Origin of the sequence: Pedobacter sp. P26 (assembly GCF_050632135.1) — a bacterium.
Lineage (GTDB): Bacteria > Bacteroidota > Bacteroidia > Sphingobacteriales > Sphingobacteriaceae > Pedobacter.
This window is the reverse complement of the sequence record NZ_CP192574.1, coordinates 5305780-5363092: the sequence shown is the minus strand read 5'-3', so window position 1 is coordinate 5363092 and position 57313 is coordinate 5305780. Positions and strand designations below refer to the sequence as shown.

Here is a 57313-nt window from a genome sequence, read left to right as displayed (position 1 = left end):
AAGTAGGCTGTATAGATTTTAGTTAATCTTTGCGATACTTTGCGAAAACTTTGGTGTCCTTTGCGGTTAAATATTGAATTTTATGTTAAAAGGAATTCTCCTTGTTTTTTTGGTGCCTGTAGTTTTGGGATCCTGTCTACTTTTGTAAAACTCGCTTACCACGAAGGTTACACTTTGGGTGATGTTACCGGTGCTCAGGCTTTTTTGGGCGCGGTAATTTTATGGGTATTGTTTTTCTTCCAAAGTAGAACCGGAACTTTTAAGGCTAAAGTAGTTCCTGCTAAAACACCTTGGTGGCAAATGATAATAGCGGGCACATGCACAGGTTTGGTCAGTATTTTTTACTATCAATGTGTGAAGTTGGTGCCCAATTCGGTTGCCATTATTTTATTGATGCAGTTTATCTGGATGAGTATATTAATGGAATACCTCATTTTTAAAAAGAAACCTACCACCTTACAGTTAGTGGCTATTTTATTGGTTTTAGGAGGTACAGTTTTGGCCAGTGGAATGGTAGAAACCAGCATTGGAAGCATGGATTTAAAAGGGATTGGTTTTGGTTTGCTGGCTGCACTTTGTTATGCCGGCTTTTTGTTATTGAGCGGTAGAATCGGAAATGAATATGCACCCTTAAAAAGAGTGCCCTGATGATTACTGGTGCCTGTATATTGATCTTCATCATCTTCCCGCCAGCATTTTTGTTTAATGGTGCTTTGGGTGGAAGTTTATTGAAATGGGGATTGATTATCTCAGTTTTTGGTACGGTTATTCCCCCTTTATTTTACGCAGAAGGCGTGCCGAGAATTGGAACAGCCATAAGTTCGATATTAAGTGCTGCAGAGTTGCCGGTTGCGGTAATGATGGCTGGTTTCGTGCTGCAAGAGCAGGTATCGTTTTTAAGGTGGCTTGGTGTTGTGGTAATTTTATCAGCAATGGTTTTGCCGAATTTAAAATATCTAAAAAAGAAATAATGTGGTTTTTACCACAAAATACACTGAGTGAAGGCACAGAGGGCAGAAAGCAAGGCTTTTGGAATTTATTGTTGGCCTTGATGCAACTTAGCGTTCTTAGCGCCTTTGTAGTTTAAGCCTTAAAGATTAATAAACTTCGCGTTCTTTGCGGTTAAACTAAAATTAAATATCTTTAAAAAGCATAAAGCATATACACATGAAAAAACTTACAATCTATATTTTATCCTTCATCATCGTTGGATTAACCGCATGTAAAACCAAAACCACCATCAATCAGGATGAGGCAGCCAAAGTGATTACCAGTTATTTAAAGGCCAATCCGGAATATAAAACTACCAGATTTAGATTTGGAGAGATGAAATTTAACAGTACAAACGATATGTTCGAACTGGGGAAATATAAATCTTTAGCCAGCAAAGGCCTGGTTACCCTAAGCTTAAAAGAGGCTAATAAGAAATTTCTTTCGAAAGATAGCAGTTTTGTTTACCAGATTACCTTAACCGATAAAGCAAGTCCGTTAGTATTGAAACAGGATGGTGACAGGGCCACGGTAAAAGTGGTAGAATATGTTTTATCAGAAGATAAACCAGTCGATTTTGCTCAGGTCAACTCAAGCACAGCAAAGGTTACCGTATCACTTAAAATGACCACTACTGATTTCGAGCCTTTCGATAAGGACGCAAACAAAAACAGCAACTTCATTACCAAAACTTATAAATTAAAGTTGAGTAAAGATGAGGGCTGGAAAGTACAGAACTAAGCAGATTAGTCTGTATTAAACTAACCTGCTCCCCAATGTGCAATCAATTTATTCTTTTGTAAACTTAAATTCTTTGCCGCCCTGTTTCAGGCTCATTTGATTTTCTGTTGGGTTGAAAGATAGCACTATGCCCGCTTCTTCAAATTTAAATTCGTGATTACCTTTGGATGTTAATCTCGTAGCAGATTGACCTGTAGCCTGTGCTATTAAAGTTGTATTGTCTTTGGTAACCGTGATTTTTATCGGGATAGCTGCTGATACATAAGTGCCTAAGTATTTATTTAATTCTGCAGTACTTTGTTCAACCGTTTTAAAGTCTGGAATTTGATAATCCTTATTAAAAGCAGCGCTTAATACTGCCAATGAAATGGAATTATTGCTGAAATTTGCACCATTTCCAGTTAAAGCATAAGCTATATTTCCATCGCTAAAATTAGAAAATGTAGCACTGAAACCGTCTATACTGCCTGAATGTCCAAAACCCGCCTTGTCGTAAAATGGAATAGCCGAAATGCCCATGCCATATTTGCCATTAATGATTTTCATTTGCGCTAAACTCTTTTGAGAAATCAGTTTTCCTCCGAATAATGCTGTACTGAATTTCACCAGATCGATCGGGGTTGAAACAATTCCGCCAGAACCGAGTGGAATTGAGATGTCAGTTTCATCCTCTAATTTCCAATCCCCTTCAAAACGATAGGAGCTGGCTTCGTTATTTTTTGAATTTATCTTTTTCCCTAAAAAAGTGTTTTTTAAGGCAAGACGTTTAGCAATGTATTTGTCTAATATCTGGGAATAAGGCATTTTAAATATTTTTTCCAGAAGGTATGATAGCAGCAAATAGTTCGAATTGCTGTAATCAGATTCTGTGTCTGGCTCAAAGTCAATCCCGCCCTTACTGATCACAGCAAGCATTTCTTTTTCGGTTTTGGGTTGTGTATGCCATTTCAAGTATTCCTCTTTATCATCTGTAAAATCATGTATTCCGCTTCTGTGGTAAAGCAAATTAGAGATGGTGATCTTACCTGCATTTTTGATTTCCGGGAAAAATTTTTGAATAGTTTGATCGAGGCTAACTTTCTTTTCGTCAATGGCTTTAAAGATTAAAACAGCCGTAAAGGTTTTGGAAATAGATCCGATCCTGTATTTAGTGTTTTCGTTTGCTTTTTGTTTGTGTTCGATGTCGGCGAAGCCTAATGAACGGCTGTAAATCAGATTGCCGTTTTGAGCAATGGCTACACTTCCCATAAACTTATTGTATTTACCAAGGGTATCGAAATAGGCATCCAGCCTGGTTTTATCAAAAGATTGTGAAAAGCTGAAATGAGCCAGGGTTATCAGAAAGGTAAGGAGTGTTAATTTTTTGATCATGATGTTATTTGTTGATTGTTCTTTTTAATTTGAGGAGTAAGGTGATGATAAAGTAGAGTGCGATTGCAGAAACAACCATTGCGGGAATAAACCAGTTACCCAAAAGTTCATCTGATGGATGTACCAATCCTTTTGATAGACCAAGTACAAATACTTCACCTGGTTTATAAAAAAGCCTACCTCCGTTGGGTCCCAGATTTTTGCACCTATCAAAAAAACAAAACCAAACAAAAACAGGTACAGTATAAAAAATATAATGTACGATATGCCATTGGTTAAATTGAGCATTAAAGCCCTGAAAATATGTAATGGATTAAATGATTTAGTCGCTTCTTCTAGTTTTTTATCGGCCACCAATGGTTTGAGTATTTCTTCAGGCCTTCCTAATTTTTCTAGGATATTAAGTAGCTTTTCAACTTCATTTCCAGTTGGATGTTCCTGCAGGTTCTCATAAATGTGGCTATTTAGCTCCATTAATATTTCATCCTGATTTTGCTGATTGAGGCCTTTAACCTCTTTCCTTATTCTGTACAGATAATCTCTGTAAATCCGCTCAGCCGATTGATCGTTAAATTGTATTTCTTTTAATTTCATTTCGTAATTTTTAAAATAGAGTTGTTCAGGTTGTGCCAGTATTCTTCCATTTTGGTTACCGTATTTTTTCCTTCTGGCGTGATGCTGTAATATTTTCTGGGGATGCCCGATTCTTGTTCAACCCATTCTGATATAATCAGTTTTTCATCTTTGAGGCGGTTCATGAGCGGATACAGGGTTCCTTCGGCAATTTCGATTTCGGTAATCTTTTTAATTTCATTGATCAGATCGTAACCGTAATAGGCCTTTCCGCTTTTTAAAACATTGAGCACAATAAAGGATAGGGTTCCCTTTTTAACCTGCGATATCCATTTATTAATAAAATCTTCGTTCATAATGTAAATGTATAACAAAATACATAGTATAACAATGTATTTTTTCATGTGTTTAATTCTTGTTTGTATAAGTGATTGAAAATGAGTTATATGATTTTTATTTCTGAATGGATTTAACTTAAAATTCCAATCCCGCAACCCTTTTTTTATCGTAGTCCCTTCGTTTTTAAACGCGACAGAACTGAGGATCCTTTTGTTTCAGGCAACCTTTATGTGCTGACAAGAGCGTAGCAAAAATTGAAGCGAATGGCGGGAACAAACTTGAATTTCAGCATAGCTATTGCTTTTCAAAACATATGGTATGCGAAAATTAATTATGAATTCTTTTTCCACAGATAGGTTTTAAGCTTTTTAAACAAATCTTCTTTTTTAGGCCTTTCCTTGCCATTATGGGTTAAATCATTGTCATAATGTTTTTGCAGCTCTTCAGCATAGTCTTTTTGAGGTTGACTACCCGATTTTAATAGCTCGATAAACCGAACGGCATTGTGGTTTAGGGTGCTGTTAAATGAAACTGCATAGTACTCGCTTCGTTCGGACGGGTTATTATTTTTATTGTTTTCTTCCGCGCCGTTTTCTGCAAAATAATCAGCATGTAGAATAAGCGGATTTAATCTTTTCAATCTCTTAGTGCCTTTACGCTCATTCCTCCATGGATGTTCCTTTTTATAAAGCTGTGCAAGCAGAAAATCTTTTTCCCAAAGCGTAATCTGGTGCGACATTAAAAAAAGTGACGCCTCATTATCGATTTCCGCAATATTAAATCCTTCAATAAAATTAGTGGTTCCCTTAGTTTTGTAAACACTAGAACTATGAAGTTTAACCTGTTGCCAATCGTTTTCAACTGCCTGTTCGAACAATACTGTGAAGAACTTAGGATTTATGGGTTTGCTTAACCACATATCTTCCTGGAAGTAGAGTATATATTTTTCGTCTATATTACTTAACAGCGTTACCAGGCGATCTGCCCACTCGCCTGCGCCCGATTTGATGTTTATAAAACCGTTCACCTCTACTTCTTTTACTTCTGTAGCGAAATAATAGTTGCATGGTGTTTTAAAATCCCAGTTTTCTGAGAAAGTGTAATCAAAACCTTTATAAAGAAATTCATAACTATCGCAGGCATGAACTAAAAGTGCGACGTTATTTTTATGGGTTGACATAAAACAAGGGGATAAATGCTTTTCAAATTTATACAAATGCTTTTTTTCTTTCCTTAGGTAGCTTCTATTTTACATTGGAGATGTATCGGGCCTCAGTCTAACAGGTTACAAAAGATCGAAACTCGTCAGGCTAAACAGATTTAAATTCAGTATAACCACTGCTTTTCAAATAATCAAAATATCAGCTTAAAATTGAACAAACGTTTGTGCAGGTTTTTGCTTATAAAATCTATCTGTTTTGTAGCTTTTAGCATAAATAAGACGCCTTTTTTACACTGATTGATAGTGAAATACAGCTTCATTTTTGCTACCTTTGCACGCAAATTTATTATTCATACCGCATGAGCTTAAATATCCACTACAAGGAAGATTTTCAAAATCGTCATATTGCACCAAATGAGGCAGATAAAGCCGAAATGTTGCAAACTGTTGGCGTAAATTCTATTGATGAGCTGATAGAACAAACTGTTCCGGCGGCAATTAGGTTAAAACAGCCTTTAAATTTGCCTGCTGCGAAATCAGAAACTGAATATCTTGGTGCTTTAAAACAAACTTCATTATTGAATAAAGTTTTCAAAAGCTTTATCGGTCAGGGTTATTACGATACCATTACACCGGGAGTAATTTTACGTAATGTATTCGAAAATCCAGGATGGTATACACAATATACGCCATACCAGGCAGAAATTGCACAGGGCCGTTTACAGGCTTTATTAAATTTTCAAACCATGGTTATCGATTTAACCGGGATGGAAATTGCCAATGCTTCTTTATTGGATGAAGGTACCGCTGCTGCTGAAGCAATGTTTATGCAATATAGCTTGCGTAAAAACCAGTCAGCTAAAAAATTCTTCGTTTCGGAACTTGTTTTTCCTCAAACGATCGATATTTTAAAAACACGTGCTAACCCTTACGGTATAGAACTGGTTATCGGAAGTCATTCAGATTTCACTGCTACCGAAGAATTTTTCGGAGCAATTGTTCAATATCCGGCAGGAAATGGTGAAGTTTTCGATTATGCAGCTTTTGCATCTGCATTACACAGTCAAAATATTAAATTAACCGTAGTTGCTGATATTTTAAGCTTAACCTTATTAACGCCTCCGGGCGAGTGGGGAGCTGATGTAGTTGTAGGTACTACTCAGCGTTTGGGCATTCCAATGGGCTTCGGCGGACCACACGCTGCATTTTTTGCAACTAAAGAAGAATATAAGCGTAACATCCCTGGCCGTATTATCGGTGTAACCATCGATAGTCATGGCGATTATGCTTTACGCATGGCCTTGCAAACCCGTGAACAGCACATTCGTAGAGATAAAGCCACTTCAAACATTTGTACTGCACAGGCACTGTTAGCTATTATGGCTGGTTTCTACGCTGCTTACCACGGTCCGAAAGGACTAAAAGCCATTGCAGAACGTACACATGGTTTGGCCATCAGTTTAGCCTCTACTTTAAAAGGTTTAGGTTTTGAGCAGTTAAATTCAGCTTATTTCGACACCATCCGTTTCGATTTAGGCGATTTAAAAGGTGGTATCCATTCAGGATGTATTGATAACGAAATTAACTTGAACTATGTTGGTAACGTAGCAACCATTTCGTTCGACGAAACCAGCACTTTCGAAGATGTGGCTTTAATTGCTAAAATCTTTGCAAAAGTTAAAGCTATTGCAGCTGATCAGGTTGAGGTGGTAGAAAATGTAGAAACCGTTATCCCAGTTGCTTTACAACGTACTTCGGATTATTTAACACACCCAATTTTTAACTCGCACCACTCGGAACACGAAATGTTGCGTTATATCAAATCATTAGAAGCAAAAGATTTATCGCTTTGCCACTCGATGATTGCTTTGGGTAGCTGTACCATGAAATTAAACGCTACTGCAGAAATGATCCCGGTTACCTGGTCTCATTTCGGTCGCATCCACCCGTTTGCCCCTGCCGATCAGGTCTTGGGTTATTATTCGGTTTTCAATGAGCTTGATAAATGGTTAAGCGAAATTACCGGTTTTGCGGCTATGAGTTTACAGCCAAATGCTGGTGCTCAGGGTGAATATGCTGGTTTAATGGTTATCCGTGCTTATCACCACGATAGGGGCGATTTCCACCGTAACGTAGCCTTGATTCCTGCTTCGGCGCACGGAACCAACCCTGCTTCTGCGGCAATGGCCGACATGAAAATTGTGGTGGTTAAATCTTTAGAAAACGGTAATATCGATGTTGAAGATTTAAAAGCGAAAGCAGAATTACACAAAGACAACTTATCGTGTTTGATGGTAACTTATCCATCTACTCACGGTGTGTTCGAAGAAAGCATTATCGAAATCTGCGAAACCATCCACGCTAACGGCGGACAGGTTTATATGGATGGTGCAAATATGAATGCACAGGTTGGTTTAACAAGTCCGGCTAATATCGGTGCCGATGTTTGTCACTTAAATTTACACAAAACGTTCTGCATCCCTCACGGTGGTGGCGGTCCAGGTATGGGTCCAATTGGTGTGGCAAAACACCTGGTTCCTTATCTTCCAGGTCATGCTGTGGTTGATATCGACAAAGGAAAATCTATTTCTGCAGTTTCATCTGCACCTTGGGGTTCGGCTTCTATCCTGATCATTTCTCACGCTTATATTGCGATGATGGGTGCTGAAGGGTTAACTAACGCTACCAAATATGCCATTTTAAACGCAAACTACATGAAAGCGCGTTTAGAGCAACACTATCCGGTACTTTATTCAGGTGCTCAGGGACGTTGTGCACACGAGATGATCCTGGATTGCCGTTCTTTCAAAGCTTTCGGAATCGAAGTGACCGATATTGCAAAACGTTTAATGGATTATGGTTTCCATGCACCAACGGTTTCGTTCCCGGTTGCGGGTACTTTGATGGTTGAGCCAACAGAATCCGAGCCTAAACATGAGTTAGACCGTTTCTGTGATGCTTTAATTGCAATTAAAAACGAAATTACCGCTGTAGAAAACGGAACTTTCGATAAAACGGATAATCCTTTAAAAAATGCACCACATACCGTATCGGTAATTACCGCTAACGAATGGGATCATACTTATAGCCGTCAAACAGCTGCTTTCCCACTTCCTTATGTGTTAGAGCGCAAGTTCTGGCCATCGGTTGGTCGTGTTAACGATAGTCATGGCGATAGATCATTAATCTGTGCTTGTCCGCCGGTGGAGAGTTATTTAGAAGAAATAGTTCCTTAGTAAGGTAGAAGGCGGGAAGGTAGAAGGTTTAGGATTTTCTTTTCCATCGCCTTAATTACTACTCCAGATCGTCATTGCGAGGAGGAACGACGTGGCAATCTATTTAGATAAATTATAAATGCCTAGGTTCGTGTCCTCACGAATATATTAATCTGCAAGTTTTATGGATTCATTCATAAAGCTTGTAGATTTTTTTAGAAATGAATGTCACTTTTTCATCGGAAGCTGCAGCCCTGCTATTCCTGCCCGTACTGCAGGCGGGCGCTTCAATCTTTTTGTGGTACTGTCATGCTGAGGCACGAAGCATCTGTTTCATAGGTTGCAGATGCTTCGTGCCTCAGCATGACAGCATATTCGAGGTTGCTGCAAAACAAAAAGGATTCCGCTGCTCTCAGGTTTAGGAATGAAAGGTTGTAAGTAAAACCAATATTGCAATTGTTAACTCTTTTGCACCTGTAGATAACTGGCATAAATATTATATTTGGGTGATCTATCAGTTATGACTAAAATCAACTATAATAGAATAAAGGCCGCTCTGGCTAAAAAGGGATTACCAATAAAGAATTGGCTGATGCATTAAAAATTGCACCGGAGACCGTATCAAGCTGGTGTACCAATACGGCTCAGCCTTCAATTAAAAGACTGTTTGATGTAGCAACATTTTGGATGTTGAAGCAGGCGAGCTATTGGTTAGCTGGAGAAAAAGATAATATTTAGGGTTTGGAACAACTTTCCATCTATGCCTTTTTAGGTTTAGCACAAAACCCCTCTACCTTAAACCTTCCGCCTTCTACCTTTCTATTCACATAAAAAAGTAAACAGATTAAACCTTCACTACAATCCTGCAGTCAATAGAATGATTTTAAGATATCTGATTATTTTTGAAAAAACTTAACATAGGTCAACAACCAGATATTGGTAGTTCATCTATATTTGTATCAAATTTTAAAAACCAGAAAATGAAATTAAAAATTAGCTCAATTTTTTTATTAGTGGCAGTAGTAGCATTGTCGGCCTTTAAAAACCCAACTAAACCAGTAACTTATACTGTAGACGCAGCAAAATCGACCATTACCTGGATTGGTAAAAAAGTAACAGGTTCTCACAACGGAACAGTAGCTTTACAATCAGGTACATTAGCTGTTAATGGTAAAAGCGTAACAGGTGGTACTTTTTGTTATCGATATGACTTCAATTAAAGATGCTGATGGCAGCGCAAAATTAGAAGGACACTTAAAAGCAGACGATTTCTTCGGTACAGCTAAATTCCCAACTTCAACTTTCGTAATTACTAAAGTTGCTGGTTCAGGTGCTAACGTAACGGTATCAGGTAATTTAACCATCAAAGGTATCACTAAACCATTAAGCTTCCCTGCAACTGTAACGGTAAATGCAGATGGAACAGCTTCAGCTTTAGCTGGTAAAATCGTTGTAGACAGAACTAAATATGACATCAAATACGGTTCAAAATCATTCTTCGATAGCATTGGCGACAAAGCAATTGATGATAACTTCGAATTGACTGTTAAATTGGTAGCTAAAAAATAATTATTTCCGTCTCGGAAAAGGAAAGCCTCGACATTTGTCAGGGCTTTTTTTGTTTAACCGCAAAGAGCGCTAAGCTTGACGCGAAGGGGCGCTAAGTTTTTACGCACTGGGTGCATTGAGTTTTTACACAGAGGAACACAGAGAGTCTATAGCCCTGAGCGCCCAGCTCTGTGTACTTTGTGCATTTTCTCTGTGACCTTTGTGGTAAAAAAGGTGCTATTTTTTGTTTAACCGCAAAGAGTGCTAAGTTTTTACCACAGAGTGCATGAGTTTTACACAGAGGAACACAGAGATTCTATAGCTATAAGCACTCAGCTCTGTGTACTTTGTGCATTTTCTTTGTGACCTTTGTGGTAAAAAAGCAACTCTGCGCGCTTTGCGGTAAAAAGAGTGGACTTATCTTATCTTAAATCCGCCTTCGACAGCATCCACAAAGCCAGTTGCAGCGCTTTTGCCATGGTAGAATAAACATTCCCAGTTTTCTTCAGCTGCTCTTTTTCCAAACTCCTTTCTTAATTCCATTGCCTTACGGCCATCGAAATCGTATTTGGCAATAAAATTTTTAACCAGTTCTTCAGGTTCTGGTAAAACATCACCTCCAAAAAATACTTTTTGATTGCCTTCTGTTAAAAGGAAAACCTGGTGGTTTGGGCAGTGGGCACCGGTAAATTCGTAAGCAATGGTTTCATCCAGAGCGCCATCACCCTCTACAAATTTTAATTGCGCGTTACGTTGTACAAAATCGAAAATATCGGTACGGTAAGACGAAGACGTGCTGCTGAAAGCGGTTTCCCATTCTCCCCGGTTAATGACATATTCTGCATCAGGGAAACTTAGGTCTACTTTATCGTTATTCTGTTTGTGAATCATGCCGCCTGAGTGGTCGTAATGTAAGTGCGACATTAAAACTTTGGTAACATCAGTTGGATCGAAACCTGCATTGCGGATATTTTTATGTAAAATCAGTTCGCCATGGTCGTCACTAAAACCTAAACCCGTATCAAAAAGTACGAGGTCGTTTTTCAGCTCCACCAAAAAAGGCTGAACATTGATGAATAATGAAGCAGGTCTGTCTTTATAATTGTGCATAGCGGGGTCGAAAGGTACAAATTTCTTTGACGCATCAACCGAATAGGTTCCTTCGAATAGGGTGTGAACTTGCAAAATGTTATTTTTTAATGTTTATACAAAGGTAACAATCTAAACTCGTGTATTTGTTTTGGTAAAAGCTTGTATACTTCCTTTTTTTGTAAAATAGCATACTTAAATTTCTGCCATGAACCTCCGAATAAAAATTTTTAATTCTCTTTTGCAGAAAGGTATTGCAGCAGGATGGATTTGCTTTTATTGATTGGTCTCAAGCATAAATGCGAAATAAACGATTTAGGAATTTCGAAGTAAAACCTAACTTTTTGTATTTAAATGTTTTGTAAGGTAGTGCATCAAAGTTTACCACCAGCATATCCAATTAAAATGTATATTTACTGTTCGGAGACAGTATAAAATGGAAAAAAGATGGGTGCTTACATCAGATTGTAATGATGATACAGTAGCAAAAGTAGCAGAACAACTAAACATAGACCGCTCATTGGCACAGATTCTAGTGCAGCGGAATATCTGTGATTTTGATCAGGCGAAAGATTTCTTCAGACCAGACCTTGATCATCTTCACGATCCTTTTTTAATGAAGGATATGGATGTTGCTATTGCCCGTATTGAAACAGCATTAACCAATCATGAAAAAATATTGATCTATGGCGATTATGATGTTGATGGGACCACTTCAGTTGCACTGGCTTTCAGTTTCTTTTCACAGCTCACTAAAAATATAGAATATTATATTCCAGACCGCTATCTGGAAGGTTATGGCATTTCTACAGCTGGAATTGACTATGCTAGCGAAAATGGATTCTCGTTAATTATAGCGTTAGATTGTGGTATAAAATCGACCGATAAAATTGATTATGCAAATAATCTAGGCGTTGATTTCATTATCTGCGATCACCATTTACCTGGAGATGAACTGCCTCAGGCCATTGCCGTTTTAGATCCTAAACGTTCAGATTGTGTATATCCTTTTAAAGAACTGGCCGGCTGCGGAATCGGTTTTAAACTGGCGCAGGCCTATGCACAAAAACACCAGCTTCCGAAAGAAAGCTATCTGCAATATTTAGATCTGGTGATGGTGAGCATCGCGGCCGATATTGTTCCTGTAGTAGGGGAGAACAGAATTTTAGCTTATTACGGGCTGAAAAAATTAAATAGTAATCCCTGCGAAGGCTTAAGGGCTTTGATGGAAGTTTCGGGCAAAACCGAAAATTATAGCATTACGGATGTGGTTTTCACATTAGGTCCACGGATTAATGCCGCTGGCAGGATAGACCACGCCAAACATGCTGTTGCCATGTTGCTCTGCCAGGTGGATAGTAACTCATTGGAGCAAAGCGAAATCATTAACCTTAAAAATACCGAACGTAAAACTTACGATCAGGACATTACCCGCGAAGCTTTGGCATTAATCGGCGAAAGTGAGATCCTCATCAACAGAAAAACGACCGTAGTATTTAACGAAAGTTGGCACAAAGGGGTAATCGGGATAGTGGCTTCGCGTTTAACGGAAAAATATTACCGTCCGACTATTGTACTTACAAAATCTAACGGTCAAGTGGCCGGTTCCTGCCGATCGGTGGTGGGCTTCGATTTATATGAGGCTTTAAGTGGATGTGCTCACTTACTGGATCAGTACGGTGGACATAAATTTGCTGCTGGTTTAACCATGCAGGAACATAATATTGATGCCTTTGCCGATAAATTTGAAGAAATTGTTTCTGCGAGCATTACAGAAGAACTGCTGACCCCAATGATCAGGATTGATGCCGAAATTGAACTGGCACAGATAGATGGCAAGTTTTACAGGGTTTTATCGCAGATGGGACCATTCGGGCCAGAAAATATGGCACCTATTTTTGTTACACATAACGTATACCTGGCACAACAGGCCATGGCAGTTGGCCAAAATCATTTAAAAATTAATATAAAACAACAAAATTCGCCTATTTTTGAGGGCATTGCATTCGGGTTGGCGGAATTTCAAAATCTTTTGCAACCAAAGGTGCCGTTTTCCGTTTGTTATACGTTAGAAGAAAACGTGTGGCGGGATAAGAAACGTTTGCAGTTAAATATTAAAGGAATAAAAGTTAATTAAATATTTCTAAGGTGTCATCCTGAGCCTGTCGAAGGACATTTAGACAAGGTCAACGTGACAGCCGAAGAATATCAATAGATATATGATCTTAAAAGCCGAAAATCTGGTTAAAAAATATAAGCAACGTACCGTTGTAAACAACGTTTCCTTTAACGTAAGTCAAGGGGAAATTGTTGGGCTTTTAGGCCCGAACGGTGCGGGAAAAACAACTTCCTTTTACATGATCGTAGGTTTGATCAAACCAAATGAAGGCCGCATTTTCCTGGAAGAGGAAGATATTACCGAAGATCCGATGTACCGCAGGGCACAAAAAGGAATCGGTTATTTAGCCCAGGAGGCATCTGTTTTTAGAAAACTTACCGTAGAAGATAATATCCTGGCCATTTTGGAAATGAGCAAATTGACTAAGGAAGAACAGCGCGATAAACTTGAAGAACTGATCAACGAGTTTAGTTTACATAAAGTGCGTAAAAACCGTGGCGATCTATTGTCAGGAGGTGAGCGCCGCCGTACCGAAATTGCCCGTGCTTTAGCCGCTAACCCTAATTTTATTTTACTAGATGAGCCTTTTGCAGGGGTAGATCCCATTGCGGTAGAGGAAATCCAAAGTATTGTGGCTAAACTGAAACATAAAAACATAGGCATCTTAATTACCGACCACAATGTACAGGAAACGCTGTCGATTACCGATAGGGCTTACCTGCTTTTTGAAGGTAAAATTTTAGAGCAGGGTGTCCCTGAAGTTTTGGCTGAAAACGAAATGGTGAGAAAGGTATATTTAGGCTCGAACTTCGTATTAAAACGGAAAAAATTTGATGTTTAAGCGTTCTATCGCCGATAAAAGTATTTGATTAACAAACAAATTTTCATTTTGGGTGTTGCCTAATCGCAATGTTAGAACTAAAGTTATAAAATTATTTACTGTGTATATAAATCTGTGCGTATCCCTGCGTGATCAATGGGCAAGTATGAAAATCTTTGGCAAAATGAGGCTCATTCACTTTAACATTTAAAGATGGCATTTGTAAATTCAATTTTTACCTGGTTAATGAAAAAGCGGATCCATCAGATCGAGCTTTTTATGAAATATCCCTATGACGTTCAGGAAGAATGGTTTCACACCTTGATCGATAGTGCCGAAAATACTGAATGGGGCAAGCAATACGATTACAAATCAATTTTAACCCCACAACAATATCAGGAACGCGTTCCCATTCAAAATTACGATACCTTAAAGCCTTATATCGAGCGCATGCTCAATGGCGAACAGAATATTCTTTGGCCATCTGATATCAAATGGTTTGCAAAATCATCGGGTACCACCAGCGACAGAAGCAAATTTATCCCGGTTTCTCAGGAATCTTTGGAAGAATGCCATTTTAAAGGTGGAAAAGATATGCTTTCCATCTATTGCAATAACCGTCCCGACAACCAGATGTTTACCGGAAAAGGTTTGGTTTTAGGTGGCAGCCATCAGGTTAACCAGTTAAACGAAGATTGTTTTTATGGTGATTTATCGGCTGTGCTGATTAAAAATCTTCCTATATGGGCAGAATATTACCGCACGCCCGATATGTCTATCGCTTTGATGGACAATTATGAAATCAAGATGGATAGAATGGCCGAAGCCACCATCAATGAAAACGTAACCAGCATTTCTGGCGTTCCAACCTGGACCATCGTACTGGCTAAAAAAGTGCTCGAACTTACCGGAAAGCAGAATTTACTGGAGGTTTGGCCGAATTTAGAATTATATATCCACGGTGCGGTAAACTTTGCACCCTACCGCGAACAGTTTAAACAGCTGATTCCTTCGGCCGACATGTATTATCTCGAAACCTATAATGCATCAGAAGGATTTTTCGGTATTCAGGATCAGGATAATTCGGAAGAAATGTTGCTGATGCTCGATTATGGTATTTTCTACGAATTTGTTCCAATGGAAAATATAGGAGATGAAAATCCTAAAGCATTAATGCTTGGCGAAGTAGAACTGCATAAAAACTACGCCATTGTGATTTCAACTAACGGTGGTTTATGGCGCTATATGATTGGAGATACCATTCAGTTTACTTCACTTTCTCCTTACCGCATTAAAATTACCGGACGGACCAAACATTTCATCAATGCTTTTGGTGAAGAGGTAATTATCGACAATGCAGAACAGGCCTTAACCAAAGCTTGCCAGGAAACCGGTGCCGAAATAAAAGATTATACCGCCGGACCTATCTATTTTAAAGGAGAAAAAGCAGGGGGGCACGAGTGGATCATCGAATTTGATAAACAGCCAAATGATTTTGAAAAGTTCATTGATATTATGGACAATACACTGCGTGAAGTGAACTCTGATTACGATGCCAAGCGCTTTAAGGATATGGCACTAGCCCGGCCTAAAGTACACAACGCTCCTGCAAATACTTTCTATAACTGGCTAAAAGCGAAGGATAAATTGGGTGGGCAACATAAGGTACCCCGTTTAGCCAATGAGCGAAAATATGTAGATGATATTTTGGAAATGATGAAATCATCTTAAATTAATATTGATTATATTTGTTTAGTTCACAACGAAAAGTATGGAAGCTACAGGTAAATTAACCAATGTTCAGCTAGAGCTATTAAAATTATTTCAATATAATTTATCCGATAATCAATTGAATGATATTAAAGAAATGTTGACCAAATATTTCGCAAAATCGGCATCGGATGAAATGGATAAACTCTGGGATGAGAAAAATTGGGACGAAAATACAATTGAATCTTGGAAGAATGAACATCTAAGAAAAAAATAACATTAATGAAAGTTGTACTAGATATTAATGTACTTCTTATCTCAATTCCTAAAAAATCAAAATATAGGCCGATTTTTGATGCTTTAATTAGTGGATATTTTCACTCCGTAATTAGTAACGACATTCTTTCAGAATACGTCGAAATTTTAGAACAAAAAACAAATTTTCTCGTAGCAAGTAACGCTGCAGAATTGTTGCTAAATCTTAAGAATGTAGAAAAAGTTGACATATATTTTGAATGGAAACTAATTTTATCCGATTTAGATGATAATAAGTATGTTGATGCTTATGTGTGTAGCAATGCTGATTATATTATAACAAATGACCATCACTTTAAAATCTTGAAGCAAATAGAATTTCCTAAAGTTAATGTGCTAACAATTGATGAATTTTTATCAGTAATTGAAGAATAACGCTACTCAATCATGAAAAACAATCTATTTCTTTTTTTATTTTAGGATCATCAATATACCAATCGAAAGCACAGGTAAAGGAAAGCTACAAAGCACAGGTTGCGTATAAAATCGTAGAAACTTCTCCACGTTGCAAACAGCTTACCAAAGGCCTATATGAAAGGATTGTAAAAAACGGAGGCACATCTTATGGTATTATGCTCGAGAGTAGCCCTAACCCTAGAACCGATCCATCACAGGAATATTCAAAAAACTATAATTTTAACCTTCACGAAAGTTACTCGGATAGGATGCCTGTTATCGCCAGGTTTGTATTCGATCCCCAAAAACAGCAGCTTTACGAAGATGACGTGGTGAACGCACAATTGGTTGCCATTCCATTCAATAAAAAATTACTTCTGCTTTTTAATAAAAACAGATGAAAAGCATCAGCTATAAACAGATGGCTTGGCTATTGTTTTTTGCCTACTTTTTTATGCTCATGGTGCAGATTACTTTGCGTTACATTCCGCTGAGAAGTGAAGTATCCTTTTTGCAGATCAAGCAGACCGAAGTATCCGGAATAAAAGCCTACCTGCCCATATTTTATGTGCACGTGTACAGTGCCATTTTTGCATTACTGGCTGGTTTTACACAATTTAATGCCAGAATTTTAGCTAAATATACTAAAATACACAAATGGTTGGGCTATTTGTATGTTAGCTTTGTGTTATTGTTAGCCTCGTCATCTGGTATTTTTATCGGTTGGTTTGCAAACGGTGGCTTAGTAGCAAAAACCTCATTTATAATTTTGGGTATTTTATGGTTCTGGTTTACCCTAAAAGCAACCTTATTGATCCTGAAAAGAAAAATAACTGCCCATAAAAAGTTCATGTACCGCAGTTTTGCTTTGGCAGCTTCGGCCATTACGTTAAGGCTGTGGAAAGTTATTTTAGTATATTTATTCCAACCGGCGCCGATGGATGTGTACCAGATTATTGCCTGGCTGGGCTGGATACCCAATTTGTTGCTTGCCGAATGGCTGATTAAAGAGAAAATCGTTTGACCTATAAAACAGAGATAATCCTATGAAAAAAATCTTATTACTCGCTCTGATCCCACTCTTAATGCTATCATGCAGAGACACGAAAAAGAAAGATACCGTAAAATCTACAGCAGTTGCTCAGCCAGAAATCCACAAAGAACTATACGGTTTTTGGGTTGGTGATTTTTACACAACCGATGAATCAGAGTACGAAGGAGATATGTCGGATGCCATTAAAAAACTGAATATCAACATTAAAAAAATTACGAAGGATACCGTAATTGCGCAGAGCGTAGTTTCTGGCAACAGCCGGCCACTACTGGGCAAGCTATCAGATGATGGAAGTAAAATCACTTTTATTTTAAATGAGCCCGGCACCGAAAAATACGACGGAAAATTTGAAATCACCCTGGTTGGCGATACCTTAATAGGAAAGTGGAACGCGTATAAAAAAGAACTTAAATGGCCCGAAAAAGAATTCAAATTGCTTAAAAAGAACTTCGAATATAATGCAGACCCGATGCTGCCGTCAGAATCGAGTTATGTAGACTGGAGTGACCACAAGATGGTAAAAAGAGTGGATACTTTAGAGGATGGCACAGTTGATTCCCTTGAGGCCAATCCTTTTTATAGAAGTGCATCCGATCAAATTTTTAAATTAAACGCCTCAACCACAGTACTAAAAGAAGAGGATGTAAAGAATTTGCGAAAACTCGATCTGCAGATTATCAAGAATACTATTTTTGCCAGACATGGTTACGCTTTTAAAAAGCAAACATTTAGAAATTTTTTCGATCCGGTAGAATGGTATGTTCCTGTAAAAAACAACGTTGATAATGATTTAACGGCTGTTGAAAATAAAAATATTAAGTTGTTAGACCGCTTTACCAAATATGCGGAAGACAATTACGATGCTTTTGGCCGTTAATTTGTAACGTATTAATTATGAAACTGAACAGGGATAAAATACTCGGATTTTTTAAGAAATCGCAAAGCAAAGCCTCGGTAATCTTAAGTGATAAGAACAAAGCCAGCAATACCATTAAAGATGCACTTGGCAAGGCAGTAACCAATAAAGGTGATTTAGAAGGGGTTTGGGCCAAACTGGTATTATTGTTTGCAGTATCTAAAGATTACGTGAACGGCGATTATACCGAAATCCCTAAAAGATCAATTATTGCCATTTTAGGAGGACTGATTTATTTCTTATCTCCTATTGACGTAATTCCTGATTTTGTACCTGTTTTAGGTTTCATTGATGATATCTATATCTTGAATCTGGTGTACAGGCAGGTACTTAAAGACCTGGAAAAATATAAGGACTGGAAAGATGCCCGGGGAAAAGTAATAGATATAAATGGCTCACCCGCATAAAAGTTTTTTAGAATGGTTAGGCGAGCATCTTTTCAGTTGTCCGTTTAAAACCCAGTTCGGGATCGATTGTCCGGGTTGTGGCTTACAGCGTTCGGTTTTAGCTCTTTTTAAAGGGGATCTGATCGCTTCTTTTAAATTTTATCCCGCAACAATTCCACTCCTTTTTGTGGTCTTGTTTACCATTGTTCACTTAAAAGTAGATTTTAAATTTGGGTCACAGCTCATTAAAATCGTTTTTGCAGGTGTTGCACTAATTATTTTAATCAATTACATTTACAAAATATATACTCACCAATTGATCTAAATATACCTATGTCAGAAGAACAGGAAAATCCTCAAGAAAATAAACCTATTGATCTTTCAAAGAATCAAAATTCCGAACCAGCCCCTTTCCAGCCACTTGATCAGGGACCTGCAACGCCACCACCTTTCCAACAACCGCCGCCATTTCAGCAGCCACCACCGTTTGGCCAGTTTGGAGGAGGAGGTTTTGGTCAGCAGAACTTACCAAATGCTACAGCTTCTCTTGTGCTGGGTATCTTAGCGATTCCAGCTTGTTGCTTCTATGGTATATTTGGTTTGATATTCGGCGTAATTGCCTGGATACTTGGTGCTGGTGATATGAAAAAATATCAGCTTAATCCAGGTTTATATACCGAATCATCATATAAAAATGCAAAAGCAGGCAAGATCTGCGGAATGATTGCAACCATTTTAAGTGTTTTATTTATCGTAATCGTTATATTAGTTATAGTTGGAGCCATTGCTAATCCTCAAATGTTTGACAACTTTATAAAAGGTGTGAAGTAGTGAATTAATTTTACCTTAAAAATATAAATCGAATGGTGCATGCCATTCGATTTTCTTATTTTTGTACTATTGATATTGTAAATAAAAACTAAGATAATGTATCCAGAATATTTAGTAGAACCAATGCGTAAGGAATTAACCAACGTTGGTTTTCAAGAATTAAAAAACGCAGCAGATGTAGATCAAGCTATTAAAGGCGAAGGTACGGTGTTGGTTGTGGTGAACTCAGTTTGCGGTTGTGCAGCAGCAAATGCACGTCCGGCAGCTCGTGCAGCAGCAGCACACGAAAAACACCCTGATAAACTGGTTACCGTTTTTGCAGGTATGGAAAAAGAAGCAGTAGATCAGGCTAGAAATTATATGATGCCTTTTCCTCCATCATCTCCGGCAATGGCTTTGTTTAAAGATGGTAAATTGGTACACATGATCGAACGTCATCAGATTGAAGGCAGACCAGCACAAATGATTGCTGATAACCTGATCGGTGCTTTTGAACAATACTGCTAGTTGATTGCACAGATTGTTGGATTACACCGATAGGTGATTCTTAAAATTATATTGAAAAGGTGAATGGAAACATTCGCCTTTTTGCGTTTATTGTAATTTTTTGCCACGGAAACACAGAAACCATAGAATATTCTCCTTCGGTTCGTCTCCTGAGGGTTAATTAAATTGTTTAAAATCAATATGAGTGACGTACAATTGTCTTCTCTTATCCTACGCGCGGTCTTGCCTCGGCTCGCCGCCGCCGAAGGGCTCTTTCTTTTTGATGTCAAAAAGAAACAAAAAACACCGGCTGAAAATTTATTCATTTGTTGTTTATAACTTTCAGCTGCATTCATGAGGGCTTCGCAGTTTTCTTTAGAAGCCAGTGCGATGGCTTTGTCAGTGGAGACCGAAAAATTTGTTAGGCCGGATTTAAATGAAACGGGGATACGGTGCTGTGGCATAGCTGGATGGAAATGCGAAAGCAGTTAAAATACTGATTAGTAATTGTTTGTAAAATAACGTCAATGGTAGCATAGTCGAAGGATTGTTTTCATAGGTGAGGGATTCTTTATTGCGTTCAGAATGATAGAGAAGTCCGAATCTGTGTAATCACCTAAAATTTCCTTAATCTATGCTTTTAAAAATCCTTATTTAGCAATTTCTCCAGTTCTCCGAAAGAAACATTCATTCTTACCCTTCCTTGCTTAGCATAAGATATTTCTCCGGTTTCTTCTGATATAATTACCGCAACGGCATCAGTCGTTTCCGAAACACCGATACCTGCACGGTGCCTTAATCCAAATTGCGAGGGTAACTGATCGTTATCTGTTAAAGGCAAAATACAGCTGGCACTTTTGATTCTGTTTTCAGAGATCACCACGGCGCCATCATGCAGTGGACTATTTTTCTGAAAGATACTTTCTAGCAAACGTTTCGATATTTTGGAATCAACAAGTTCGCAGCTATTGGCAAAAAACTGTTCGTCATAGAATTTAACGAATACGATTAACGCTCCTGTACGCGTTTTCTTCATGCTTTTACAGGCGTCGATAATTGGTTTTATCCGGGATAAATTATTCCTTTCAATTTCTTTACGACCAAACAAGTAACCCCACCAGGCTTTATTCTTTTGTAGAAAAGCATTTTTCCCAATCAGTAAAAGGAAGCGCCTGATCTCCGGGTGAAAAATTACGATCAATGCAATAATCCCCACACTCATAAACTTGTCTATAATTGCAGTCAATAATTCCATGTGTAAGGCTTTTACTATCCAGTAAAAAACTGTAATGATAAACATCCCAACAAGCAGGTTAACGGCTAGTGTATTGCGGATTAGGGTATAAACGTAATAAATTAATAAGGCCACCAGAATGATATCAACGATATCAGTTGGCGATACTTTAAGGAAGTCAAAATCAAAACCTTTCATTAGTGGCAAGATAGCAAAACGGATTTCAGTTTACAAGTAAGATAGGTTAACTGTTGAACTGGTTAATCGGTTAATTGTAAATAGAATATTATAGATGTATAAAAGACGCTAACCGCTATGCGCAAACCGCTTAACCCAACCTCTCTACCAACCGCACACACTCTACCGCTTCCTTCACATCATGTACCCTTAAAATACCTGCGCCTTTTTGCAATGCAATAGTATTGAGTATGGAAGTGCCGTTCAGGGCCTCTGCTGCCGAAGTACCAAGCGCTTTATAAATCATTCCCTTACGTGAAAAACCCACTAAAATAGGCAGCTTAAATATTTTAAAGGCCTCCATCTGGTTAAGCAGTTCGTAATTATGTTCAATCGTTTTTCCAAAACCAAAACCTGGGTCAATAACAATATCGTGAACATGAAGGGCCTTTAGCGTGGCAATTTTTTTGCCAGGTAATCAATAACCTCTAAAAGCACATTATTGTAAACCGGATTTTGTTGCATATTTTGTGGGGTACCCTGCATGTGCATCATCATGTAGGGTACCTGCAGCTTAGCTATTGTATCGAACATCTGCTCGTCCATATCGCCAGCTGCAATGTCGTTAATAATGTGCGCACCGGCCGAAATGGTTTCCTGAGCAACTTTTGCCCTGAAGGTATCGATAGAAATAACCGCTTCAGGAAATGCTTTTACCAAACTTTCTACCACAGGCACCAAACGATCAATCTCTTCATTGGTAGTGATATCCTTTGCGCCTGGTCTGGATGAGTATCCCCCAATATCAATAAATGTAGCACCTTCATTAAGAAACCGGGCTGCTTTGATTAAAGCTTCGTCTATTGATTTTGTGCGGCTATTGTCGTAAAAAGAATCGGGAGTTATATTTAAAATGCCCATTACTTTTGGACTGGTTAAATCGATAAGTTTACCCTTAATATTTAAGCTTTGTTTGGGCTCAAAAAAGTTTTTTTCTGCCATAATAAACCCTTTCGGGGATTTGGGTTTCGCTTTAAAAATGTATCTTTAGCTTTTGTTTTTTCAGCACAAAAATACACTAAAAACTAAATAATTATTGACTTTGGCACAAACAAATACCTCTACCGAGTTCGATGAAGTGATTGCAGTTTGCAGATCATTATTTTTAAAAAGACTAAAGATTACGGCACTGCATGGCGGATTTTAAGGCCGAGTTCGATAACCGATCAGATTTTTATTAAAGCACAACGCATCCGCACTCTGGAAGAAAAAAAGTAAGTAAGGTAGGAGAGGGTGTGATATCTGAATATATTGGGATTGTAAATTATTGTGTTATTGCGATGATGCAGCTAGAATTAACCGAAAGCGACCCGAATGAAATGCCTTATGATGAAGTTGAAAAAAGGTTTGTAGAAAAGATAACGGAAACCAAGGATTTAATGTTTGCTAAAAACCACGACTATGGTGAGGCCTGGCGCGATATGCGTATTAGCTCGTTAACCGACCTGATTTTGATGAAAATATTTAGGGTTAAACAGATAGAAGATAACGAAGGGCAAACGCTGGCTTCAGAGGGTGTTAATGCGAATTATCAGGATATGTTGAACTACTCGGTTTTCGCGCTGATTAAACTCGGCGTTAAATAGGTAGCGTAATAGCCTTTAAAAATAAATATATAGATGCGAAATATACTTTTAGGATTCTCCAGAATTTTTGTCGGTGCTTTATTCATATTCTCAGGATTAATCAAAGCAAATGATCCGCTTGGCTTTGGCTATAAACTACAGGAATATTTTGAAGTTTTTAACCTGAATTTCCTGAGTGGGATGGCCACTGGAATTGCCATTTTACTTTGCACTTTAGAAATTGTTCTCGGTGCCTTGTTGCTATTGGGCTTCTGGAGTAAAAAGGTAGCCTGGGGTTTATTGCTTCTCATTATCTTTTTTACCCTGCTAACCTTTATATCTGCAGCGTTCAAAGTAGTAACCAGTTGTGGCTGTTTTGGCGATGCCATTCCGCTTACTCCGTGGCAGTCTTTTACAAAAGATCTGATACTTTTAGCGCTGATTATTGTAATTTTCTTAAACAAAAACCTTATCCATCCATTATTTAAAAAAGAAGCTACACAAAGAAATATTGCCCTTTTGGTAACCGTAATATCTTTAGGTTTTGGGTTGTATACTTACAATGTTTTGCCAATTATTGACTTTCTGCCCTATAAAGTTGGCGCGCATATTCCGTCATTAATGGTAATTCCTCCGGGAGAAAAGCCTGATGAATTTGAGATCATGTATCACCTCAAAAACAAGAAAACGAAAGAGGAAAAAGACATGAGCGATAAAGCCTATCTTAAAACAGAGATCTGGAAAGATAACAATTGGGAAATTATCGGTGAACCGGCAAAAAGACTGGTTAAAAAAGGATTTGAGCCTAAAATCAAAGATTTGAATATTACAGATGCTTCCGGAACCGATTATACAAAGGAACTGATCGAAAACCCATACTACAATTTAATTTTTGTGGCTTACGATCTTCATAATACAAATGATGCAGCTATTGGTAAATTAAATGCACTTGCTATCAATGCTACACAGCAGTTTAATATCCGTACGGTTTTGCTTACTTCCAATTCGGCACAGGATGCTCAGGCTTTTATCAAAAAGAACAACTTGTTTTCTGAAGTATTTTATGCTGATGCAGTGCCTTTAAAAAGTATGGTAAGGGCAAATCCTGGTATTTTGCTAATGAAAAATGGTGTGGTGATTAATAAATGGCATTTTCATAATGTGCCAACTTTTGACCAGTTAAGCAGAAAATATTTCGATAAATAAACATGATTGGATACGCACTGAAAAAACTGATGTATGGACTGCTGGTAATGGGTGGCGTAATATTGGTTGTTTTTGTGCTGTTTAATATTTTACCTGGCGATCCTGCAAGGATGACAATGGGGCAGCGGGCTGATGTGCAGTCACTTGAAGCAGTTCGCAAAGAATTTGGTTTAGACCGATCAAAGCCCGTACAGTTTATTTTATATATTAACGATTTATCGCCGATCAGTATTCTGGATAACGATAGTAACAGTCAGCAGAAATACCATTACGCAAAACTGATTGCGTTTGATCAAAAAGTATTGGCGCTAAAATGGCCATATCTGCGGAGCTCGTACCAAACCAAACGTGATGTAACTGCAATCCTTTCTGAAACCGTACCAAATACCTTCATCCTTGCTTTAACCGCAATGATTTTTGCTACTGTCATCGGTGTGTTTTTAGGTGTGTTATCAGCGGTTTATAAAGATTCGTGGATAGATAAATCGGCCAATGCATTTGCTATTCTGGGTATATCAGCGCCTTCTTTTTTTGCAGGAATTATTATTGCCTGGCTTTTCGGATTTGTGCTGAGCAATTATACAGGTCTAAAAATGAGCGGCAGTCTATATTCTTACGATCCTTTTAATGGAGAGGTATTAACTTTAAGGAATTTATGGTTGCCAATGATTACGCTGGGTTTAAGGCCATTGGCCATTATTGTACAGTTAACCCGTAGCGCCATGCTGGATGTTTTGGCGCAGGATTATATTAGAACGGCAAAGGCGAAAGGTTTGAGCAGGAATACAATAATTTATAAACATGCCTTAAAAAACGCCATGAATCCCGTAATTACAGCTATTTCTGGATGGTTTGCTTCTTTATTGGCCGGATCTTTTTTTGTAGAATATATTTTCGGCTATAACGGCTTAGGAAGAACAACGGTGACTGCTTTAGAAATGTCCGATTTTCCGGTTGTAATGGGGTCAATTCTTTTTATCGCTTTCGTATTTGTAATCATTAATATCCTGGTAGATATCTTATATGCTTATGTTGATCCGAGGGTTAAATTAAGTTAAAGTAATGCGAGAAGAAGAAATTATTAATTATACCGAGCTTGCTGATGCCCGCATCATCGAAATATTTAAACTGGCAATCATTGAATTGCCTGATGCAGTACGTTTGTTCAGTCACATACTTAATGCACAGCATATTTGGGCACAAAGAATTTCGAGCAAAAAACCGCTTTATGGCGTTTGGGATATCCACCCAAAAGAAAATTTTGAAAGCCTCTCTTTAGAAAATTTTAAACTGATCAGAGAAGCATTGAATAATCATCCTTTAGATAAATGTATTTTATATAGTAATTCGAGAGGTGATCAATATGAAAACCGGATAGATGAGATTTTATTTCATTTATTTAATCATTCTACTTATCATCGCGGACAGGTTGTAGCTTTATTAAAAAAGGCAGGTTTTACGCCACCTGTAACGGATTATATAATGTTAAAACGCGACCATTTATTATAGGTCGGCTATTAAGAACTTCAGATGAAAATTTTCCTTATCGGATATATGGGCTGCGGCAAGAGCACCAAAGCAAAACAATTGGCACACCGCTTAGATTGCCCGGTGATAGATCTTGATGCCGAAATTGTTTCTAAAACCGGTAAAACCATTGCCGAATATTTTGCAGACTTTGGAGAAAGCGGTTTTAGGGATTATGAAAGCGAAATGCTTAAAACATTCGATTATCCCGAAACCTGTGTGGTGGCTACCGGAGGTGGATTGCCTTGTTTCTTTGATAATATGGAATGGATGAATGCGCATGGAGAAACGGTTTACCTGCAAATGGAACCAGCTGCTTTAGTTTCGCGTTTACATAACCGCCAAAAGCGCCCTTTGATTAAAGATTTGAATGATGAACAGCTCTTGGTATTCATTAAAGAAAAACTTCAGGAACGTGATCCTTTTTATACAAAAGCGAAAATAATTGTAGATGCGTTTGATCTTGATGGAGAGAAGTTGGAAGAAGCAATTAAGAGAAATAGTTAATCTAACAGTTCTTAGTCCTGAGTCTTCAGTTTGCAGTCAATTCACAAATTAAGCAATTCACGATCAAATAGTAAGAAGTCTGAAGTTTGCACTCCGGGGTCCGAAGCCAATAAATGGTTTGCTTTATAGTTTGACCATTAAAAAGTTAAGAAAATTAAGGTTTAGCGATCGTTTTAAGCAATACTGCTATAGGCCATAAGCTAACAACCATAGACCAATTGGCTATTTGCTTTACCAATGACCATTTAACTAATAAGCTATGAACCATTAAACTATTTACCGATGAACCAATGCCTAATGAACAACTGAACTAATATCATCATCAATTATTTTTGCTGACAATAAGGCCAAAGGAATTCCCCACCCGGATGTACGCTTCCGCCGCAGAAGTATAGATTTTTAACTTTTGAGCTGAAATTAGAGTGTCGTAAAAAGGCTGAAAACTGATTGTTGGAACTATTGCCATACAAAGAACCCTGATATGATCCTGTTTTGCTTTCTATGGTTCTTGGATCAAGGATCTGTTCACAAATGATATCCTTTTCGATATTCCTGTTCAGAATCCGGCTGATTTTTTTGATAATATTTGTCCTTGCCTCCATAATCAACTGATCCCAATTTTGTCCTTTATTGGCGGGTACATTGATCATCACAAACCAGTTTTCACTATCCAGGGGCGCATCATTTCTTATATGTTTAGCACTGATGTTGACGTAAACAGTAGGATCATCACAAATGGCTTTATCTTTCCAGATGGCATTAAATTCACTTTGGTAGTCTTTGGTGAAAAAGATGTTATGTAAGCCCAGATCACTGTAATTGCTATCCATACCCCAGTAAAAAATCAATGCTGAACTGCTGCGTTCCTGGGTTAATAATTTTTTAGGTTCAGCTATGTCTTTGAGTAAATTTTTGTAAGTAAACCAGATATCAAGATTAGAGATCACCATATCTGCTTTGTAGGTTTTATCGTTAACTTTTACCCCGTTTATTTTAGGTTTGTTTTCATTGGTGTATAAAATTTCCTCAACTTTTTGGTCGTAATGAAACCTGATGTCCAGTTCTTCAGCCAATTTAACCAAAGCCTTGATAATACCGTACATTCCATCTTTTGGAGTAAAAGCGCCAAAATGATATTCAAAATGTGGAATTACATTCAATGTAGCCGGTGCCTGATAGGGGTTTGAGCCATTATAGGTGGCATAACGGTTAAAAAGCTGTGTGATCCGCTCATCTTTAAAAAATGATTTGTTTGCCCTGGCCTGTGTTCTAAAAGCGTCGATCTGGCCAAAACGGAATATTGATTTTAAGGTATCCCAATGCAGGTAACTTTTAAGTTTGTGTAAACTCCTTTCTAAAAAAACGCGATGTGTAACCTCATAAATTGTCTTGCTTTTTTTAAAAACCGCTGGACTTCTGCTGCTGTTGAATTAGTTTTTTCTTCTATATCCCGGGCAAATTTGTTAAGATCGGAGGTGGCATTTAACCTTAAGCCATCTTCGTAAAAGTAACGGCAAACTTCTTTTAGTTTAATGTATTTAAAATAATCCTCAGGGTTTTTACCAGCCAGTTTAAAAAGTTCATCCACATATTGCGGCATGGTAAAAAGGCTTGGACCGGCATCGAACCTGAAACCATTCATTTTTATTTCTCCGAGCTTACCTCCGGGTTTCGAATTGGTTTCAAAAACATCAACATCGTAACCCTTTATAGAGAGGCGAATAGCAGATGCAATTCCCGCAATTCCGGCTCCGATAATTATGGCTTTTGGTTTAGGCATAATGCGAAAATAGAATAAATATTTTACTAACTTAAGGCAATGACTAAGGATGAAATTATAATTTATAAAAATGAAGAGGGACTGCCTGTTATAGAGGTGGCAATTATGAATGAAACTCTTTGGTTAACCCAGAAACAGATTGCTGATATTTTTGGTACTCAGGTTCCTGCGATTAATAAACACATCAAGAATATATATCAAGATAAAGAGTTGGATAAAACAACTATTTCCAAAATGGAAATAGTTCGCGTTGAAGGCGCAAGACAGGTGAAAAGAACAGTTGATATTTATAGTCTTGATATGGTATTATCGATAGGTTATAGGGTAAATTCAATTAAAGCAACGCAATTCAGGATATGGGCCAACCAGATTTTAAAAGATTATCTGATAAATGGGTATGCCTTAAATCATAAAAAATTACAAGAGCAAAGCCAGCAACTTATAGAATTAAAACAGGCGATTAAGTTGGTTGGTGCTGTTCAAAATAACCACTTGCTTAATAATGATGAGCTAAAAGATACTTTTAAAATTCTTACAGATTATGTTTATGCTTTAGATGTTCTTGATCGTTACGACCATCAGCAGCTGGAAAATGAAGTTTCTGGGCATAGAGGTAATTTTAAAATAGATTACGATTCTGCACTTGAAGCAATAGATGATTTGAGAGTGAAATTTGGTGGAAGCAAACTTTTTGGAAATGAAAAAGACCAATCATTTAAAAGTTCATTGTATACCATTTACCAAACATTTGATGGAGAAGAGCTTTATCCGAGTATGGAAGAAAAGGCGGCTAATCTATTATATTTCGTTGTAAAAAACCATTCATTTTCGGATGGAAATAAACGGATCGCTGCCTTTTTATTTATTTGGTTTCTGGATAAAAATAAAATGCTCTATCGTGAAGATGGTACAAAAAGAATTGCCGATAATGCGCTGGTTGCGCTTACCTTACTCATCGCAGAAAGTGATCCTAAAGAAAAAGAGATGATGGTTAAAGTAGTTATTAATCTGATCAACTATAAAAATTAGCCTACTTCAATTCGGCTAAATACACTTTTGTTTGTTTTTCGATCTCGTTGGTCGCAAATTTAATGGCCGAACCTACTTTTGTGGTTTCTGCTTTTACCGGCATTTTATTAATGGTTGCCAGTGCATCAACATACCATTTGCACCAAACCTCGATAATATGCTTCTCGTCACTTGCTGCTTTTCCATCAGCAATTGCCTTTTTGCTGAGCTCAAATTCGGTTTTTAAACGCACCAAAGCATCCGCTTTAACTTGCGAAACAGTAGCTATAGCCGTGTTTTCATCGGCAGAAATTAAAGTATAAGCTGCAGTTAAACCACTTATCCCAACGTTTTTCATTTCAGTTGGCGAAACTTTGTCGATCCGGTCGTTATCCGTATGGTAAAATACATCGGTAAAGTGCCACATCAATAATCCCGGGATCTTGTTTTGTAAAAATGGGGTATGATCGCTGCCGCCTTCAAAAGGATTATAGTTAACTGTCCAATTGGCAAATTTTCCCTGTGCTTTACAGATATCGAAAATAAAATCGTTAAAATAATTCGGGAAAAGATCTTTCTCACCAACATCGCCGGCGCCCCATTCGGTGTGTTTATCTGTCCCTCTTGTCCAGATGGCGGATGGATCAGGCATCTTTTCAATCAGAAAAGAACCTCCGGTTTTTTTGGTGTCTTCGCCAACCATATCCAAACTCATTCCCCATAAAATGCCTTTGGTACGCGTAGTATCTTCTGTAATATACCTTCTGGTCGATACAATTTCATCACCCCATAAAAAAGTCAGGCTGCGCTTCGGATTGATCTTTTTTCCTGGTATAGTTCAGCGGTTAGTCTCGCCATTTCTGCCAGCGTTCCTACACCACTCGCATTATCATTTGCCCCGGGTTCCTGTACGTGTGCGCTAAACACAAAACGTTCAGTAGGATTTACACTACCTCTAACATTTGCTACAATGGTTAATTCTTCTGAAGGATATATTTTGGTCTGGATATTTACTTTCAATTTCGTTTCACCTATTAAACAGGTTGCCTTTAGTTTTTCTTTAGCTGCATAAGATAGGAGCAGCGTCCACACTTCGCTATTGGCTTTCATGCTGCCGAACTGGATAGAAGTTTGATGAGTTTCTGGCTGGGTGTACTTCGGCATCGAATAACCTAAAACACCAATGGCGCCGGCTTTCGTTGCGATTTGAAGTAAACGTGATGGATTATTTTCTGAAAACAGGATTTTTCCTTTTAAATCCATTTTTTCTACTTCCGATGGAGCTATTTTTTCGATGTAAACCACATTTGCCGTAACGCCGCCAACAGGGGTTGAGCCGCAGTTAATGGGAATCATGTTGCGGTTGGTTTTGTATGAAATGAGCGGTTGTGTCTCACCTACAATATCAATATTGGCATCAACAGGTTCCCAGGTGTTATTTTTTATCGCTCTTTTTTCGATGCGATAAGTTAATGGGGCTTCGAATTCATTTTGCTTCTGTTCTACAAAACCAGCTTTTTTAAGGATGTTTTCTACATAATGGATACTTGCATTAAAACCCGTATTGCCAGGTACACGGAAATATTTTTCCACAAAAGCAGTGGTTTCGTACGCATTTTTTTCCTGGAAGCCAGGTCTGATTAGTTTAAAATATCCATCCGTCGGATTTTGTGCGTAACATGCCAGTCCCGCTATAAGCAGTAGAAAAAGTATCTTCATTTTCATGATTATCTATAAAAACGAAAGATACTAAGAATATTTAATGTTGGTTAAGCGTAACGTTTGCCCGTTTTACGTTTTAGTCCTTCATCAACCGACAACGGACCAGAGCCAACCACCCAAAACATAATGAGCAGGAACAATACCAGCGCCGAAAACCAAAGTTCCGAATTTGGTGTAGAGAAACCCGGGGTAAGGTTAATGAAAAACACGGCAAACAGTAAGATCGGGATCTGGATGACCACGGCAAAGCGGGTAACCAGGCCCAGCGTGATCAAAATACCGCCAACCAAATGTGCAAAGGCAACAACGTGAATGGCTACACTGATTAGTACGCCTGAAAAACCAAATACGTTGTTTTGTGTAATCATATTCTGGAGTACGGATGTGTCACTAACAAAAGAAACACCTTTTCCAAAAATGATCAGGCCGAGTGTAATCCGTAGATAATCCAGCCATTTTGAGTGATGAACATCTCCCCAATGTTCAATTTTACGGATAACGTTCATAATGAACCTCCATTTTTATGTGAATGATATATTAAGTTACGGATTTATATCATAATATCAAATAACATATTGAAAATCAAACTGTATCATCGGATTTTGTGAGCTGTATCTGGAATTTACTTTTCAACGTAATTCTTCGCCTCATTAATCCAGTCCTGTTCGGGTTTTAAAATTTTATCAGGTTTAATACCAACGTTATCTATGGCTATCCCTTCATCAATTCTTCTGCTTCTGGAAGTAGCCCAATAAAGCATGTAAGGCATACAGCTAAAATCTGCCCCTCTCATATTAGAATAATCTAAAACACCTGCGGTATGCTCGCCCATTAAGGTTACTTTATTACTTTGTTTAGCCAATAAGAGAAATTCTTCAGTAGTGCTTCCACAGTTTTTATTAATCAAAATGATTACTTTTTGAGGGTAGGGCGCAATACTGTCTAAACTGATATTGCTATCATTGGAGAAAGAGACCAGTTTACCTTTACCTTTTTTCATCTTTTCAATGACACCACTAATAAACACCTTTTGATCAGGTGGAAGGCCATTAGTTGTAGCTATTGCAGCCCAACCTGCTATGTTGTCATCTGTAGAGAGTACATCTGCACCGATTTCTCTGAATGTGTTTGTGTAAAGATAGGGCGTTATCGGCCTGTAAGCAAAATCGGCGCCACCACCATTATTCCTTAAGTCAAGAATCAAGTTGGGCATTTTACTTAAGTTAGATCGATTTGCTTTAAACAAGGAATCTATGTTCTTTGCATTCAACTGGTTAAACGTGCTAATCTTTATATATAGTGTTTTTGTGGAAAGTGATTTACTCGCTACAGTTGCTTCACCAACTGGTTCTGCTGACGATTGCCTGCTTCCTTCTCTTTTAAAAGTGCCTAAAGCATTTCTCTTAATTTGTAATGACACATTTGTAGGAATATAATATCGATCATACATGATGCCTTTAAGCATATCCTTGCTGCTTTTAAGCGATAAGACTACCTGTCCAGGCAACCATTTGCCAGGTTTTGAAGAAATCACAACTCCGGCATAATCCCGAAAACTTGTTTTGTTTCTGACCACTGCTATTCGGGACGTGGAATCCTCAGTCCAATAAATGCCCATGATCCCTTTTGCGTTTTTAAGTCTTGCCAGTTCCTGGCTTGACAGGCTTAAGCGTTCCATTGCTTGAATACGTTCTTGTAATTTAGCTTCTTCTCTTTCTTTCGAGATCCTGTTTCTGCCTATTTGAATATGCCCATCTTTGAAAAAGGTTAACCACTCATTAATTAAATAAATACAGTGAGCAGATGTTGTTATTGATTGCGATTGCTCAAGCGCAGCCTGTGTGCGTTTATGATAGATAGCTTCTGTTTTAGCATTCACCTTATCTTCAAAACCGGCGTAATTTTTTTCAATTTTATCTTTAACATAGTTAAATTCCAGACTGCAATTACAATGCTGTGCAAAAGAGTTAAAAGAAAATAGGAATAAAAGTAATACACTGGTTAAGACGAATTTCATAGGAGGATAGCATCATTAAGCTTAAAAGACTACAAGTATAAAAAATAAATCTAATCCTCCGTTACCTATTGTCGCACATGGCAGCTAAGTTTAATGAAAAAGGGGCTTGTTTAATAATGCATGAGAGCTTGTTTTACCCGGCGATCTATTTGATGGTCACTTTGTAGTAAAATGGTGAAGGTACAGTTAGTGAAATATAAAAACTGATGATGCCAACACAGATCGAAACTGAATTTTCGGATGGAGACAGCTTTAATCTTTTGATGTAAAATTAACACAAATTTAATTTGTACCACTTCGGTTTTCGGTATAAAATTTGTATTATTGCTAAAATAGATAGGTTTTTTATCATGAGCAAAGAAATATTAGAGTTTTCTGTACAGGTGGATGAAAAATTTGACCTAAAATTTAACTGGTTAGATGGCTTTTGGGGCGCTGCTTTTAAATTTTTTGGAAAATAATTTTTAAAATCAAAATTATATTAAATCAGTTGCCCTAAACTGAGTGTAAAGGTATTGCCTGATCTTTCTGATAGACCATTCATCTTTATCCTCAATTTTGCATTAGTCTTTAAGTTATTTATATTCATTCCAACTTTAGCGTTCAGTTTTAGTCTTTACCCTTTGGTCTTTCCTCTTTCAGCTTTTAGCCTTATCTTTGCAAAATAATGAGTAGAAGAAAGCCCGGTACGGTAACTATTGTTCCAAACGTACATATAATCGATATTGCTGAAGAGGGAAAAGGTGTTGGCAAGGCCGACGAGTTGGTCATTTTTGTTGACAAAGCCGTTCCTGGCGATGTGGTCGATGTACGCTTAACCAAAAAGAAAAAGAATTTTGCAGAAGCAATCATCGAGCAGCTGCATACCAAAGTCGGAACTCCGTACAGATCCTTTTTGTCCTCATTTCGGAACCTGTGGCGGTTGCAAATGGCAGCACATGGGGTATGATGCGCAGTTAAAGTTTAAGCAGAAAAATGTTGAGGCCGCTTTACAGCGTTTAGGTAAAATAGATACTTCGGACACTGAACCAATTCTTGGTTCGGAAAAAAACAGGTATTACCGTAATAAACTCGAGTTTACTTTTTCGAATAAACGTTGGTTAGAAAAAACCGATATGGAACGCGAAGAGGATTTTGATATGAATGCGTTGGGTTTTCACGTACCCTTGCGTTTTGATAAAATTTTAGACATTGAGCACTGTTACTTACAGGATGAGCCTTCTAACTCGATCAGGAATTCGGTGCGTAAATATGCTTCTGATCATGGTTTGTCTTTTTACGATCTACGTAACCACGAAGGCGCTTTACGTAACCTGATTATCCGCACTTCTACTACTGGAGAGGTAATGGTAGCGGTAGTTTTCGCTTATCCGGAGCAAGAGCAGATTGATGGTTTGATGGGTTTTCTTCAAAATGAATTTCCACAGATAACTTCATTGTTGTATATCGTTAACCAAAAGAAAAACGATACCATTTTTGATCAGGATGTGGCGGTTTTCTCTGGTCGTGATCATATTTTCGAAGAAATGGACGGTATACGCTTCAAAATTGGCGTAAAATCTTTTTACCAGACCAATTCTGAGCAAGCTTTTGAATTATATAAAATCACCAGGGATTTCGCCGGTTTTAAAGGTGATGAACTGGTTTATGATTTATATACCGGTGCAGGTACTATCGCGAATTTTATTGCAAAAAACGTGAAGCAGGTAGTAGGTGTCGAATATGTGCCAACCGCAATTGAAGATGCGAAGTTTAACTCCGAATTAAACGGGATTGATAATACCATCTTTTATGCTGGCGATATGAAAGATATCCTTACTTCAGAATTTATATTGGCGCATGGTAAACCAGATGTGGTTATTACCGATCCGCCACGCGCTGGAATGCATGCAGATGTAGTACAAAGGTTACTGGAAATGGAATCTGAAAAAATTGTTTACGTAAGCTGTAATGCGGCCACGCAAGCAAGAGATTTGGAGTTACTAAAAGAAAAATACGATGTGGTGCGCATTAAACCTGTAGATATGTTTCCGCATACACAGCATGTAGAAAATGTAGTATTGTTAAGGTTAAAGTAATAGAATTGATTGAAAGAGTGAAGGATTGAATGAGGCAATTAGGCTTTAACATTCAACAATTCACTCAATCAAAATTCAATTAGTAGTTAGGTATGGATAGAGAAGAATTATTAGGCGCAACGCCCGAGGAGAACGGAGCACCACAAAAGAAGCAGGAAAGTCCGCTGGTAAGCTTAGAAAAAGACCTGGAGTTTTATGCTGATGCGATTAAAGAAGTAGCAATAGAAATTATGGTTGAAGGGATTTCGGCCCACCCTATTTTTATTGCGCACCAACACGAGGTTAACATTGGCGAACTTATCTTAAACAAAGAAGAACTTAATACTGATTGGACCATACAAGCTTCTACCCTGGAAGAATTTGTTGAAAAAGGAATTATTAGTAAAGAGAAAAAAGAGCCGTTTTTAAAAGTGTATAAAAAACCAGAGGATTTTATGTGCGTATTCGTAATTGTTCCCGAAGGTGCTAATTTTATTTATTATCCGTATAAGAAAGGTAGAGGATAAGGAAGACTAATGTTTTAATTGCTCACTTTGTTGAATAGTAAATTTTTTACCCTGACATGATTTAGTGTAAAACCTGTAATTTTATCTTTTGCGTATTTAAATGTAATGTCAGTCGTTCCTGCTTCCCAGATTCTAAACTTGTTTTTTTGGAGCAATACCAGGTTTAATCTGCCATTTGGCATAACCAATTGAAAATCGTCATCCTTTTGAAGGATTTTGTAATATGAGTTAATTTCATTGTTATAGAAACTCATTTCACTGTCCTTAAATGGGCTTGTTTCGGTAATTTTTATTCTTATTGCTACAGTCGTTTTTCCGTCCTGTATAATCTCTAATTTATTCATCTTTCCACCTACAGCTACCTTAAATTGAAATGTAATATTAATAGTATTATCAATATAATATAGCGAATCATTTAAGGGGATGATTGGATAATTAATTTCATTCCACCCTTGTAAAATCGTCAATTTACTGCTGTTGCCAGATACATAGAAAATCATATTGCTGTCATTTTCAAGTTTATAATAGCCTGTATAGGTTAATGCATCTGGGTTTATTTTCTTTGAATATGGTGTTTCAGTATTATTTTTATCTATATCTTCCAACTGATCATTTCCCGGATAGATTTCCTCAAAAATTTTATCTGAAATATCATCGGGGCCGAAATTGTTTTCAGGACTAATAGTATCATTGTTAGTGAAAACAACAATGCCTAAATCTTCATTTGGAAAGTAACGCATAGAAGAGTGATATCCGGATAAATCTCCGCCATGAGATATTAATTTTTTATTTTTATTTGTTGTTACAAACAATCCGCCAGCGTAAACAGTAGATTTACCATCATTGGTTTTACCGATCTTAAGCATGTTTTTCCAAACGCTATCTCCAAGAATGGTGTGCCTTTTCATTTCTGTAAACCACTTATCCCAGTCGCTAATTTTACTATAAACATTTCCCTGGCCAAGGGTTTTTGTATGAAGTATATTTTCGGCAAATTTTTTATTCTCTAATACATAGCCATTCGCTTTATCAAGAACTTGATGCGTTCTCGAAAAAGTAGTGTTATTCATCTTTAATGGCTTGAAAATGTACTTGTCGGCATATTTAACTAAATCCATGCCTGATACTTTTTTAATAATTAAAGAAAGTAAAAAATAACCCGAATTACTGTAGCTAAACTGATCGCCTGGAGTAAAGTTTAATGAATGCTGACTGGCTATTATTTGATAAGCATTCTCGTCATCAATTAAAGTGTTTTCATCAAAATTTACCAACCAGATTAATGTATCGTAATCTCTTAAGCCACTTTGATGATGTATTAAGTGGTCTATTGAAATGCTATCAGCATATTTTGGCAAATCTTTAAAATATTTTGAAATTTTGTCGCTGGTTTTTAGTTTGCCTTGAGCCTGAAGAAGATAAATGCAGGCCGCAGTAAATTTTTTACCATCAGAAGCAATATTAAAAGATGTTTCAACTGTGTTATTTCTATTGATTTTTAAATCTGCCAAGCCAAAACCTTTCTTGTAGATAAACTGACCATTTTTTACAACCCCGACTGCAAAACCAGGTTCGTTGGGTTTTACGATACCAGACAATACACGGTCAATTCTTTTTGATAATGGGGTTTGCCCATAACCCAGGGTGCTTAATAAGAGAGTGATAAAGAGAATAATTGAGATTTTGCTTTTCATACGGTAAATGTATGATTATTGACGATGAGGAATATGAAAGGTTGCATGCATAATAAAAAAACGCCACTTTGCATCCACAAAGCAGCGCATTATTATTAACTAAACTAAACTTTTAATTTACGTGGTGCACATCTCCACTTTTTGAGCTTGATGTTTTCTTGAGTGAAGCATTTCCTTTATAACTTATATCACCACCACCACTGGCACTGGCCTCTAAGCCTTTATTTACATAAAGATTTACGTCAGAACCACCAGAAGCCTGAACTTTTGCATAATCTGTAATTAATTCATAAGCGTCGATATCACTGCCACCACTAGATTGAATGGTCATATTTTCTGCTTTACCTTTTAAATCGATATCACTACCACCACTTGATTGAACAGATAGATCGCTGCATACAACCGTTAATTTTAAGTCTGACCCACCAGATGAGCGAATAGCAAGTTTATCGGTTTTGATCTGATTTTGTGTAAAAACATCCGACCCTCCAGATGCTGCAATTGCATTTAGGCTTTTGAAACTTACATAAGCTTTAATGGTACGGTTTTTAAACATACCGCTCCATTGGATGCCGTCTTTAAATTTTATGGTAACATTACTGCCACTTTGCTCAACAATAATATCTTTTAATGTTTCCGAATCTGATTTTATGCTCACACTTTCACTGCCACCTTGGGTTAGGTATAAGTCAATTCCACTGCTCACGCCGATACTATTGAAATTTTTAACCGTGAAGCTTTTAGTTTCCTGTGCCTTAGCTATATAGCTGGTTATGGTGATCAAGAAAATGGCAGATGATTTGATAATGATTTTCATAGTCGTTTTTTGTTAAATGATTCTGAAGCTATCATTACGCGATATTGTGCAACAAGAGCTTCGATGTTGTGTTTTGGTTATAAGTATTAGACGCATCTCTGATGAAAACGTTGCAAACAATCGAAATTATTTTTCAAATAGTTTGAATTTCATCCTTAAAATCGTTCTTTTTGTATTCAATCCTTTTATACAATGGCATCGCAATTACTTATTCTTAACAAGAAACAGATTCAGCAGAAAATAGACCGTATCGCTTATCAGATTTTGGAAGATAACCTGAATGAGAAAGAAATTGTATTGGCGGGTATCTGGGACCGCGGCTACAAATTGGCATTAAGATTAGAAAAGGTATTAAAGAAAATTTCTGGCTTTAAATTAACCTTGCTGCGCATTGATCTGCAAAAGGAGAGTAGCAAATTGGTTGCTTCAACCGATCTCGATGAAAGCCATTGGAAAAATAAAGTGATCATTATCGTTGATGATGTACTGAACAGTGGTAAAACTTTGGCCTATGGGCTAGGTGTCTTCCTAAATACCCCACATAAAAAATCCGCACTGTGGTACTGGTAGACCGTAGCCACAAAATTTTTCCCATCGCAACCGATTTTGTTGGTCTTGAGCTGGCAACTATCTTAAAAGAACATGTAGATGTGGTGATGGATGTGGAAGGCGAAGAAGATCGGGTTTATTTGAGCTAGGAAGGTGTAAGATGGAAGAGGTAGGATGGGTGTGGGACGTAATAGCTATCGTCTTCGTCTGTAATGAGGATGCAAGAGAACAGCGATTTCATCGCTGATTAAAAGTTGTTTTAGAATTTATTGCACCACATTACAAATGTGAATCTCGCCGATCCTCGTTTTTAATGATTACTATAGCTACGAAAATTTGCAATTCAGCTCAATTTTTTGCAATTTCCCGACATGTATCAGCCCAGAAAAAATAATTTGATTTTCAGCTTTTTTTCCTGGTACATCCAATTTATCATCAAAAAAGATTTTGCATCATTTCAGTATGATCAAATGGAGGTTAAACCAGAAGCTTCTATATTGGTTTTGGCCAATCATTTCAGCTGGTGGGATGGCTTTTTCCTTTTTATATCAACAAAAAAGTATTTAAAAAGCAATTTCATGTTTTAGTAAATGCCGAAAATTATAATAAAGTGGGTTTTCTAAGGTATCTTGGTGCTTTTGCTGCCGAAAATAAAGGTAAAGATGTTTTAGAAACGCTTAATTATGCAGGCAAACTGTTAGACAATCCTCAAAATCTGGTACTTGTATTTCCGCAGGGCAAATTGTATTCAAACCATTTAAAGGGCATCAGTTTTGAAAAAGGGGTGATGCAGATGATCAATGCCAGTCAGAAAAAGATCAGTATTTTTTTTGCAGCTACCTTTATTGATTATTTTTCAAAAGAAAGCCCTCCGCCTATACCTATCTGCAGCATTGGGAAAATGAGGAGTACGTGAGTTTACAATTACTAAAAAGCGCCTACAATAAACATTACGATCAATCGGTTGTTAAACAAACTCAGCTAATTGAATGACAATTTTTATTTACGCCGTTTTAATTTTTCTGGTGATCCGGTTTTCGGTTACTATTTTCAATTTCCTCTCTAACCCGAAATTGCCGAGAGTGGTTAAACACCATCATGATAAGGTTTCGATCTTAATACCTGCGAGAAATGAAGCAGGTAATATATTAGAATTACTTGTTTCAATAAAAAATCAGGATTATATCAATTATGAGGTTATTGTTTTAGATGATAACAGCAGTGATAATACTTTCGGTATAGTGGAGAAATTTTGCCTTTCAAATCCACAATTCAAAGTGTTAAGCGGTAAAGCGCTACCTCAAAACTGGCTTGGGAAAAACTATGCCTGTCATCAGCTAAGCGAATTGGCTACCGGGAAATATCTTTTGTTTATTGATGCAGATGAATCCATAAAAAGAGGATTGATCAACAGTTTAATTGCCCGAATGGAAATTGGAAACCTGGCCTTACTGAGCGTTTTTACGAACCAAACTATAAAATCGATAGGTGAGTGGTTAACGGTGCCCTTAATGCATTTTATCTTGTTAAATTTATTGCCTTTGCGTTTGGTTAAGCTCTCTAAAAATCCGGCATTTGCAGCAGCAAGCGGGCAGTGTATGTTTTTTAATGCCAATAATTACAAAGAAAACCATTGGCATGAGCGGGTTAAACACCAGGTTGTAGAAGATGTAGAGATTATGAAGTTGGTGAAACAAGAAAAATTTAATGCTGAAGCGCTTTTAGCCAACGGACTGATTTATTGCAGGATGTATAAGAATTTAGGCGAAAGTTTAAATGGTTTCAGTAAAAATTTACTGGCAGGTTTTGGGAATAACATGATAATATTATTACTTTACCAGCTTTTGGTAACTATAGGGCCGGTAATTTTAATCTTAAACTTTAATGTTGCTTTACTTGTATTACCATTAACCTTAATAGTGTTAAGTAGAATAATGATCTCTTATTTATCGGGCCAGCATGTTTTGATAAATCTGATTTTACATCCCTTACAGATGTTGTTCTTCTTCATTATATCATTCATTTCTATAAAGAAACATATTTTTAAAACGAGTACATGGAAGGGCAGAACGATCAAAACGATTTAAAAATTAAAAGGATTGCAGTTGCAATAATTGTCGTTTTTCATTTGGTGGGCTTGTTTGGCTTCTTAATTCCAGCTGCCCAGCCTTATTTTATCAAACTGGTTCCCTTTCATTTATTGCTGATGTTTGCCGTAATTGTTTTTTCGTACAATGCGGATATGAAACGATTATTGTTGCTGATTTCGGGTGTGTTTCTCTGTGGCTTTTTAGTCGAGGTATTGGGTGTACACACCGGAAAGATATTTGGCAGCTATTATTACGGTGATACATTGGGATACAAAGTTGCTGCGGTTCCATTATTAATGGGTATAAATTGGGTAATCCTTATTTTCAGCATTGGACAAATGATGAAAAGTATGAAAATCAGGCATAGTATTTTGGCTTCGGTGTTTGGTGCGCTTATATTGGTTGGTTTTGATTTCTTTCTTGAACCTGTAGCCATGAAATTTAACTACTGGCAATGGGACTGGCATGAAATTCCGGTTCAAAATTACGTGGCCTGGTTTATCGTTTCGGTAATCTTATTGAAGTTTTATTATGCTTTAGGCTTAAAACAACAGAAATATATCGGTATAGCTATGTTTGCCTCGCAGTTAATCTTTTTTGTTGTTTTATACATGACAACAGGAACAAATATTTTTGCTTAATTTTGTATGACAATGGGTTACAACTTACAGGTTAACATCGATAAATCATCAGGCTTTTGCTTTGGCGTAGTGTATGCGATAGAAATGGCCGAAGATATTTTGGATAACGAAGGTTATTTATACTGCCTTGGCGATATCGTTCATAATGATGAGGAAGTGGAGCGTTTAACCAACCGTGGATTAAAAATCATCGATCACGAAGTTTTAAAAAACTTAAGGGATGAAAAGGTTCTGATCAGGGCGCATGGTGAGGCGCCTTCAACTTATCAATTGGCTTTAGAAAATAACCTTACCCTGATTGATGCCTCTTGTCCGGTGGTGTTGAAATTGCAGAACAGAATTAAAAATTCCCATGATGATGATGAGCAGGTGCTTATTTTTGGGAAACACGGTCACGCCGAGGTAATTGGTCTCCAGGGTCAGACAGATGGTAAAGCCATTGTTTTTCAGGATTTAGCTGAATTAGATAACGTTGAGCTTCCTGCTAAATTTACATTATATAGCCAAACCACTAAAAGCACCGATAAATTCTACCACATTAAGGATGAATTATTGAGCCGCGGTTACGAAGTGAAAGCTAATGATACGATCTGCAGGCAAGTATCTAACCGATACGAAGAACTAGAAAATTTTGTAGGCCATTACGATAAAATCGTTTTCGTTTCGGGCAAAAAATCATCTAATGGAAAAGTGCTTTATGATGTTTGTAAAAAACACAATGACCATTCGTACTTCATTTCTAATGTAGAAGAATTAGATCAGGCCTGGTTTAACGAAAATGATAAAGTGGGCATCTGTGGAGCCACTTCTACACCGATGTGGTTAATGGAGAAAGTAAAGGCTGCATTAGAGCAGTATTAGATTGTAAGAAGATCTGACTAAGTATTAATAGATAGATTTATATAGTAGAATCGTCATCTCGACTGGAACGCAGTGGAATGGAGAGATCTGCTTTGATAGATCTCCCAGCTTCGTTGCACTTCGCTCAAGATGACGGTGATTATAGTAATATAAATTGAAAAAGATAAACCCATATACCGGAATTCTGGTTGCGTTAACCGTAGTGACCTGTTGGTTTACGTCCCTCTTTTTCTTGTTAAACTGGCATTTTAACTGGAACAATCCTTTGGTTTATCTGATGGTTTTTGTTCAGATGCATTTGTACACCGGTTTGTTTATTACCGCTCACGATGCTATGCACGGAACAATATCGCCGAACCAAAAGGCCAATAATTTTATTGGCTATCTTTCTGTTTTCCTTTACGCAGGTTTTTTCTATAACCGCTTATATGCCAAACATCATCAGCACCACAATTACGTACATACCGAAAACGATCCTGACTTTGCGCCAGATGGTTTTTGGAAATGGTACTACCGTTTCATGTTAAATTATGTTACCATTATACAATTGATCATTATGGCAGTAGCTTATAATGTTTTGAAAATCTGGATTGCTGAAAAAAACCTGTTATTGTTTTGGGTACTGCCTTCACTATTAAGCACTTTCCAGTTGTTCTATTTTGGTACATACCTGCCACATAAAGGTGAACACGATAACGAATACCATTCTACTACTTTGAAGAAAAATCATTTTGTAGCCTTTATAACCTGTTACTTTTTTGGTTACCATTTCGAGCACCATCAAAAACCAGGTATGCCCTGGTGGCAGCTATATAAAACGAAAAAATAATATCATTAGTTGTGTAGTCAGATGTTGCCATCTGACACTAAATTATGCCATTTTTTGATTCCCTAGTGATATTTTATTTATTCTAACTGTCAGATAGTAACATCTGACAGCACATCATAGTACGCCAACAACACATTAAATAGGGTTTAAAAACGCTAGAAACCTGCACAAAACCAGGTTTATAAACCTGACTGTACGAAAATCCTTTTTGTGGTATAAACGTTTAAAAATGAATTACCGACCGCAAAAAGATTGTAGGGAAGGCAGGGCTACACTTAAATAGACTTGCTGCCTTTGCTTTTCTAATAAATAAGCAGCAGATACAATATATTTTGACCTAAAAATGTCGGCAATCACATTTTTAGCATAGGGAAAAAACAATAAAAAGGCGATATTTGCGCCACGAAACATATTCTTAATAGATGAGCAAAAAGGGAATTTTACTGGTAAATTTAGGCACACCTGATAGTCCGGCAACGGCTGATGTTAGAAAATACTTAGACCAATTTTTAATGGACGAAAGGGTAATCGATATTCCGAAGTTGAACAGGACATTATTGGTGAAAGGAATCATTGTACCATTCCGTAGTCCCAAAACTGCAAAATTATACAAAGAAATATGGAATGAAAATGGTTCGCCATTGTTATTCTACAGCAGGTTACAGGCTAAAATGTTACAGGAAAGGCTGGGTGATGATTACCATGTAGAACTGGCCATGCGTTACCAAAGTCCATCTATTGCCTCAGCACTCGCAAATTTAAAAGCAGGTTTAGTGGAAAGTATTCAGGTAATCCCGATGTTTCCTCAATATGCTTCTGCGAGTACAGGTTCGGTAATGCAGCTGGTTATGGAATTGGTGAGCAAATGGCCAACCGTTCCTCCAATTTCGTTTGTGAATTCGTTTCATGATAACGAACTGATGATTAAAGTTTTTGCAGAAAATGCCAGAAAGCACAACGTAGAAAGCTACGATCATGTATTGTTCAGTTTCCACGGTTTGCCAGAGCGTCAGTTATTAAAGTGCGATCATACCGGAAATTATTGTTTAAAAAATGCCAATTGTTGCCAAACCTTAAACGATACCAATAAATTTTGTTATTCTGCCCAAGGACATGATACCGCCAGGCTGATCGCTAAAGAATTAAACCTGTCAAAAGACCAATATACCGTTTGTTTCCAGTCGCGTTTAGGTAAAGAGCCATGGGTGCAGCCTTACACTACAGATGTGTTAAAGAAATTAGCTGCCGAAGGTAAAAAGCGCTTATTGGTGTTCAGCCCTGCTTTTGTGGCCGATTGTTTAGAAACGCTTTACGAAATCACGGTAGAATACCATGAAGAATTTAAAACTTTAGGTGGCGAGCATGTTCAGCTGGTAGAAAGTTTGAACGATAGCCCCGTTTTTATTGAGGCACTTGCCGGAATGGTTAAATAGTCTTAGATTTAAAGATGGCGAACTTTATCATTTTAATGGGGGTATCTGGAAGTGGTAAAACGGTTATCGGAAGGGCTTTGTCGCCAAGAATAAATGCTGAATTTATAGATGGCGACAACCTGCATTCGCAACGGAATGTAGATAAAATGGCTGCGGGGATTCCCTTAACAGATGCTGATCGTTTGGATTGGCTGCAGTTGATTGCTAAAGTTGGCCGTGAACATGCTGCTCATGGAACGAACTGTATAATTGCCTGCTCTGCGCTAAAAAAATCATACCGCGATCTGTTGAGAGCGGATAATACATCCATGCGCTTTGTGTATTTAAAAGGAAGCTTCGATTTGATCCATGATCGGATTGTTAAACGTTCACATCAATATATGCCTTCCAGTTTATTGCAAAGCCAGTTTGAAACCCTGGAAGAGCCACAGGCTGATGAAACAGATGTATTTACAGTTTCCATCGACCAAAGTATTCCTGAAATTGTTGAAGAAATTGCTAAGGCTGATGTGATTTCGTAATCATCGAAATAATCTGATTGGTTGCGCCTTTTTTATCTGCAACATATCTTTTAGCCTGGTCTGCAGCATCTTTATTTTCTAAGAAATCTTCAAATGCATTAATTAAATCAATTGTGGAGCTGATGCTTTCTGCTGCTCCAATGTCAATCAGATCTTTTGCCTCCTGAAATTTATCGTATTTAGGTCCGAAAATTACCGGTAGTCCAAATGCTGCGGCTTCTAAAGTATTGTGGATGCCTATTCCAAAACCGCCGCCAATGTAAGCCACTTTTCCGTATTGATATAATGAAGAAAGCATACCGATGTTGTCTACTATGAGCGTTTGGTGTTCGGCGTTTGGCGTTTGATTAGACGAACTGAAAATTGAAAACCGCACATTGTTAACTGAAAACTGTTTCTCTATACTTTCGATATGGCTTTCGTGGATCTCATGTGGGGCAATGATAAACTTCCAGTTGGGGTATTTTTCTGACAGGGCCGATAATATTTTCTCATCTTCTGGCCAGGTACTTCCACAAATTAAAGTAGGCGAGTTGCCAATAAAGCTTTCGATAAGAGGAAGCGCTTTGGGCGATTGCGCATTTTCATAAACACGGTCGAAACGGGTATCGCCACTTATGGTTACATTATTTAATCCGATTGATTTTAAAAGATTTTCGCTCTCTTTATTTTGTACGAAAAAGTAAGTAACAGATTTTAAAATATTGCGGTAAAAGTTGCCATACCATTTAAAAAATGCCTGACTTTCTCTGAAAATTCCAGAAATCACGTATAAAGGAATGCCCTGATCTTTCAGTTCCTTAAAATAGAAATGCCAAAACTCATATTTAGTAAAAATGGCCATTTCAGGATTAATACTACTTATAAAACGCTTAGCGTTACCAGGAGTATCAATCGGGAGGTAAAATACATCTGCCAGGGCATAATTTTTCCTGATTTCATATCCAGAGGGAGAAAAAAAGTAATTATAATTTTCTTAGCAGGATAAAGGTTTTTTATTTTTTCTAATACGGGTCTGCCCTGTTCAAATTCGCCTAAAGAAGCAAAATGAAACCATATATGTTTTTCAGCAGGATTAATTTTCTGAGCAATTATGTTAAAAATATTTTTGCGCCCTTTTATAAAGAGTTTAGCCTTAGGATTAAATAATGAGAATAGCTTAATGAGTAAAGTATAAGCCCAAATTCCGATGATGTAAAGTAATTTCATATCTTCGTGCCAAGATAAAACGAATATATTTAAAAAGCTTAAAAATATATGGAAGCCTCACGATTTTACCTAATATTCAACTGAGTAATAAACTTTGCTAATTGCTCTTATAGCTAACCAAAATTAAAAACATCTTAAAAAATAAAATTGTTTTTGATGGCCGGAAGTTATACGATTTGCAAAAAAAAATCGATCTTGGCTATTATTATAACAGTATAGGTAGAAAACTATTAGCTCCTAACCCTCTGAAGAGCGGACAAAGCACAATTTGCAGTAGTAGGGAGTTTTAAAAAACAGAATATGAACGAAAGAAAGGAAAATTTCCCTTCAGGAGATTTAGGAAGTAGAAAAAGAATATTGATTACGGGGGCAGCCGGATTTTTAGGCTCACACCTTTGTGATCGTTTTGTAAAAGAGGGGTATTCCGTTATCGGGATGGATAATCTGATTACTGGTGATTTGGCGAATATCGAACACTTGTTCAAGCTGGAGAATTTTGAGTTTTATAATCATGATGTTTCCAAATTTGTGCATATTCCGGGTAAACTTCATTACATTTTACATTTTGCTTCACCTGCAAGTCCGATTGATTATCTTAAAATCCCGATCCAGACACTTAAAGTAGGTTCATTAGGTACGCATAATCTTTTGGGTTTGGCCCGTAATAAAAATGCAAGGATGCTGATTGCATCAACTTCTGAAGTATATGGCGATCCGAACGTAAACCCACAGCCTGAAGAATATTGGGGTAACGTAAACCCGGTTGGTCCACGTGGTGTTTACGATGAGGCCAAGCGTTTTCAGGAAGCCATTACCATGGCTTACCACACTTTTCATGGCGTAGAAACCAGGATCGTTAGGATTTTTAATACTTACGGACCGAGAATGCGCCTGAATGATGGTCGTGTTTTACCTGCTTTTATCGGGCAGGCTTTAAGAGGTGAAGATTTAACCGTCTTTGGTGACGGAAGTCAAACACGCTCTTTTTGTTATGTTGATGATCTGATAGAGGGGATATACCGTTTATTGATGAGCGACTATGCCCAGCCGGTAAACATTGGTAATCCTGATGAAATTACCATCAAACAGTTCTGTGAGGAAATTATTAAACTTACAGGCACTACACAAAAAATTGTGTACAAAGAACTTCCTCAGGATGATCCGAAGCAGCGCAGACCGGATATTACTAAAGCCAGGGAGATATTGGGCTGGGAACCAAAAATTGGACGTGCGGAAGGATTGAAAATTACATACGAATATTTTAAATCATTGCCTCCAGAGGCACTGGAAAAAATAGAACATAAAGATTTTACCACATTTAACCGTTAAAATGGCAAAAATATTAGTTACTGGTGGAACAGGGTACATTGGTTCGCACACAGCTGTAGAATTACACAACGCAGGATATGAAGTTGTAATTGTTGATAACCTTTCTAACTCAAATATCAAAATTTTAACTCAGCTACATGCCATTACCGGCAAATGGTTCGATTTTCATGAAATTGATCTTCAGGATGAAAAAGCGGTACAGGAATTTGCAGAAAATCATGCTGATATTGATGGAATTATCCATTTCGCAGCTTATAAAGCAGTCGGCGAATCGGTAGAAAAACCGTTAAAATATTATAAAAATAACTTCTATGGATTGATTAATCTGCTAACCTCATTTAACAGAAAAATTAATTTTGTGTTTTCTTCATCATGTACCGTTTATGGTCAGCCAGAAACTTTACCGGTAACTGAAGCTGCATCAGTGCAGAAAGCAGAATCTCCTTACGGAAATACCAAACAGATTGCTGAAGAAATACTGGCAGAAACTGCTGCGGTAACACCTGATTTAAATGTAATCGCTTTGCGTTATTTTAATCCGGTTGGTGCCCACGAAACTGCTTTGATCGGTGAGTTACCAAATGGTGTGCCGGCAAACCTTGTCCCTTTTATTACTCAATCTGCTATTGGAAAACGTGGTCCGATTACCGTTCACGGAAATGATTACGATACACCGGATGGTTCTGCTATACGCGATTATATCCATGTGGTTGATCTTGCAAAAGCGCATGTTGCCGCTATTAAAAAATTAGAAGATGGAAACCCGAACGGTAATTATGATGTTTTCAATATCGGTACCGGCAAAGGATCTTCAGTTTTAGAGATTATTGCTGCTTTCGAAAAAGTAAATGGCGAAAAACTGGATTATAAAATCGGTCCGAGAAGGGCAGGGGATATTGTTCAGATTTATGGCGATGTACAAAAATCGAATAATGAACTGGGTTGGAAAGCCAATCTGGATATTAACGAAATGATGCGCTCGGCATGGGAGTGGGAAAAATACATTAAGGCCAACCCTTTTTAAATGAAGTTGTCGGAGCACAAAGATTTAAAAGCCGCCATTACCGAACTGCCTGTTAAAGAAAAAGACAAGCTGTTGCTGCGTTTGGTGGCTAAAGACAAAGTGCTCACCGAACACCTTCATTATAAATTATTAGAGGATGAAACCGATCTGGAAGACCGGAAAGAAAGGATTAAAGCCGATGTTGACGAACAGATTCCTGAATTGAAAAAATTAAATGCCAAAGAGGCATTGGTAAAAGTAAGGAAAATGATCACATCGGTTAACCACTTTTATAAGGTAACCAAAGATCCCGTTGGGGAAGTAGAACTTAAATTGTATATCCTCAATGCCATCCCTTTTGATTATAAGAAATCAATTTTTGGTTACCGCGATTTTATGATGCTTTTTAGTATCTATTACATCAAAACGGTTGCGGTAACCATCAATAAATTCAAAAAACTTCACGAAGATCTGCAGTTCGATTTAAGTGAAAATCTGAATCACTTGCTTGATAAAATCTATTCTTCTAAATTAGTCGGTGCAGCGGAAGCCAGTAATTTGCCAAAAGAGATCAGTTAAATACTATATTCCCTTTATATTAATTGATAAATCTCCAGGATTAAAGCAATCGATTTAGCAGTTGATGTTGCTGCTGTTGAATATTACCCGAAGAAACTTTAGAGAAAAAATCATGCAGAAAGAGGTACTCGCCTTTAGCTAAAATTACTTTTTGTTCGATTTTCTTATACCAATCCACCTCAAAATCTTATTGATTTTATAAATATCCCCTTCAGGGGCTGTGGTTATTCGTACCTCAACGCCTCTACCGGGTCTAGCTTTGAAGCTTTTTTGGCAGGATAGTATCCGGAAAGGATTCCTACAAATACACATAATACAAAGCCACCAATAATAAATAACCAGGGGATCAGGAATGCTCCACCCATAGCAAGGGAAATCAGGTTTCCTAAAACTATTCCGAGAAAAATACCTAGGGCTCCACCCATTAAACAGATTACTACAGCCTCGATTAAAAACTGGCGGCGAATAACCTTTGGATTTGCGCCGATCGCTTTACGGATACCAATTTCGCGTGTACGTTCGGTAACTGAAACCAGCATGATATTCATTAAGCCTATTGAGGCTCCAATTAAAGTAATAATTCCAATGGCCACACCACCAATAGCTACAAAGGCCAGGTTCTCGAATAATGTTTGAGCAATGGCATCACTCTTGGTAATCTCGAAATTATTGGTTTCGTTTACCTTTACTTTGCGGATATTTCTGAATAGTGCGGTAGATTCGCCAATAATGTTTTCCTGCATCTCATTACTAGGTACCATTACTGTAATGGTGTAAGATGGGTTGGCATTGGCATTAATCTGCTTCGCTTTTAGCAGGGGCACATAAACGGCCCTGTCGCCACTAAAGCCCATGCTCGATCCTTTTTTCTCTAATATGCCAACAATTTTAAAACGGTTATTACCTACATTGATCAGTTTATCTAAAGGGTCTGAGTCTTTGAACAGTTTTTCTACTACTTCGCCACCAACAACACAAACATTACTTCCCAACTGTATTTCAGAAACGCTAAAATTTCTTCCCTGTGAGAGATTTAAACCCTGAGAGGCTAAACCATTTTCATCAATCCCCTGAACGTTAATATTAGGATTAGTTTTTAAACTGCCATATTTTATGGTAGAGCCGCTGCTGGCAAAAACGCTTACTGCAACAGTAGCTGGCGTATTCAGGCTATCTTTAAATTTAACAGCATCTTCGTAGCGGATGGCTTTAAAAGGTTTTGGTCTTTTTCCATTTCCAATCCTGATTCCGGTACCACGGTTTCTTATGGTAAATGAGTTGGCCCCCATGCTACTGAAAGCATCTGTCATACTTTTCTTTACAGCATCCAGCGTGGTTAAAATCCCAACCAAAGCCATTAAACCAATAGCAATAATCAAAGCAGTAAGCATGGTACGCAAGCGGTTAGCTTTAATTGATTCTAATGACAGTCTGATGTTTTCTCTGTAATTCATTTATAGTAAGTACCAAGTCAAGTATTGAGTATCAAGTATGAAGATGGGATTTGCCCTATACCCTTTGCCTTAAACCTTATTTGTAAAAATAAAAAAAGTCCCGATGTTTAGACAAGGGGACTGCACTATATGTTACAATAATATTTTATTTATGCCGAGAAACTCGTGCCACAGCCGCAGGTGCTCGTTGCATTAGGGTTAACGAAGGTAAAACCACGGGAATTTAATCCATCCTGCCAATCAATCATCATACCCATTAAGTACATCTGGTGTGCTTTATTCATGAAAACTTTAATGCCCTCAATAAAATATTCCTGATCGCCATCTTTTTTCTGATCAAAACCCAAAACGTAGTTCATCCCAGCGCAACCACCGCCCTCTACGCCAACACGTAATCCGTAATCCTCACCGATCTCCTGCTGATCTTTTAATTTATATAACTCTTTAGTTGCTCCTTCGGAAAAAGTAACCGGTGCAAATGCTGTATCAACTGTTGTGCTCATGTTATTTAAATTTTATCTGTCACAAATATAAATAATAATGCACATTTTTGCTTTTAACGGTCTGTTAATATTACCGTAATTAAACAATACTTATGAATACCCAACAGATTTTGATTGATATAGTGATCTTATTTGCAGGCATTTTTGCTGCGTTAATGGCCGTTTATTATATTTTAAAGAGCGATATTCAGCGATTTTTCGACCTCAGGAATATTGAACTGAATAAAGAAAGCAGAGCGCACATTTTACCTTTAAGATTGCAGGCGCACGAGCGTTTAATTATATTCGTCGATCGTATTAACCCGGCTAATTTGCTTGTTCGTCTGCATCAGCAAGGAATTGCCATTGCTACTTTACAAGCAGGTATTTTAAATGAAATCCGCTCGGAGTACCAGCATAACATCACTCAACAGTTATATGTAGATAGTGTAACCTGGAGTATAGTACAAAAATTAAAAGACGATACTATTGCTATGGTGAATAATACAGTACAAGGTTTACCAGCCGATGCAAATGGAATTGAATTGAGTAAGGCAATTTTACAGCAGATGGCTGGTATAGATGACAATCCATACGACTTAACGATCGAACTGATTAAAAAAGATATCCATAAGTTGTTTTAAGAGGAGTTAACTGGTTACCAGTTTAAACAATTAAACTTCAATTACAGTTAACCAAAATATACACCATGGCTGGGCCAGTTAACCAATGACCACTGAACTAATGAACTAACCAAATGAGCGAGAAAAAGCATACCACTACTTCGGGGATTGAAATAAAGGCGCTTTATACCGAAGCGAAGCCAATGGAAGAACTGCCCGGAGAATTTCCTTTTACCAGGGGGATTCAGAAGGATATGTACCGCGGTCGCTTGTGGACGATGCGGCAGTATGCTGGTTTTTCGACTGCTGAAGAATCAAACAAGCGTTATCATTATTTATTGGCTCAGGGTACAACAGGATTATCTGTTGCGTTTGATCTTCCAACGCAAATTGGTTACGATTCCGATCATGAAATGGCTGATGGAGAGGTAGGTAAGGTTGGTGTGGCTATCGACTCGTTGAAGGATATAGAGATTTTATTTGATGGCATTGAGCTGAAAGACATTACAACTTCGATGACGATTAATGCAACGGCTTCGATTTTACTGGCCATGTATATAGCGCTCGCCAAAAAACAAGGTGCAGATTTAAAGCAGATTTCGGGCACAATTCAGAATGATATCTTAAAAGAGTATGCTGCAAGGGGAACCTATATCTATCCGCCAAAGCAATCAATGCGTTTAATTACCGATATTTTTGAGTTTTGTAGCAAAGAAGTGCCGAAATGGAATACCATTTCCATATCTGGCTACCATATTCGTGAGGCTGGCTCTACTGCTGTACAAGAGCTTGCTTTTACATTAGCTAATGGCAAGACTTACCTAAAAGCCGCTTTAGATAAGGGTTTAAATATTAACATCTTTGCGAAACGCTTGTCGTTCTTCTTCAATTGCCACAATAATTTCTTTGAGGAAATTGCTAAGTTTAGGGCTGCAAGGCGGATGTGGGCGAAAATTACCAAAGATTTGGGCGCTGCAGATGAGAAAGCCCAGATGTTAAGGTTTCATACCCAGACCGGAGGCTCAACATTAACCGCGCAACAACCCCTAAATAATGTGATCAGGGTAAGCAATCAGGCAATGGCTGCGGTTTTAGGTGGAACACAGTCCTTACATACTAATGGCTACGATGAAGCGCTTTCGCTTCCAACAGAATCGGCAGCAAAAATTGCTTTACGTACCCAGCAGATTATTGCTTTCGAGAGTGGTGTTACCGATACAGTAGATCCATTGGCGGGATCATTCTTTGTAGAGAACCTCACCGATGAAGTTGAAGCTGCTGCGTGGGCTTATATCGATCGGATAGATGCTATGGGTGGTTCGGTGAACGCCATCGAAAGCGATTATATGCAGAATGAAATTGCCAGCGCAGCTTATCAATATCAAAAAGAGATTGAAAGCGGCGAAAGGATCTCTGTTGGAGTAAATAAATTTACACAACAAGAGGAAGCTTTAACCGAGGTTTTCAATATAGATGACTCGATCCGCAAGCTGCAATCTGAAAAGCTCGATCACTTAAAATCAAACCGCGACCAAGCTGCGGTAGAAAAAGCATTGCAGCAATTGAGCGAAGCTGCCAAAGGCGAAACTAATCTAATGCCTTTGATTATCGATTCCGTTGAAAAATATGCCACTCTTGGTGAAATTGCAGATGTATTCAGGAATACATTTGGTGTTTATTAGTTAAAATTAAATACCCTGATTTTTTGATTCATTTCTAAGTTTAAATTGAAGATATCCTGCTTCTGATAAATGGCAATAAAATGATTAGCATTTTATTCACAATATGTGAATAATGAACTAAACTGTCGTAAAATTCATACTATAATAACAACTAATGAAATAGTATAAACGACTGGCCTGAATTAATAATTTATTTATTTAACTTATGCCTTTGATTTTCAGTTTGTTTGATGTTGAAAGGGGCTAAAACGCTTAACTAGTATCTAAAATGGCTTAAATTTTGCTTTTTCAGCAGCAATTCGAAGTAATGAAGGTATTGATTATAAATAGTGGTTGTGTGGATAACCAGTGTTAATAAATAGTTATCAACATAAAAAATTGAGGTTAAGCGGGCTACTATATTCCTTATCAGTACGTTACGATTTATTTAAAATTTTTGTTTAAAATGTTGATAATTATGTCAATATTCGTAGTCCCTAAACGGACCATCCCTTTAATTCGAATAGGCACTGTAAACCAATAAATTATAGAAATCGCAATGGAAAAAACTTGTACAGAAGTGTGGAAGAACTGTCTTCAAATTATTAAGGATAACATTCCGAGCCAAAGTTTCAAAACCTGGTTCGAGCCAATAACGGCCCTTAAATTGGAAGGCAAGGTTTTAACCATACAGGTGCCAAGTTTGTTCTTTTACGAATGGCTTGAAGAACATTATGTGGGCTTGCTGCGCAAGACTGTAAAAAAACAACTTGGAGAGGATGGCAGGTTGGAATATAACATCGTTGTAGATAAATCATCAAACAGCGGTAATCCTTATACTACCAATATGCCCTCAAATGGAAATGGAGCGGAGGCAAAGGTACAATCGATGCCGATTCCGGTTTCCATTAATAAGGATATTAAAAACCCATTTATTATCCCAGGATTAAAAAAATTAAATGTTGATCCACAATTAAACGCAAACTATACTTTCGAAAATTATATTGAGGGAGATTGCAATCGCTTGGCGCGCTCTGCAGGTTACGCTGTAGCTGCTAAACCAGGAGGTACATCTTTTAACCCTTTGATGATTTACGGTGGAGTAGGTTTGGGTAAAACGCACCTGGCGCAGGCAATCGGTAATGAGATTAAACGCAGCATGCCAGATAAATTAGTGATCTACGTAAGTTGTGAGAAATTCTGTCAGCAGTTTGTAGATTCCTTGAAAAACAACACCATTAACGATTTCGTTAACTTTTATCAGGCAATGGATGTAATCATCATGGATGATGTGCACAACTTTGCAGGTAAAGAAAAAACACAGGATATTTTCTTCCACATTTTTAATCATCTACATCAGTCGGGCAAACAGGTAATCTTAACATCTGACAAAGCACCGAAAGATTTAGCTGGTTTGGAAGAGCGTTTGTTAAGCCGTTTTAAATGGGGTTTATCTGCAGATCTACAGATTCCTGATCTGGAAACGCGTATCGCTATCTTAAGAAAGAAAATGTATGCTGATGGTATTGAGTTACCAGGCGAGGTGGTAGAATATGTTGCACATAACATTGATAACAACGTACGTGAGTTAGAGGGTGCTATGGTATCTCTTCTGGCGCAGGCTACTTTGAATAAAAAAGAAATCGATTTAGCTCTGGCTAAACAAATGTTGAAGAACTTTATCAAAAATACTTCAAAAGAAATTTCAATGGAATACATCCAGAAATTGGTTTGCGAGTATTTTGAGGTTCCGGTTGATATGGTAAAATCGCAAACACGTAAACGTGAAATTGTTCAGGCCCGTCAGATTTCGATGTACCTATCTAAAAGCCATACTAAATCATCATTGAAAACAATTGGTGCTTTCTTTGGTGGCCGCGATCATAGTACCGTAATTTATGCTTGCCAAACGGTAGAAGATTTAATTGATACTGACAAGAAGTTTAAAGCTTACGTACACGATATCCAAAAGAAATTAAAAATGAGCTAAACTTTAGTGCAAGGGCAGAAAGATAGAAGGGTTTAAATTAAAATCTTTTGTTCGTGTTCAAAAAGTTGAAGCTATAACTATAAAGGCCGATATTTATCGGGCCTTTATAGTTTATCAGGTTTTCTAAACCATTAAAGCTTCTCTATCTCGGCCAAACCATATAACAGTGCAGCAACGTGGAGGGCTTGTGCTATTTTATTATCTTTAATAAACTGTTTTACCTCTTCTACAGTATATTCCTCCACATTTAAAATTTCATGCTCGTCTAAATGCTGCTCATCTGTTTTAACACCACCAGTTAAAAAATAAGTAAATATTCTGTTATTTGAGGTTGCCGGATTGGGATAAAGTTCTGCAATAAATTTGCAGGTTTTAAAACTGTAACCAGTCTCTTCCAAAAGCTCACGTTTAACGGCAAACTCCGGAGCCTCATCACCATCAATCACACCACCCGGAACTTCAAGTGAAATAATATCAGCTGCATGGCGGTACTGGCGTACCATAATTATTTTTCCTTCTTCTGTTAATGCAATCGCATTTACCCAGTTTGGGTATTCTAAAACATAATAATCATCTTTTATCACGCCACCCGGAAGTTTCACTTCATCAACGCGTAAGGTAGCCCACTGTTCGCGTACTAAATATTTAGAGGCTAGTTTCTGCCACTTTTCTATAATCATTTAATTTATATTGTTTATTTTGTTTAGCGCCGTGCGCTTGGCGCTTAGCGTATGTATTGCTGTATCGTTTTCTGGCGGTGCAGGTTTACCAAATGTACAATCTTGTGCTGATCTGACAAGTATTGATAAACTAAATTAAGTTTTGGTGCAATGCTTTGGTTGCGATCGTGACTCACACCTAACTCATAATACAGAAATTCGCTTAATGAGTCGAGTTTTTCAGGGGGAAGACTGCTTTCAGTCAACCAATTTTCAAAAACAGAAAGATTTTCATTTTCAAGAATTTCTTTTGGTAATTGAAAGCCTCCTTCCATAGTTTCGTCAAAAAGTTGATTGGCTTCAGCCAGCTTGCCTTCTAACTTTAAGCCCATAATACGGGCCAAAACTTGTGCAAGTTTCTGTATTTCTGCTGTGATTAAATCTCTTCGGTACATTATTGTTGTAATATTAGGTTGTTGAAAAGTTAAAATATTATGTAACGTTCAAAATAAAATCTTTTCCAATCTACGGACTAACCTACCAGCTTCCGCTGCTACCGCCACCGCCAAAGCTTCCTCCGCCAAAGCCACCGAATCCTCCTCCTCCACCAGAAGAACCGCCTCCCCAGCCACCGCTGCTTCGGCCGCCGCCACTTCCAAACAGCATAGCCCAAAATAGGGCGTTAGACGCGCCCCGTCCGCCGATTACTTCGCTTCCGCCTCCGCCACCTTTTCTCATAAAGATGATGATTACGATTACAATAATGATAATAACCACAATACTACCGCCTCCACCACCTTTTTTTGAAGAAGCTTTCGGGTTATCGTTTTTATATTCACCACGGGTATATTTTATAATTGAAGTAGTACCTTCATCCAGACCGGCATAATAGTTTCCTGCTTTAAAATTGGGCTTAATATCGTTATCAATAATGCGTTTGGCATAAATATCAGGTAATGCGCCTTCTAAGCCATAACCCGTTTGAATAGAGATTTTTCGGTCGCCAACTGCCACAACGATCATAATACCATTGTTTTTGCCGCTTTGGCCAACTCCCCATTTCCTGCCCAGTTCTACAGCGTATTCATTAATATCATAATCACCTACAGATTTTAATATCGCTATGGCAATCTGTGTAGAAGAAGAATCGTTAAAAGTTACCAGTTTGCTTTCGAGTGCCTGTTTCTGATCGGCCGATAACACGTTCGCATAATCATTAACCAAAGTGTTAGGCTTTTCCGGAAAATCCTGTGCAAAGGCAAAACTGAGGAACAGGCTGAGCAGCGATAAAAGGAATATTTTCTTCATCTCTTATTTGTTCTTCAGGTTATCCATAAAAACAATATCGTTCGGCAGTTCATTAATGTCGCCTTTTTGCGGTGGGAAGAATAAGGCTAACTTTTCTCCAGCCAATGCTACGCCTGCAATAATGCCATCAGCC

Annotated in this window: 61 protein-coding genes and 4 pseudogenes (1 of these 65 cut by a window edge); 42 read left to right on the top strand and 23 right to left on the bottom strand. The window is 37.7% G+C overall.

The window, feature by feature from the left end; genetic code table 11:
• Window positions 1-60: 60 nt before the first annotated feature.
• The 3 genes from ACQ86H_RS24860 to ACQ86H_RS24850 all read left to right on the top strand — a co-directional run bounded on the left by ACQ86H_RS24860 (window position 61) and on the right by ACQ86H_RS24850 (window position 1731).
• Complete coding sequence (locus tag ACQ86H_RS24860) at window positions 61-648, top strand: EamA family transporter (RefSeq protein WP_431292834.1); 588 nt, start codon at window positions 61-63, stop codon at window positions 646-648.
• Window positions 648-971, top strand: a complete 324-nt coding sequence (locus ACQ86H_RS24855) for an EamA family transporter (protein WP_431292833.1) — start codon at window positions 648-650, stop codon at window positions 969-971. Before ACQ86H_RS24860 ends, ACQ86H_RS24855 begins: the two co-directional genes overlap by 1 nt.
• 196 nt (window positions 972-1167) lie before the next feature.
• On the top strand, window positions 1168-1731 hold the full coding sequence (locus ACQ86H_RS24850; RefSeq protein WP_431292832.1) for a hypothetical protein: 564 nt from the start codon (window positions 1168-1170) through the stop codon (window positions 1729-1731).
• Window positions 1732-1779: 48 nt separating this feature from the next.
• Here ACQ86H_RS24850 and ACQ86H_RS24845 read toward each other — a convergent pair whose 3' ends face one another.
• From ACQ86H_RS24845 to ACQ86H_RS24830, 4 genes are all read right to left on the bottom strand, one after another.
• The gene (locus ACQ86H_RS24845) at window positions 1780-3102 is read right to left on the bottom strand and encodes a serine hydrolase domain-containing protein (RefSeq protein WP_431292831.1); all 1323 of its coding nucleotides are present in this window, start codon (window positions 3100-3102) and stop codon (window positions 1780-1782) included.
• Between the two features lie 24 nt (window positions 3103-3126).
• Window positions 3127-3696, bottom strand: coding sequence for an HAAS signaling domain-containing protein (locus ACQ86H_RS24840; RefSeq protein WP_431292830.1), 570 nt, complete (start codon window positions 3694-3696; stop codon window positions 3127-3129).
• Window positions 3693-4079, bottom strand: coding sequence for a PadR family transcriptional regulator (locus tag ACQ86H_RS24835; RefSeq protein ID WP_431292829.1), 387 nt, complete (start codon window positions 4077-4079; stop codon window positions 3693-3695). Before ACQ86H_RS24835 ends, ACQ86H_RS24840 begins: the two co-directional genes overlap by 4 nt.
• Before the next feature lie 266 nt (window positions 4080-4345).
• On the bottom strand, window positions 4346-5194 hold the full coding sequence (locus ACQ86H_RS24830; RefSeq protein ID WP_431292828.1) for a hypothetical protein: 849 nt from the start codon (window positions 5192-5194) through the stop codon (window positions 4346-4348).
• Window positions 5195-5535: 341 nt separating this feature from the next.
• Here ACQ86H_RS24830 and gcvP point away from each other — a divergent pair, with 341 nt between their 5' ends.
• The 4 genes from gcvP (at window position 5536) to ACQ86H_RS24810 (ending at window position 9960) form a co-directional block, all read left to right on the top strand.
• Window positions 5536-8412, top strand: a complete 2877-nt coding sequence (gcvP, locus tag ACQ86H_RS24825) for an aminomethyl-transferring glycine dehydrogenase (RefSeq protein ID WP_431292827.1) — start codon at window positions 5536-5538, stop codon at window positions 8410-8412.
• A gap of 564 nt (window positions 8413-8976) precedes the next feature.
• On the top strand, window positions 8977-9129 hold the full coding sequence (locus ACQ86H_RS24820) for a hypothetical protein (RefSeq protein ID WP_431292826.1): 153 nt from the start codon (window positions 8977-8979) through the stop codon (window positions 9127-9129).
• 242 nt (window positions 9130-9371) lie between these two features.
• Entirely contained in the window at window positions 9372-9611 is a 240-nt protein-coding gene (locus ACQ86H_RS24815; RefSeq protein WP_431292825.1) for a hypothetical protein, read from the top strand.
• Complete coding sequence (locus ACQ86H_RS24810; RefSeq protein ID WP_431292824.1) at window positions 9577-9960, top strand: YceI family protein; 384 nt, start codon at window positions 9577-9579, stop codon at window positions 9958-9960. The genes ACQ86H_RS24815 and ACQ86H_RS24810 overlap by 35 nt, the downstream gene beginning before the upstream one ends.
• 396 nt (window positions 9961-10356) lie before the next feature.
• On the opposite strand, the gene ACQ86H_RS24805 is transcribed toward ACQ86H_RS24810, so the two are convergent.
• Complete coding sequence (locus ACQ86H_RS24805; RefSeq protein ID WP_431292823.1) at window positions 10357-11124, bottom strand: MBL fold metallo-hydrolase; 768 nt, start codon at window positions 11122-11124, stop codon at window positions 10357-10359.
• A gap of 340 nt (window positions 11125-11464) precedes the next feature.
• On the opposite strand from ACQ86H_RS24805, the gene recJ reads away from it, so the two are divergent.
• The 12 genes from recJ (at window position 11465) to ACQ86H_RS24745 (ending at window position 20082) form a co-directional block, all read left to right on the top strand.
• Window positions 11465-13165: a single-stranded-DNA-specific exonuclease RecJ gene (gene recJ / locus ACQ86H_RS24800; RefSeq protein WP_431292822.1), complete on the top strand. Its 1701-nt coding sequence runs from the start codon at window positions 11465-11467 to the stop codon at window positions 13163-13165.
• 82 nt (window positions 13166-13247) lie between these two features.
• Window positions 13248-13988 (top strand): LPS export ABC transporter ATP-binding protein, encoded by a 741-nt coding sequence (lptB, locus tag ACQ86H_RS24795; protein WP_090502159.1) that lies wholly within the window; start codon window positions 13248-13250, stop codon window positions 13986-13988.
• A 192-nt stretch (window positions 13989-14180) separates the two neighbouring features.
• Entirely contained in the window at window positions 14181-15698 is a 1518-nt protein-coding gene (locus ACQ86H_RS24790) for a GH3 auxin-responsive promoter family protein (RefSeq protein WP_431292821.1), read from the top strand.
• 40 nt (window positions 15699-15738) lie between these two features.
• Entirely contained in the window at window positions 15739-15954 is a 216-nt protein-coding gene (locus ACQ86H_RS24785; RefSeq protein ID WP_138820022.1) for a hypothetical protein, read from the top strand.
• Window positions 15955-15959: 5 nt separating this feature from the next.
• Window positions 15960-16367, top strand: coding sequence for a putative toxin-antitoxin system toxin component, PIN family (locus ACQ86H_RS24780; protein WP_431292820.1), 408 nt, complete (start codon window positions 15960-15962; stop codon window positions 16365-16367).
• A 197-nt stretch (window positions 16368-16564) separates the two neighbouring features.
• On the top strand, window positions 16565-16789 hold the full coding sequence (locus ACQ86H_RS24775) for a hypothetical protein (RefSeq protein WP_431292819.1): 225 nt from the start codon (window positions 16565-16567) through the stop codon (window positions 16787-16789).
• A complete protein-coding gene (locus ACQ86H_RS24770; protein ID WP_431292818.1) occupies window positions 16786-17412 on the top strand; it encodes a DUF2306 domain-containing protein in 627 nt (208 codons plus the stop codon). The genes ACQ86H_RS24775 and ACQ86H_RS24770 overlap by 4 nt, the downstream gene beginning before the upstream one ends.
• A 22-nt stretch (window positions 17413-17434) precedes the next feature.
• Complete coding sequence (locus tag ACQ86H_RS24765; protein ID WP_431292817.1) at window positions 17435-18319, top strand: YARHG domain-containing protein; 885 nt, start codon at window positions 17435-17437, stop codon at window positions 18317-18319.
• Between the two features lie 17 nt (window positions 18320-18336).
• Window positions 18337-18765 carry a YkvA family protein gene (locus ACQ86H_RS24760; RefSeq protein WP_138820029.1) on the top strand — a complete coding sequence of 143 codons (429 nt, stop codon included), beginning with the start codon at window positions 18337-18339 and terminating at the stop codon, window positions 18763-18765.
• Window positions 18749-19069 (top strand): DUF2752 domain-containing protein, encoded by a 321-nt coding sequence (locus ACQ86H_RS24755; RefSeq protein WP_138820031.1) that lies wholly within the window; start codon window positions 18749-18751, stop codon window positions 19067-19069. The genes ACQ86H_RS24760 and ACQ86H_RS24755 overlap by 17 nt, the downstream gene beginning before the upstream one ends.
• A gap of 8 nt (window positions 19070-19077) precedes the next feature.
• Entirely contained in the window at window positions 19078-19575 is a 498-nt protein-coding gene (locus ACQ86H_RS24750; protein ID WP_210419432.1) for a CCC motif membrane protein, read from the top strand.
• Window positions 19576-19671: 96 nt separating this feature from the next.
• The gene (locus tag ACQ86H_RS24745) at window positions 19672-20082 is read left to right on the top strand and encodes a BrxA/BrxB family bacilliredoxin (RefSeq protein WP_025145566.1); all 411 of its coding nucleotides are present in this window, start codon (window positions 19672-19674) and stop codon (window positions 20080-20082) included.
• A gap of 619 nt (window positions 20083-20701) precedes the next feature.
• Here the strand turns inward: ACQ86H_RS24745 and cdaA are convergent.
• From cdaA to folP, 3 genes are all read right to left on the bottom strand, one after another.
• On the bottom strand, window positions 20702-21493 hold the full coding sequence (gene cdaA, locus ACQ86H_RS24740; protein WP_138820033.1) for a diadenylate cyclase CdaA: 792 nt from the start codon (window positions 21491-21493) through the stop codon (window positions 20702-20704).
• Window positions 21494-21623: 130 nt separating this feature from the next.
• Window positions 21624-21866 carry a dihydropteroate synthase gene (locus ACQ86H_RS24735; protein WP_431295471.1) on the bottom strand — a complete coding sequence of 81 codons (243 nt, stop codon included), beginning with the start codon at window positions 21864-21866 and terminating at the stop codon, window positions 21624-21626.
• A gap of 56 nt (window positions 21867-21922) precedes the next feature.
• A complete protein-coding gene (folP, locus tag ACQ86H_RS24730; RefSeq protein WP_431292816.1) occupies window positions 21923-22474 on the bottom strand; it encodes a dihydropteroate synthase in 552 nt (183 codons plus the stop codon).
• Window positions 22475-22574: 100 nt separating this feature from the next.
• Here folP and ACQ86H_RS24725 point away from each other — a divergent pair.
• From ACQ86H_RS24725 to ACQ86H_RS24705, 5 genes and pseudogenes are all read left to right on the top strand, one after another.
• Window positions 22575-23118, top strand: a pseudogene (locus ACQ86H_RS24725) (DUF1599 domain-containing protein).
• Window positions 23119-23151: 33 nt separating this feature from the next.
• Window positions 23152-24303, top strand: coding sequence for a BT_3928 family protein (locus ACQ86H_RS24720; protein WP_431292815.1), 1152 nt, complete (start codon window positions 23152-23154; stop codon window positions 24301-24303).
• A 2-nt stretch (window positions 24304-24305) separates the two neighbouring features.
• Window positions 24306-25361, top strand: a complete 1056-nt coding sequence (locus ACQ86H_RS24715; RefSeq protein ID WP_431292814.1) for an ABC transporter permease — start codon at window positions 24306-24308, stop codon at window positions 25359-25361.
• Window positions 25362-25365: 4 nt separating this feature from the next.
• Entirely contained in the window at window positions 25366-25812 is a 447-nt protein-coding gene (locus ACQ86H_RS24710) for a DinB family protein (protein WP_431292813.1), read from the top strand.
• A 21-nt stretch (window positions 25813-25833) separates the two neighbouring features.
• Complete coding sequence (locus tag ACQ86H_RS24705) at window positions 25834-26337, top strand: shikimate kinase (protein ID WP_431292812.1); 504 nt, start codon at window positions 25834-25836, stop codon at window positions 26335-26337.
• A gap of 326 nt (window positions 26338-26663) precedes the next feature.
• On the opposite strand, the gene ACQ86H_RS24700 is transcribed toward ACQ86H_RS24705, so the two are convergent.
• Both ACQ86H_RS24700 and ACQ86H_RS24695 read right to left on the bottom strand, forming a co-directional pair.
• Window positions 26664-27563, bottom strand: coding sequence for a phytoene desaturase family protein (locus ACQ86H_RS24700; RefSeq protein ID WP_431295470.1), 900 nt, complete (start codon window positions 27561-27563; stop codon window positions 26664-26666).
• 128 nt (window positions 27564-27691) lie between these two features.
• Window positions 27692-28117 carry a phytoene desaturase family protein gene (locus ACQ86H_RS24695; protein ID WP_431292811.1) on the bottom strand — a complete coding sequence of 142 codons (426 nt, stop codon included), beginning with the start codon at window positions 28115-28117 and terminating at the stop codon, window positions 27692-27694.
• A 39-nt stretch (window positions 28118-28156) separates the two neighbouring features.
• On the opposite strand from ACQ86H_RS24695, the gene rhuM reads away from it, so the two are divergent.
• Window positions 28157-29146 carry a RhuM family protein gene (gene rhuM / locus ACQ86H_RS24690; RefSeq protein WP_431292810.1) on the top strand — a complete coding sequence of 330 codons (990 nt, stop codon included), beginning with the start codon at window positions 28157-28159 and terminating at the stop codon, window positions 29144-29146.
• A 1-nt stretch (window position 29147) separates the two neighbouring features.
• Here the strand turns inward: rhuM and ACQ86H_RS24685 are convergent, their stop codons facing one another.
• From ACQ86H_RS24685 to ACQ86H_RS24670, 4 genes are all read right to left on the bottom strand, one after another.
• Window positions 29148-29840 carry a M28 family peptidase gene (locus ACQ86H_RS24685; protein WP_431292809.1) on the bottom strand — a complete coding sequence of 231 codons (693 nt, stop codon included), beginning with the start codon at window positions 29838-29840 and terminating at the stop codon, window positions 29148-29150.
• Between the two features lie 83 nt (window positions 29841-29923).
• On the bottom strand, window positions 29924-30844 hold the full coding sequence (locus ACQ86H_RS24680) for a M28 family peptidase (RefSeq protein ID WP_431292808.1): 921 nt from the start codon (window positions 30842-30844) through the stop codon (window positions 29924-29926).
• Window positions 30845-30894: 50 nt separating this feature from the next.
• Window positions 30895-31353: a DoxX family protein gene (locus tag ACQ86H_RS24675; RefSeq protein WP_431292807.1), complete on the bottom strand. Its 459-nt coding sequence runs from the start codon at window positions 31351-31353 to the stop codon at window positions 30895-30897.
• A 116-nt stretch (window positions 31354-31469) separates the two neighbouring features.
• A complete protein-coding gene (locus ACQ86H_RS24670; RefSeq protein WP_431292806.1) occupies window positions 31470-32864 on the bottom strand; it encodes a S41 family peptidase in 1395 nt (464 codons plus the stop codon).
• 350 nt (window positions 32865-33214) lie between these two features.
• Between ACQ86H_RS24670 and ACQ86H_RS24665 the strand changes: the two genes are divergently transcribed.
• The 3 genes and pseudogenes from ACQ86H_RS24665 (at window position 33215) to ACQ86H_RS24655 (ending at window position 35448) form a co-directional block, all read left to right on the top strand.
• On the top strand, window positions 33215-33325 hold the full coding sequence (locus ACQ86H_RS24665; RefSeq protein ID WP_025145553.1) for a hypothetical protein: 111 nt from the start codon (window positions 33215-33217) through the stop codon (window positions 33323-33325).
• Window positions 33326-33531: 206 nt separating this feature from the next.
• Window positions 33532-34942, top strand: a pseudogene (rlmD, locus tag ACQ86H_RS24660) (23S rRNA (uracil(1939)-C(5))-methyltransferase RlmD).
• Between the two features lie 92 nt (window positions 34943-35034).
• A complete protein-coding gene (locus ACQ86H_RS24655; protein ID WP_121287793.1) occupies window positions 35035-35448 on the top strand; it encodes a hypothetical protein in 414 nt (137 codons plus the stop codon).
• A gap of 14 nt (window positions 35449-35462) precedes the next feature.
• On the opposite strand, the gene ACQ86H_RS24650 is transcribed toward ACQ86H_RS24655, so the two are convergent.
• Entirely contained in the window at window positions 35463-37142 is a 1680-nt protein-coding gene (locus ACQ86H_RS24650; RefSeq protein WP_138820055.1) for a serine hydrolase domain-containing protein, read from the bottom strand.
• A 112-nt stretch (window positions 37143-37254) separates the two neighbouring features.
• Window positions 37255-37959 carry a head GIN domain-containing protein gene (locus ACQ86H_RS24645; RefSeq protein WP_138820057.1) on the bottom strand — a complete coding sequence of 235 codons (705 nt, stop codon included), beginning with the start codon at window positions 37957-37959 and terminating at the stop codon, window positions 37255-37257.
• Between the two features lie 192 nt (window positions 37960-38151).
• Here ACQ86H_RS24645 and ACQ86H_RS24640 point away from each other — a divergent pair.
• The 8 genes and pseudogenes from ACQ86H_RS24640 (at window position 38152) to ACQ86H_RS24605 (ending at window position 44883) form a co-directional block, all read left to right on the top strand.
• Window positions 38152-38657, top strand: a pseudogene (locus ACQ86H_RS24640) (phosphoribosyltransferase family protein).
• A 374-nt stretch (window positions 38658-39031) separates the two neighbouring features.
• Window positions 39032-39424, top strand: coding sequence for a hypothetical protein (locus ACQ86H_RS24635; RefSeq protein ID WP_431292805.1), 393 nt, complete (start codon window positions 39032-39034; stop codon window positions 39422-39424).
• Between the two features lie 73 nt (window positions 39425-39497).
• Window positions 39498-40595 carry a glycosyltransferase family 2 protein gene (locus ACQ86H_RS24630; RefSeq protein WP_431292804.1) on the top strand — a complete coding sequence of 366 codons (1098 nt, stop codon included), beginning with the start codon at window positions 39498-39500 and terminating at the stop codon, window positions 40593-40595.
• Window positions 40565-41239: a carotenoid biosynthesis protein gene (locus tag ACQ86H_RS24625; RefSeq protein WP_138820063.1), complete on the top strand. Its 675-nt coding sequence runs from the start codon at window positions 40565-40567 to the stop codon at window positions 41237-41239. Before ACQ86H_RS24630 ends, ACQ86H_RS24625 begins: the two co-directional genes overlap by 31 nt.
• Window positions 41240-41251: 12 nt before the next feature.
• The gene (locus ACQ86H_RS24620) at window positions 41252-42100 is read left to right on the top strand and encodes a 4-hydroxy-3-methylbut-2-enyl diphosphate reductase (RefSeq protein WP_138820064.1); all 849 of its coding nucleotides are present in this window, start codon (window positions 41252-41254) and stop codon (window positions 42098-42100) included.
• A 154-nt stretch (window positions 42101-42254) separates the two neighbouring features.
• On the top strand, window positions 42255-42929 hold the full coding sequence (locus ACQ86H_RS24615; RefSeq protein ID WP_138820066.1) for a fatty acid desaturase: 675 nt from the start codon (window positions 42255-42257) through the stop codon (window positions 42927-42929).
• 422 nt (window positions 42930-43351) lie between these two features.
• Complete coding sequence (hemH, locus tag ACQ86H_RS24610) at window positions 43352-44362, top strand: ferrochelatase (RefSeq protein WP_138820068.1); 1011 nt, start codon at window positions 43352-43354, stop codon at window positions 44360-44362.
• 14 nt (window positions 44363-44376) lie between these two features.
• Window positions 44377-44883 (top strand): gluconokinase, encoded by a 507-nt coding sequence (locus ACQ86H_RS24605; protein WP_138820070.1) that lies wholly within the window; start codon window positions 44377-44379, stop codon window positions 44881-44883.
• Here ACQ86H_RS24605 and ACQ86H_RS24600 read toward each other — a convergent pair.
• Window positions 44861-46092, bottom strand: a pseudogene (locus tag ACQ86H_RS24600) (3-deoxy-D-manno-octulosonic acid transferase). The gene ACQ86H_RS24605 and the pseudogene ACQ86H_RS24600 sit on opposite strands and share 23 nt — an antisense overlap.
• A gap of 300 nt (window positions 46093-46392) precedes the next feature.
• On the opposite strand from ACQ86H_RS24600, the gene ACQ86H_RS24595 reads away from it, so the two are divergent.
• The 3 genes from ACQ86H_RS24595 to ACQ86H_RS24585 are packed head-to-tail and all read left to right on the top strand — an operon-like array spanning window position 46393 to window position 49003.
• Window positions 46393-47421 (top strand): UDP-glucuronic acid decarboxylase family protein, encoded by a 1029-nt coding sequence (locus ACQ86H_RS24595; protein WP_138820074.1) that lies wholly within the window; start codon window positions 46393-46395, stop codon window positions 47419-47421.
• A 1-nt stretch (window position 47422) separates the two neighbouring features.
• Window positions 47423-48445: a UDP-glucose 4-epimerase GalE gene (gene galE / locus ACQ86H_RS24590; protein ID WP_138820076.1), complete on the top strand. Its 1023-nt coding sequence runs from the start codon at window positions 47423-47425 to the stop codon at window positions 48443-48445.
• Window positions 48446-49003 (top strand): hypothetical protein, encoded by a 558-nt coding sequence (locus ACQ86H_RS24585; protein ID WP_138820077.1) that lies wholly within the window; start codon window positions 48446-48448, stop codon window positions 49001-49003.
• Window positions 49004-49227: 224 nt separating this feature from the next.
• Here the strand turns inward: ACQ86H_RS24585 and ACQ86H_RS24580 are convergent, their stop codons facing one another.
• Complete coding sequence (locus ACQ86H_RS24580) at window positions 49228-50457, bottom strand: ABC transporter permease (RefSeq protein ID WP_431292803.1); 1230 nt, start codon at window positions 50455-50457, stop codon at window positions 49228-49230.
• A gap of 149 nt (window positions 50458-50606) precedes the next feature.
• On the bottom strand, window positions 50607-50960 hold the full coding sequence (locus tag ACQ86H_RS24575) for a HesB/IscA family protein (RefSeq protein ID WP_121287812.1): 354 nt from the start codon (window positions 50958-50960) through the stop codon (window positions 50607-50609).
• 92 nt (window positions 50961-51052) lie between these two features.
• Here ACQ86H_RS24575 and ACQ86H_RS24570 point away from each other — a divergent pair, with 92 nt between their 5' ends.
• The 3 genes from ACQ86H_RS24570 (at window position 51053) to dnaA (ending at window position 55213) form a co-directional block, all read left to right on the top strand.
• Window positions 51053-51583, top strand: a complete 531-nt coding sequence (locus ACQ86H_RS24570; protein ID WP_138820081.1) for a hypothetical protein — start codon at window positions 51053-51055, stop codon at window positions 51581-51583.
• Window positions 51584-51696: 113 nt separating this feature from the next.
• Window positions 51697-53244: an acyl-CoA mutase large subunit family protein gene (locus tag ACQ86H_RS24565; RefSeq protein WP_431292802.1), complete on the top strand. Its 1548-nt coding sequence runs from the start codon at window positions 51697-51699 to the stop codon at window positions 53242-53244.
• A gap of 538 nt (window positions 53245-53782) precedes the next feature.
• The gene (dnaA, locus tag ACQ86H_RS24560; RefSeq protein ID WP_121287815.1) at window positions 53783-55213 is read left to right on the top strand and encodes a chromosomal replication initiator protein DnaA; all 1431 of its coding nucleotides are present in this window, start codon (window positions 53783-53785) and stop codon (window positions 55211-55213) included.
• A 131-nt stretch (window positions 55214-55344) separates the two neighbouring features.
• On the opposite strand, the gene ACQ86H_RS24555 is transcribed toward dnaA, so the two are convergent.
• The 4 genes from ACQ86H_RS24555 to ACQ86H_RS24540 all read right to left on the bottom strand — a co-directional run.
• Window positions 55345-55893: an NUDIX hydrolase gene (locus ACQ86H_RS24555; protein ID WP_431292801.1), complete on the bottom strand. Its 549-nt coding sequence runs from the start codon at window positions 55891-55893 to the stop codon at window positions 55345-55347.
• A 44-nt stretch (window positions 55894-55937) separates the two neighbouring features.
• Window positions 55938-56327: a hypothetical protein gene (locus tag ACQ86H_RS24550; RefSeq protein ID WP_431292800.1), complete on the bottom strand. Its 390-nt coding sequence runs from the start codon at window positions 56325-56327 to the stop codon at window positions 55938-55940.
• Between the two features lie 82 nt (window positions 56328-56409).
• Window positions 56410-57180, bottom strand: a complete 771-nt coding sequence (locus ACQ86H_RS24545; RefSeq protein WP_431292799.1) for a TPM domain-containing protein — start codon at window positions 57178-57180, stop codon at window positions 56410-56412.
• A gap of 3 nt (window positions 57181-57183) precedes the next feature.
• On the bottom strand, window positions 57184-57313 hold the final stretch of the coding sequence (locus tag ACQ86H_RS24540; RefSeq protein ID WP_431292798.1) for a TPM domain-containing protein. It continues 314 nt past the right edge of the window; 130 of the gene's 444 nt are visible here — the last part of the coding sequence; its start codon lies beyond the right edge, outside the window — the gene reads right to left on this strand; the stop codon is at window positions 57184-57186.

Coding starts and splice junctions, on each gene's coding strand:
- ACQ86H_RS24855 (WP_431292833.1), top strand. CDS start 648: ATGATTACTGGTGCCTGTATATTGATCTTCATCATCTTCCCGCCAGCA.
- ACQ86H_RS24850 (WP_431292832.1), top strand. CDS start 1,168: ATGAAAAAACTTACAATCTATATTTTATCCTTCATCATCGTTGGATTA.
- ACQ86H_RS24845 (WP_431292831.1), bottom strand. CDS start 3,102: ATGATCAAAAAATTAACACTCCTTACCTTTCTGATAACCCTGGCTCAT.
- ACQ86H_RS24840 (WP_431292830.1), bottom strand. CDS start 3,696: ATGAAATTAAAAGAAATACAATTTAACGATCAATCGGCTGAGCGGATT.
- ACQ86H_RS24835 (WP_431292829.1), bottom strand. CDS start 4,079: ATGAAAAAATACATTGTTATACTATGTATTTTGTTATACATTTACATT.
- ACQ86H_RS24830 (WP_431292828.1), bottom strand. CDS start 5,194: ATGTCAACCCATAAAAATAACGTCGCACTTTTAGTTCATGCCTGCGAT.
- gcvP (WP_431292827.1), top strand. CDS start 5,536: ATGAGCTTAAATATCCACTACAAGGAAGATTTTCAAAATCGTCATATT.
- ACQ86H_RS24815 (WP_431292825.1), top strand. CDS start 9,372: ATGAAATTAAAAATTAGCTCAATTTTTTTATTAGTGGCAGTAGTAGCA.
- recJ (WP_431292822.1), top strand. CDS start 11,465: ATGGAAAAAAGATGGGTGCTTACATCAGATTGTAATGATGATACAGTA.
- lptB (WP_090502159.1), top strand. CDS start 13,248: ATGATCTTAAAAGCCGAAAATCTGGTTAAAAAATATAAGCAACGTACC.
- ACQ86H_RS24790 (WP_431292821.1), top strand. CDS start 14,181: ATGGCATTTGTAAATTCAATTTTTACCTGGTTAATGAAAAAGCGGATC.
- ACQ86H_RS24785 (WP_138820022.1), top strand. CDS start 15,739: ATGGAAGCTACAGGTAAATTAACCAATGTTCAGCTAGAGCTATTAAAA.
- ACQ86H_RS24780 (WP_431292820.1), top strand. CDS start 15,960: ATGAAAGTTGTACTAGATATTAATGTACTTCTTATCTCAATTCCTAAA.
- ACQ86H_RS24775 (WP_431292819.1), top strand. CDS start 16,565: ATGCTCGAGAGTAGCCCTAACCCTAGAACCGATCCATCACAGGAATAT.
- ACQ86H_RS24770 (WP_431292818.1), top strand. CDS start 16,786: ATGAAAAGCATCAGCTATAAACAGATGGCTTGGCTATTGTTTTTTGCC.
- ACQ86H_RS24765 (WP_431292817.1), top strand. CDS start 17,435: ATGAAAAAAATCTTATTACTCGCTCTGATCCCACTCTTAATGCTATCA.
- ACQ86H_RS24760 (WP_138820029.1), top strand. CDS start 18,337: ATGAAACTGAACAGGGATAAAATACTCGGATTTTTTAAGAAATCGCAA.
- ACQ86H_RS24755 (WP_138820031.1), top strand. CDS start 18,749: ATGGCTCACCCGCATAAAAGTTTTTTAGAATGGTTAGGCGAGCATCTT.
- ACQ86H_RS24750 (WP_210419432.1), top strand. CDS start 19,078: ATGTCAGAAGAACAGGAAAATCCTCAAGAAAATAAACCTATTGATCTT.
- ACQ86H_RS24745 (WP_025145566.1), top strand. CDS start 19,672: ATGTATCCAGAATATTTAGTAGAACCAATGCGTAAGGAATTAACCAAC.
- cdaA (WP_138820033.1), bottom strand. CDS start 21,493: ATGAAAGGTTTTGATTTTGACTTCCTTAAAGTATCGCCAACTGATATC.
- folP (WP_431292816.1), bottom strand. CDS start 22,474: ATGGCAGAAAAAAACTTTTTTGAGCCCAAACAAAGCTTAAATATTAAG.
- ACQ86H_RS24720 (WP_431292815.1), top strand. CDS start 23,152: ATGCGAAATATACTTTTAGGATTCTCCAGAATTTTTGTCGGTGCTTTA.
- ACQ86H_RS24715 (WP_431292814.1), top strand. CDS start 24,306: ATGATTGGATACGCACTGAAAAAACTGATGTATGGACTGCTGGTAATG.
- ACQ86H_RS24710 (WP_431292813.1), top strand. CDS start 25,366: ATGCGAGAAGAAGAAATTATTAATTATACCGAGCTTGCTGATGCCCGC.
- ACQ86H_RS24705 (WP_431292812.1), top strand. CDS start 25,834: ATGAAAATTTTCCTTATCGGATATATGGGCTGCGGCAAGAGCACCAAA.
- ACQ86H_RS24695 (WP_431292811.1), bottom strand. CDS start 28,117: ATGCCTAAACCAAAAGCCATAATTATCGGAGCCGGAATTGCGGGAATT.
- rhuM (WP_431292810.1), top strand. CDS start 28,157: ATGACTAAGGATGAAATTATAATTTATAAAAATGAAGAGGGACTGCCT.
- ACQ86H_RS24685 (WP_431292809.1), bottom strand. CDS start 29,840: ATGAGTTTGGATATGGTTGGCGAAGACACCAAAAAAACCGGAGGTTCT.
- ACQ86H_RS24680 (WP_431292808.1), bottom strand. CDS start 30,844: ATGAAGATACTTTTTCTACTGCTTATAGCGGGACTGGCATGTTACGCA.
- ACQ86H_RS24675 (WP_431292807.1), bottom strand. CDS start 31,353: ATGAACGTTATCCGTAAAATTGAACATTGGGGAGATGTTCATCACTCA.
- ACQ86H_RS24670 (WP_431292806.1), bottom strand. CDS start 32,864: ATGAAATTCGTCTTAACCAGTGTATTACTTTTATTCCTATTTTCTTTT.
- ACQ86H_RS24665 (WP_025145553.1), top strand. CDS start 33,215: ATGAGCAAAGAAATATTAGAGTTTTCTGTACAGGTGGATGAAAAATTT.
- ACQ86H_RS24655 (WP_121287793.1), top strand. CDS start 35,035: ATGGATAGAGAAGAATTATTAGGCGCAACGCCCGAGGAGAACGGAGCA.
- ACQ86H_RS24650 (WP_138820055.1), bottom strand. CDS start 37,142: ATGAAAAGCAAAATCTCAATTATTCTCTTTATCACTCTCTTATTAAGC.
- ACQ86H_RS24645 (WP_138820057.1), bottom strand. CDS start 37,959: ATGAAAATCATTATCAAATCATCTGCCATTTTCTTGATCACCATAACC.
- ACQ86H_RS24630 (WP_431292804.1), top strand. CDS start 39,498: ATGACAATTTTTATTTACGCCGTTTTAATTTTTCTGGTGATCCGGTTT.
- ACQ86H_RS24625 (WP_138820063.1), top strand. CDS start 40,565: ATGGAAGGGCAGAACGATCAAAACGATTTAAAAATTAAAAGGATTGCA.
- ACQ86H_RS24620 (WP_138820064.1), top strand. CDS start 41,252: ATGGGTTACAACTTACAGGTTAACATCGATAAATCATCAGGCTTTTGC.
- hemH (WP_138820068.1), top strand. CDS start 43,352: ATGAGCAAAAAGGGAATTTTACTGGTAAATTTAGGCACACCTGATAGT.
- ACQ86H_RS24605 (WP_138820070.1), top strand. CDS start 44,377: ATGGCGAACTTTATCATTTTAATGGGGGTATCTGGAAGTGGTAAAACG.
- ACQ86H_RS24595 (WP_138820074.1), top strand. CDS start 46,393: ATGAACGAAAGAAAGGAAAATTTCCCTTCAGGAGATTTAGGAAGTAGA.
- galE (WP_138820076.1), top strand. CDS start 47,423: ATGGCAAAAATATTAGTTACTGGTGGAACAGGGTACATTGGTTCGCAC.
- ACQ86H_RS24585 (WP_138820077.1), top strand. CDS start 48,446: ATGAAGTTGTCGGAGCACAAAGATTTAAAAGCCGCCATTACCGAACTG.
- ACQ86H_RS24580 (WP_431292803.1), bottom strand. CDS start 50,457: ATGAATTACAGAGAAAACATCAGACTGTCATTAGAATCAATTAAAGCT.
- ACQ86H_RS24575 (WP_121287812.1), bottom strand. CDS start 50,960: ATGAGCACAACAGTTGATACAGCATTTGCACCGGTTACTTTTTCCGAA.
- ACQ86H_RS24570 (WP_138820081.1), top strand. CDS start 51,053: ATGAATACCCAACAGATTTTGATTGATATAGTGATCTTATTTGCAGGC.
- ACQ86H_RS24565 (WP_431292802.1), top strand. CDS start 51,697: ATGAGCGAGAAAAAGCATACCACTACTTCGGGGATTGAAATAAAGGCG.
- dnaA (WP_121287815.1), top strand. CDS start 53,783: ATGGAAAAAACTTGTACAGAAGTGTGGAAGAACTGTCTTCAAATTATT.
- ACQ86H_RS24555 (WP_431292801.1), bottom strand. CDS start 55,893: ATGATTATAGAAAAGTGGCAGAAACTAGCCTCTAAATATTTAGTACGC.
- ACQ86H_RS24550 (WP_431292800.1), bottom strand. CDS start 56,327: ATGTACCGAAGAGATTTAATCACAGCAGAAATACAGAAACTTGCACAA.
- ACQ86H_RS24545 (WP_431292799.1), bottom strand. CDS start 57,180: ATGAAGAAAATATTCCTTTTATCGCTGCTCAGCCTGTTCCTCAGTTTT.